The organism is Enterobacter sp. Res13-Sevr-PEC09-46, assembly GCF_015672585.1.
In the GTDB taxonomy this organism is placed as follows: domain Bacteria; phylum Pseudomonadota; class Gammaproteobacteria; order Enterobacterales; family Enterobacteriaceae; genus Enterobacter; species Enterobacter hormaechei_C.
Window position 1 is genome coordinate 109,695 of sequence record NZ_JADABR010000030.1, and the last position, 57,296, is coordinate 166,990.

Below are 57,296 nucleotides of genomic sequence, written 5' to 3' on the forward strand. Positions count from 1 at the left end.
TATCGACGGTCTGGCGCTGCCAGAAGAAGAAAAAGCGCGCCTGAAAGAGATGACCCCGGCAAACTATATTGGCCGTGCCATCGCTATGGTTGACGAGCTGAAGTAATCGCCCTTCCCCCTTTCCACCTGGAAAGGGGGCTGCTTTACATCATCGAGCCGACATTTCACGTCACATTATCTGTTTTGCCGGGATTAGAGCCTGCCGTCAGGCTGAATGTTATTTTTTGCCGTGGAATAACTTTCCGGAATATACCGTTTTAAGCCGAACGGGCAAAGTTTGAACTGGCACGGGGTTTCAGCCGTGCACGGGCGATCCATCTCCTGTCGGTTGCCTGGACACGCGTTTTTCTGTTTGAACCCCATCCAGCCTATTGATGTAAAGGGCATTGCCTGCGCTATCCATACTCTACGCCGCCGATCGTTAATCAGGATCCCCTGGTTTGAAGTGGTGATGATTTCACCTGTACGAACGTAATAATCTCCCTTTAACCACAGGATATAATTCAGGCCATACTGTGTTTCAACTTTGCAAAAGATGGTTCCGCTTTCCGGGCTCGCAATAGTCTCAACAACCTTCCATTCCATAAAGTCCTCTTTACTCGCTATATTGCTGTTTTGTTGTGTAAAAATGCTGCTTTTCTGGCACATCTTATGCAAATCTAATTTCGCACCATAAAATAAGCGTAGACAAAGCCAGGCATAGTGAGAACATCCTTACAAAAAAAAGGGCAATATTTACAAAACTGGCGTGCTCGTGCTGTCCAAAAAGCGACTCGCCTTCAACAGTTCATAAACGGATGGCTGTTTTATCGGGATTGCGAAAGCTTGCGAAAACAAGTCAGTTTATATTACCCGCGCCTGCTGGGGGCGCATGAGGCTTACGTGAGTTGGGTGGGTGATATGAACCAGGCTCAGGTCAACATACTTAATAATCAGGTGCCTGGCGTCATCCCCCCCTGTGTTCGGGAGCATGAAAAAATCATTTAATTTCATTGCGCTGGTGTCAACCTGAATAATCAGCGTTAAACTATTCATACCATTTATAAAGGGAGAAGTGATGATGCGCGTACTGGTTGTTGAGGATAACGCATTGCTACGTCATCACCTGAAAGTTCAACTTCAGGAGATGGGTCATCAGGTGGATGATGCTGAAGACGCAAAAGAGGCCGATTATTATCTCAATGAACACCTGCCGGACATCGCCATTGTCGATTTAGGGCTGCCGGATGAAGACGGATTGTCCCTTATCCGCCGCTGGCGTAGCCATGACGTTTCCCTGCCGGTGCTGGTGCTGACTGCCCGCGAAGGCTGGCAGGACAAGGTTGAAGTCCTGAGCGCTGGCGCGGATGACTACGTGACCAAACCCTTCCATATTGAAGAAGTCGCTGCGCGTATGCAGGCGCTGCTGCGCCGCAACAGTGGGCTGGCGTCACAGGTTATCTCTCTGCCGCCGTTCCAGGTGGACCTCTCTCGCCGCGAATTTTCTATTAATGATGAAGTGATCAAGCTGACCGCATTCGAATATACCATCATGGAAACGCTGATCCGTAACAACGGTAAAGTGGTGAGCAAAGATTCCCTTATGCTTCAGCTCTATCCGGATGCCGAGCTGCGCGAAAGCCACACCATTGACGTACTGATGGGTCGCCTGCGTAAAAAAATTCAGGCGCAGTACCCGCATGACGTGATCACCACCGTGCGTGGTCAGGGCTACCTGTTCGAATTACGCTAAATGAAAGGGATATTGCGCCACATTTTACCCCTTTCGCTGCGGGTTCGCTTTTTGCTGGCAACCGCCGCCGTCGTGCTGGTGCTGTCGCTCTCTTACGGGATGGTGGCGTTGGTCGGTTATAGCGTGAGCTTCGATAAAACCACCTTCCGCCTGCTTCGCGGCGAAAGTAACCTGTTTTATACCCTGGCGAAGTGGGAGAACAACCGAATCACCGTCGAGATGCCGGAAAACCTGAATCAGCAGAGCCCGACGCTGGCGCTGATCTATGATGAAAAAGGGAAATTGCTGTGGGCCCAGCGCGATGTCCCGTGGTTGAAAAAGCGCATCCGTCCGGAATGGCTGAAAACCAACGGTTTTCATGAAATAGAAGCCGACCTCAACTCCACCAGCAGCCTGCTGCGTGACGATCGCGCCTTACAGATCAAGCTTAATGAGATCCGTGCCGAAGATGACGACACGGAGATGACCCACTCTGTGGCCATCAACCTTTACCCCGCCACCCTGAACATGCCGCAGTTAACCATTGTGGTGATCGACACCATACCGGTTGAGCTGAAACGCTCGTATATGGTCTGGAACTGGTTTGTGTATGTTCTGGCTGCCAACCTGCTGCTGGTGATCCCTCTCCTGTGGGTTGCTGCATGGTGGAGCCTCCGCCCGATTGAATCCCTTGCCAAAGAGGTGCGCGAGCTGGAGGAACATCACCGCGAGAAGCTCAACCCGGAGACCACCCGTGAGCTGACCAGCCTGGTGCGCAACCTCAATCGACTGCTGAAAAGCGAACGTGAACGCTACGACAAGTATCGCACCACGCTCACCGACCTTACGCACAGCCTGAAAACCCCGCTGGCCGTGATGCAGAGTACCCTGCGTTCCATGCGCAGTTCGAAAATGAGCGTGGATGACGCCGAGCCGGTGATGCTGGAACAAATCAGCCGTATTTCACAGCAGATCGGCTATTACCTGCACCGCGCGAGCATGCGTTCCGGAAGCGCCCTGTTGAGCCGTGAACTGCACCCGGTAGCCCCGCTGCTGGATAACCTCACCTCTGCGCTGAACAAGGTGTACCAGCGTAAAGGGGTCAACATCAGTCTGGATATCTCACCGGAAATCAGCTTTGTCGGTGAGAAAAATGACTTTATGGAAGTGATGGGAAACCTGCTCGATAACGCCTGCAAATATTGTCTGGAGTTTGTCGAGGTATCCGCGCGGGTAACGGATAACGAACTGCATATTATCGTTGAGGATGATGGTCCTGGTATTCCCCGTAATAAACGCGAAGTGGTGTTCGATCGCGGCCAGCGCGCCGATACGCTGCGGCCAGGCCAGGGCGTCGGATTATCCGTCGCCAGGGAAATCGTCGATCAGTACGAGGGCAAGATTGAAACCGGTGAAAGTTTGCTGGGCGGTGCCCGTATGGAAGTCATTTTTGGCCGCCAGCATCCCGTATCGAACGATAGTTGACCCGAAATGTGAAAAATACGCGGATCTCGCAGTCACGGGGCGGTGCTTCCGTTATAATCCGTCTCAGTAAGAGCCTGCGGAATACAAAAATATGGATTATCAATTAACGCTTAATTGGCCCGAATTTATTGAACGTTACTGGCAAAAACGCCCGGTCGTTCTTAAACGCGGGATCAGCAATTTTATCGACCCTATTTCTCCTGACGAACTCGCTGGTCTGGCGATGGAAAACGAGGTAGACAGCCGTCTGGTGAGCCACCAGGACGGGAAATGGCAGGTCAGCCACGGTCCCTTTGAAAGCTACGATCACCTGGGCGAAAACAACTGGTCTTTACTGGTGCAGGCGGTCAACAACTGGCACGAACCCACCGCAGCCTTAATGCGTCCCTTCCGCGCCCTGCCAGACTGGCGAATGGACGATCTGATGATCTCCTTCTCCGTTCCCGGTGGCGGCGTGGGTCCGCATCTGGATCAGTACGACGTGTTTATCATTCAGGGTACCGGGCGCCGTCGCTGGCGCGTGGGCGAAAAAGTGCCAATGAAGCAGCACTGCCCGCACCCGGATCTGCTTCAGGTTGATCCGTTTGAAGGGATCATTGATGAAGAGCTGGAGCCAGGTGACATTCTTTATATCCCACCGGGCTTCCCGCATGAAGGTTATTCCCTGGAAAACTCGCTGAACTATTCGGTTGGTTTCCGCGCGCCAAGCGGGCGCGAGATGATCAGCGGATTTGCTGACTATGTTTTACAGCGTGAGCTGGGCAGCTACCGTTACAGCGATCCGGACGTTCCGGCGCGTGAGCACCCGGCGGATATTCTGCCAGAGGAGCTGGATAAGCTGCGCGGGATGATGCTGGATCTGATCAACGAACCGGAGCACTTCAGACAGTGGTTTGGCGAGTTTATCAGCCAGTCGCGTCACGAACTGGACGTCGCACCGCCAGAGCCGCCGTATCAGGCAGATGAAATTTATGATGCGCTCCAGCAGGGCGATAAGCTGGTTCGTCTGGGCGGATTACGCGTACTGCGCATTGGCGAAGAGGTATTCGTCAACGGCGAGCGCCTGGACTCTCCGCATCGCCCGGCGCTGGAAGCGATTGCCAGCCATATGGTGCTGACTGCGGATACCTTTGGCGACGCACTGGACGATCCCTCCTTCCTCGCCATGCTGGCCGCGCTGGTGAACAGCGGGTACTGGTTTTTTGAGGACTGAGCCGCTTTAATGCCCGGTGACGCTGCGCTTACCGGGCCTACGATCGAAATGTAGGCCGGGTAAGGCGTAGCCGCCACCCGGCTTTGTTTTACTTCCGCTCCCCCGCCGCAAAATCCTCAATCTCACCCGCCCAGTCTGCCGGATATAACCCTTCCCGCACGTCCCGATTAAACGTTGAATATGGCCAGTCGACGACTTTCCCGACATAGCCATGCTTCAGCGGATTGATGTAGACGTAATCCATATACCGCCGGTAATCCTGCTCATTGCGAATAGTGTGCTCCCAGAAACGCGGTTGCCAGACGTGGCGCATTTCAATGTTGCGGCTAAACGTTTTTTTGATGTCGCGCCAGCGCGCTGAAAAGTCACTGTCACCTTCCGGCAGGCTCCAGATACAGTGCATATGTTCAGGCAGGATAACCCAGGCGTTAATGGTGAAGGGCTTCGCACGCTTAACCGTGGCGGTAGCGGAACGCAGGCTGACGATGTGGCGAGTAAGTAAATCGCTCTGGCGGTTTTGCAGATTGACGGTGAAAAACCAGGTCCCACCGGGGATGTAGTGGCGGCGGTAGTTTGACATTGGCACTCCTTGCCCATTGCCCGGTGGCGCTGCGCTTACCGGGCCTACGATCGAAATGTAGGCCGGGTAAGGCGTAGCCGCCACCCGGCATAAAACATTACCGCTTCGCAGTTAACTCCGCTATCCGCACGATCACCTGCACCGCTTTCTCCATCCCTTCCAGCGTCACGAATTCATGCTTGCCGTGGTAGTTATATCCACCGGTAAACAGGTTCGGGCACGGCAGGCCCATAAACGACAGCTGTGAACCATCGGTACCGCCACGGATCGGTTTCATCACCGGCTCGATGTCACAATCGCGCATCGCCTGCTGGGCGATATCAAGAATATGCGGATGCTCCATCACCTTATCGCGCATATTGTAATAGCTGTCTTCGATGATGAGTTCAATATAGCAATCCGGATGTAGCCCCTTGCCGACCTTTTTCGCGATCTCCATCATCTTACGTTTGCGTGCTTCAAAGGCTTTGCGGTCGAAATCGCGGACAATATAGTGCATCTGCGCGCTGTCCACGGTCCCCTTGATGCTGGTCAGATGATAAAAACCCTCATACCCTTCCGTCATCTCCGGGCTCTCTTCGGCGGGCACTTCCGCATGAATACGCGCAGCCAGCGACAGCGCATTCACCATCACCCCTTTCGCAGACCCCGGGTGCACGTTATTCCCGACGATTTTGATCGTTACCGATGCCGCGTTAAAGTTTTCATACTCCAGTTCACCCACGCCGCCACCGTCGACGGTGTAGGCCCACTGCGCGTTAAACGCCTCAACGTCAAAGTGTTTTGCGCCTTTTCCAACCTCTTCATCCGGCGTGAAGGCCACGCGGATATCGCCATGTGGGATATTTTTGCCCTTCAGCACCGCCAGCGCCGTCATGATCTCGGCGATGCCCGCTTTGTCATCGGCCCCCAGCAAGGTTTTGCCGTCAGTGGTGATTAACGTCTGCCCCAGCAGCTGATGCAGTACCGGGAACATCACCGGCGACAGCACTTCGTCGCCAATGCCCAGCGCAATATCACCGCCGCGATAGTTTTCAACAATCTGCGGGTTTACGTGTTTACCGCTAAAATCAGGTGAGGTATCGACATGAGAAATAAAGCCAATTGCCGGGATATCGCCGTCAATATTCGCCGGCAGCGTTCCCATCACGGTCCCTTTTTCGCTGAGCGTGACATCAACCAGCCCCATGGCCTCCAGCTGCTCTTTCAGCAGATTTAGCAGCTTCCACTGGCCTTCGGTGCTTGGCACCTGTCGGACCCCCGGCTTAGATTGGGTATCCAGCGAAACGTAATGTAAGAAACGCTCAAGTAGTTTATCCATGCAGTCACCCTCACTTTTTGTGACAACATTATCATTAAGCAGCAAAACGCAAATATTGCGTCAGGTCACTTTTATCCCGCAAACGAGAACTTTTTACGTTTATATCGTTGTGCGTTAATAAATGTAGCTTATGAATAAGTGAGAAGGATTGGCGATTCAATGGGTTTGCCGTAGAATGTCCGCCCTCATTACGAGTCACCAAGGTGGTTACACACAAACCCCGCTTCAGTCTGCTGCCTGAGGCGTCTATATGGGACAGCGCGAAAATTGAATACACAACCCCGTTCCCTTTCACCGCTGGTGCAACTGGAACGAATTCGTAAAAGTTTCGATGGCAAAGATGTCATTTCCGACCTTAATCTGACCATCAATGACGGTGAGTTTCTCACGCTGCTCGGCCCCTCCGGCTGCGGCAAAACCACCGTCCTGCGCCTTATCGCCGGGCTGGAAAGCGTCGATAACGGCCATATCCATCTTGAGAACCAGGACATAACCCAGGTTCCAGCCGAAGATCGCCACGTCAATACCGTCTTTCAGAGCTATGCCCTGTTCCCGCACATGACCGTGTTTGAGAACGTGGCGTTTGGCCTGCGGATGCAAAAAACACCGGCCAGCGAGATCCCACCTCGGGTTACCGAAGCCCTGCGCATGGTACAGCTGGAGGCGTTCGCCCAGCGCAAGCCGCATCAACTTTCCGGTGGTCAGCAGCAGCGTGTGGCCATTGCCCGCGCCGTGGTCAACAAACCTCGCCTGCTCCTGCTGGATGAATCCCTCTCCGCGCTGGACTACAAGCTGCGCAAGCAGATGCAGAACGAGCTGAAAGCGCTTCAGCGTAAGCTCGGCATCACGTTCGTGTTTGTCACGCACGATCAGGAAGAAGCCCTGACCATGTCAGACCGTATCGTGGTGATGCGCGACGGCAAGATTGAGCAGGATGGCACCCCGCGTGAAATTTACGAAGAGCCGAAAAACCTGTTCGTCGCCAGCTTTATTGGCGAAATCAATATCTTTAACGCCACGGTGATCGAGCGTCTGGACGAGCAGCGCGTTCGCGCGAACGTGGAAGGCCGCGAATGCAATATTACCGTCAACTTTGCCGTCGAGAAGGGGCAAAAGCTCAACGTCCTGCTGCGCCCGGAAGATCTCCGCGTTGATGAGATCCACGACACGGCTGACGTCGAAGGTCTGATCGGTTACGTTCGCGAACGCAACTACAAAGGGATGACCCTCGAATCCGTTGTGGAACTGGAAAACGGCAAAATGGTGATGGTCAGCGAGTTCTTTAACGAGGACGATCCGGACTTCGACCATTCGCTGGATCAGAAAATGGTCATCAACTGGGTAGAAAGCTGGGAGGTTGTACTGGCTGATGAAGAACACAAGTAAGTTCCAGAATGTGGTGATTGCCACGATCGTCGGTTGGCTTGTGTTGTTTGTCTTTCTTCCCAACCTGATGATCATTGTGACCAGCTTCCTGACCCGCGACGACGCGAACTTCGTGACGATGGTCTTTACGCTGGACAACTACGCGCGCCTGCTCGATCCGCTCTATTTTGACGTGCTGCTGCACTCGCTCAATATGGCGCTGATTGCCACCCTCGCCTGTCTGGTGCTGGGGTATCCATTCGCCTGGTTCCTGGCCCGCCTGCCGCAAAAAGTGCGGCCGCTGCTGCTGTTTTTACTGATTGTGCCGTTCTGGACCAACTCGTTAATCCGCATCTACGGGCTGAAAATCTTTCTCAGCACCAAAGGTTATCTGAACGAGTTCCTGCTGTGGCTGGGGGTGATCGAGACGCCGATCCGCATCATGTTCACCCCGGGCGCGGTAATTGTCGGCCTGGTCTATATCCTGCTGCCGTTTATGGTGATGCCGCTCTACTCCAGCATTGAAAAGCTCGATAAACCGCTGCTGGAAGCGGCGAAAGACCTGGGCGCCAGTAAGTTACAAACCTTTGTCCGCATCATTATTCCGCTGACCATGCCGGGTATTATCGCCGGCTGTCTGCTGGTCATGCTGCCTGCGATGGGCCTGTTCTACGTATCGGACCTGATGGGCGGGGCGAAAAACCTGCTGATCGGTAACGTGATTAAGAGCCAGTTCCTGAATATCCGCGACTGGCCGTTCGGCTCGGCCACCAGCATAACGCTGACGGTGGTGATGGGGCTGATGCTGCTGGTTTACTGGCGTGCATCACGCCTGCTGAATAAGAAGGTGGAGCTGGAATGATTGGTCGACTGCTTCGCGGCGGTTTTATGACCGCCATTTATGCGTATCTCTATATTCCGATAATCATTTTGATCGTGAACTCTTTTAACAGCTCACGCTTCGGGATCAACTGGCAAGGGTTTACCACCAAATGGTATGGCCTGCTGATGAACAATGACAGCCTGCTACAGGCCGCTCAGCACTCGCTGACGATGGCGGTATTTTCTGCCACCTTCGCGACGCTGATTGGCTCACTGACCGCCGTGGCGCTGTACCGCTACCGTTTTCGCGGTAAGCCGTTCGTCAGTGGCATGCTGTTTGTGGTGATGATGTCCCCGGATATCGTGATGGCCATTTCACTGCTGGTGCTGTTTATGCTGCTGGGCGTCCAGCTCGGTTTCTGGTCGCTGCTGTTCTCGCATATCACCTTCTGTCTGCCGTTTGTGGTGGTAACCGTCTACGCGCGTCTGAAAGGGTTCGACGTACGCATGCTGGAAGCGGCGAAAGATCTGGGTGCGAGCGAGATGACCATTCTGCGCAAAATCATTCTGCCGCTGGCGATGCCCGCCGTGGCAGCAGGATGGCTGCTCAGTTTTACCCTGTCGATGGACGACGTGGTCGTGTCCTCCTTCGTCACCGGGCCGAGCTATGAAATTCTGCCGTTGAAGATCTACTCAATGGTTAAAGTCGGTGTTTCACCCGAAGTGAACGCGCTGGCGACTATTCTGTTGGTGTTATCGCTGGTTCTGGTAATTGCCAGCCAGGTTATTGCTCGTGATAAAACAAAATCTCAGGGGACACAGAAATGAAAAAAATGCTTGCCGCTGCGGCACTGGTGCTCGGAATGGGCGCCGCGCATGCTGATGACAGCAAAACGCTCTATTTCTACAACTGGACCGAGTATGTGCCGCCGGGCCTGCTGGAGCAGTTCACCAAAGAGACGGGCATCAAGGTGATCTATTCGACCTACGAGTCGAATGAAACCATGTACGCCAAGCTCAAAACCTATAAAGATGGCGCGTATGACCTGGTGGTGCCGTCGACCTATTTCGTCGACAAGATGCGCAAAGAAGGCATGATCCAGAAGATCGACAAAACGAAGCTAACCAATTTTTCAAACCTCGATCCTGAGATGCTAAACAAGCCGTTCGACCCGAACAACGACTACTCCATTCCGTACATCTGGGGCGCGACGGCAATTGGCGTCAACAGCGATGCCATTGCTCCAAAAACGGTTTCATCCTGGGCTGACCTGTGGAAGCCGGAATACAAAAGCAGCCTGCTGTTAACCGACGATGCGCGCGAAGTGTTCCAGGTTGCGCTGCGTAAACTCGGCTATTCCGGTAACACCACCGATCCGAAAGAGATCGAAGCGGCGTATAACGAACTGAAAAAGCTGATGCCAAACGTGGCGGCGTTCAACTCGGATAACCCGGCTAACCCGTATATGGAAGGTGAAGTGAATCTGGGTATGGTCTGGAACGGCTCTGCGTTTGTGGCGCGTCAGGCCGGGACGCCGCTGGAGGTGGTCTGGCCGAAGGAGGGCGGCATCTTCTGGATGGACAGCCTCGCGATCCCGGCGAATGCGAAAAACGTCGAGGGCGCCCTGAAGCTGATCAATTTCCTGCTGCGCCCGGATGTGGCAAAAGAGGTGGCGGAAACCATCGGCTACCCGACGCCAAACCTGGCCGCGCGGAAGCTGCTCAGCCCTGAAGTGGCAAATGATAAATCGCTTTATCCGGACGCTGAAACCATCAGCAAAGGGGAATGGCAGAACGACGTCGGTGACGCGAGCCGCCTGTATGAAGAGTATTATCAGAAGCTAAAAGCAGGCCGTTAATGCATAACGGGCGACGCAATGTCGCCCGTTACTCTTACAGCCCCTTCAGGAGTTTATCCACAAAGGCTGGCACCACCTCGCTCGCCAGACCGTAATGTTTCTCTTCAAACTCGCTCCCAACCTGGCTTGGCTCCAGATTAAGCTCCACCGTATGGGCACCTTGCAGTCGCGCTTCGTGAACAAATCCTGCCGCCGGATAGACATGTCCTGAGGTACCAATGGCGATAAAGACGTCCGCCATAGCCAGGGCGCTGTAGATCTCATCCATTCCCAGCGGCATTTCGCCAAACCAGACCACATGCGGACGCAGACGCGAAGGGAACTGACAGCAGTGGCAGCGGTCTTCGTCCAGCACGTCCTCTTTCCAGTCCAGCACCTGACCACTCCATGCGCACCGCACCTTGAGCAGTTCGCCGTGCATGTGAATGATGTTGTGGTTTCCGGCCCTTTCGTGAAGATTGTCGATGTTCTGCGTGACCAGCAGAAAACGATCCCCCAGCGCTTCCTCCAGCTTTGCCAGCGCCAGGTGCGCCGCATTCGGCGCAATCTCCGGCTGCTGAAGCTGGCGACGGCGGGCGTTGTAGAACGCCTGTACCAGCGCCGGGTCGCGGGCGAAACCTTCCGGCGTCGCCACATCTTCAACTCGGTGTTCTTCCCACAGTCCGTCCGCCGCGCGGAAGGTCTGAATACCGGATTCGGCGGAGATCCCCGCCCCGGTCAACACCACCACTCTGGGTTTATCCATCGCTTCTGGCATCATCCTGTCTCTGAAAAAGATCCGCTGACGCAGGCGTTCACGTAAGCGGCGTTTATTTTTGCGAAAACGGCTGAGTCGACCCTGGCGACGCGACAGCATAATAACCTCGTAAACTAATCGGTGAGATGAAGGAATGCGGCTCCGCGCATGCCTCCTGCGTCCCCGTGTCGCGCACGCTCAATGCGCGGCACGCGGGCGACCGGCAATAAATGTCGGGGCAGACGCCCGGACAACTGTTCCGTAATCGCAGTGAAATTTGACAGCCCTCCCCCGATCACCAGCAGATCCGGATCGACGATGGTCAGGATATTCCCCAGGCACACGGCCAGCAGGTCGAGATAGCGTTCAACGTGCTCTCGCGCCTGCGCATCCCCTTGTTCCCACAGGGTAATGATTTGGGGGGCGTCATGTTTCTGATGATAGAAGTGTTCATAAAGCCATGCAAACCCACGGCCTGAAAGGTAACTCTCAATACAGCCGTGCTGACCACAACCGCAGCGGATCAACGGGAAATCACGTCCGACAACATCCAACGCATCCACCGGCAGACGGATATGACCAAATTCGCCGGTAATGTAGCTGCGCCCGGTAATGGGCTTACCGTTAATGACTATCCCGCCCCCCACGCCGGTTCCGAGGATCAGCCCCATAACCAGCGGATAGCGACGAAACTCGTCGTCCCAGGCCTCTGAGAGAGCAAAACAGTTGGCATCGTTGTCTAAGCGCACGTCGCGCTCAAGGAGAGCAGAAAGATCGGCACGCAGCGGTTTGCCGCTGGCAGCAGGAACGTTGGCGGCATACAGCGTGCCATCGTCGGTTTCGGGCATACCCGGAATACCAATGCCGACGCTGCCTTTGACGCCAAAGCGTTCATCCGCTTGCGCCACCAGCGCGGCAATGGCGGTTAAAAATTCATCGTAGCTTTCGCGCGGCGTGGGTACGCGGGTTTCCCATTGTAGCTTAAGGTCTTTATCGAACACGCCGAGCGCAATCTTGGTGCCGCCAATATCAAATCCGTAATACATGATGCATTCCTCTGTTTGATTCAGCGGCCAAAAGCCCGCTAAACCATGACGAAATTACTGGCCACTTAATACCCTCGCCGGATCAATTCGGCTTGCGCGACGCGCCGGATACCAGCTTGCCAGCAGACTCAGTAAAAGTGCTGTAACCAGCACATAAATAACGTCCAGCCAGTGCAGTTCAGACGGCAGGAAGTCAATAAAATAGATATCGCCTGACAGGAACTGATGGCCAATAAGCGCTTCAATCCCGTTGATAATCGGCGTCAGCTGAAGGGAAACCACCACGCCGATCGCCACGCCGCAGAGGCTGCCAAACAGCCCCGCCAGCAAACCGTACCAGACGAAGATGGCGCGAATAAGACCGTCTTTCGCCCCTAAGGTACGCAGCACGGCGATGTCGCCGCTCTTATCCTTAACGGCCATGACCAGCGTCGAGACGATATTAAAACACGCCACCCCGATCACCAGCACCATCGCCAGATACATAATCGCGCGGATCATCTGGATATCACGGTACATATACCCGTAAGTGCCGATCCAGCTTTTGATGTAGACATAGTTATTGGTCACGCTGCCAGCGTCACGCACCAGTTTATTGGCGTTGAAGACGTCGTTAACCTTAATGGCAATGCCCGTCACGCTGTCGCTCATATCCAGATACTGGCGCGCATCTTCCAGCGGCACCATCGCGAAGCTGTGGTCGAGCTGGCCGCTCAGCTGCAAAATACCGGTGACGTGCAGACGTACGCGCTTAGGCTGCTGCAATTTGTGATCAGCGCTGGCGTTCGGGATCATGATCGAGACCCAGTCGCCCTGCTTCACCTTCAGCGCATCGGCAACGCCTTTGCCCATGATGATCTGCTGCTCGCCAGCCTTAAAGTTTGCCCATGCGCCATTTTGCACATAGCGCGGCAGCGCGCTCAGACGCTCTTCCTGACGAGGATTTACCCCTTTCACCTGAATGGCGCGCAGGTTTACCCCGCTCTCTACCAGCCCGGTAAAGTTGATGTAAGGTGCAGCCGCCGCAATGCCGGGCACCTTTTCCACTTTGTTAAGGGCATCACGCCAGTTGGACCACGGCTGGTTAACCGGCTCGATTTCACCGTGGGGGACAACGGCCAGAATGCGGTTATTCAGTTCACGCTCAAAGCCGTTCATGGCGCTTAAGCCCACGATCAACACCGCCACGCCCAGGGCGATACCGATGGTGGAGATCACGGAGATAAGGGATACCATCCCGCTCCGGCGACGACCGCGGCTAAAGCGTAACCCGATGAGTAACGATAACGGTGAAGCCATTACTCCGCTCCCATCAGCGTCAGTTCAGCATTCAGACGACCGTCGCGCATTTCCAGCTGACGCCCCATCCGCTTAGCCAGTTGTAAATCGTGGGTGACCACCAGAAACGCGGTTCCCTGCGCGGCGTTCAGTTCGCCGAGAAGCTGGAAAATGCTGTCTGCGTTACGCGCATCGAGGTTACCTGTCGGTTCATCCGCCAGCACCAGGCGCGGGTTGTTGACCAGCGCACGGGCGATGGCCACACGCTGACGCTCACCGCCGGAAAGCTCAGACGGACGGTGATTCCCGCGATGACCCAGCCCTACCGCTTTTAGCATGTCGCTGGCGCGGGCATTAATTTCCGCGGGTTTCTTTTTACCAATCAGCAGCGGCATTGCGACGTTTTCCAGCGCCGTAAAGTCCGGCAGCAGATGGTGGAACTGATAGATAAAGCCCAGCTCGCGGTTACGCAGCTCGGCTTTCGCCGTAGACGACATTTTACTCAGCGGCTGCCCGGAGAAGATCACATCGCCTTCGGTTGGCGTGTCCAGCCCGCCAAGCAGGTGCAGCAACGTACTTTTACCGGAGCCAGAGCTACCGACAATCGCCATCATCTCGCCTTCGCCCACGCTAAAACTCACATTGTGCAACACGTCGGTCTGCACAGTGCCTTCCTGATAGCGTTTGGACAGGTTGTCGCACTGCAACAGGATCTTATTCATAACGTAAAGCCTCAGCGGGTTGAGTGGCGGCAGCCCGCCAGGAAGGATAAAGCGTAGAAAGCAGCGCAATGGCCATCGCGGCCAGCGCAATACCGACCACCTGGAGCGGCTCGATTGCCACCGGCAGCGCCGCGCCATCAAGCAGCGCGCCGATAATCGGCATGAGATTGTTGAGCTGGCTGGCGAGCAGCGCCCCCAGCGCCGCGCCGAGCAGCGCGCCGATGATGCCGGCGCTGGCGCCCTGGACCATAAATACTGCCATGATCTGGCGCGGAGTCAGCCCCTGGGTTTGCAGAATGGCGACTTCGCCTTGCTTCTCCATCACCATCAGCCCGAGCGAGGTGATGATATTAAACGCGGCAACGGCCACGATCAGGCTCAGCAGCAGCCCCATCATGTTTTTCTCCATGCGCACGGCCTGGAACAGTTCGCCCTTCCGGTCGCGCCAGTCCTGCCATTTCGTTCCTTCCGGTAGCGTCTGCTGGCTAAGGGTATCCACCTTCAGTGGCGCATCAAGCCACAGACGCCAGCCGGTGATATTTCCCGCCGGGTAGCGCATCAGACGCGAGGCGTCCTGAATGTTAACCAGCATCTGGTAACCATCAACTTCGCTGTTCGCCGCAAACGTGCCAATCACGTTGAACAGGCGCTGGCTTGGCAGACGCCCCATCGGCGTAAACTGACTGGCTGACGGCACCATCACACGCAGCTGATCGCCACGGTTGACCCCGAGCTGCCCGGCAAGCTGCTCGCCGAGGATGACGTTGTATTTACCCGCTTCCAGGTCGTTTTGTTTCACATTGACCAGGAACGGCGTCAGCGGATCTTTTTGCGCCGGATCGATACCCAGCATCACCCCGACCGCCACGCTACGGGCGCTTTGCAGCACCACATCGCCCGTCGTGAGCGGCGCAACGCGCGTGACACCCTGTAACTTCACCGCGCTTTCCGGCAGCTGTTGCGGATTAACGGAACCCTGAGTGGAAGAGAGAACGGCCTGCGGCATCAGCCCCAGGATATTGTTTTGCAGCTCGCGCTCGAAGCCGTTCATGACGGAAAGCACCGTCACCAGTGCCATCACGCCAAGCGTAATGCCAATAGTCGAAAGCCAGGAGACAAAGCGACCGAAGCGGTCCGCGGCGCGCCCACGCATGTAACGTAAGCCTATAAAAAGTGCGACAGGTTGATACATGAAATCCGTCTGTTTGCTGATAGCAGACCCACGAGTATATAAGCGAATCCGCTAAGCGTAAATGACTGAAACCGTAAGATTCGGTAATCATTTTTCCGAAAAATTCAGATAAATCATCATGCTACTGACTGAACTTCCGCCAGACAGCCTCCACCTTTTCCGAAAATCGTCCTGATACAGACTGTTACCCGTTACATCAGGGTTTCATTTTACAACAATCGTCCTTTCGTTTATGGCAACAAGGTCGTCACGCACAATGAAACAAAAAGCATTATGGATTAACCAGATAAAAGGTCTGTGCATCTGCCTGGTGGTGATTTACCACTCGGTGATCACCTTTTATCCTCACCTGGACGGGCTACAGCATCCGTTATCGGGCCTGCTCGCCAAATGCTGGGTCTACTTTAATCTTTACCTTGCCCCGTTCCGTATGCCGGTGTTTTTCTTTATCTCCGGCTATTTGATCCGTCGATATATTGACGAGGTGAACTGGCGCACCAGTCTCGACAAGCGGATCTGGAGCATTGTCTGGGTTTTGGCCCTGTGGGGCGTCCTGCAATGGCAGGCGCTGACTCATCTGAATGCCTGGCTCGCCCCCGAGCGAGAGCTGGCGACAGCATCCAATGCGGCCTACGCCGATTCCGTTTCAGGGTTTGTACGGGGAATGCTCACGGCCAGCACCAGCCTATGGTATTTGTACGCCTTAGTGGTCTACTTTACGCTCTGTAAGCTGCTGAGCCGCTGGAAACTGCCGATGCTGGGGCTTCTGGCGCTGGCAAGCATCGCCATCAACTTCCTGCCGTTACCGTGGTGGGGAATGAACAGCGTGGTGCGCAACATGGTCTACTACAGCCTCGGCGCATGGTACGGCGCGCAGTTGATGGCGTGGATGAAAGGGATGAATTTGCGCCGCAGCTGGCTGATCCTCATCGCCTCTGGTGCGGTGTCTGTGGTGCTGTGGTTCGCTAACGTCCCTCTGCCGCTCTCTCTGCTGTCAATCGTGGTTATCATGAAGCTCTTTTACAGCTTCGAGCAGCGTTATGCCGTTCATCCCAATAATCTGCTGAACGTCATCGGTTCAAACACCATCGCGATATATACCACCCACCGCATTTTAATCGAGGCATTTAGCCTGCTCCTGATCCGCGAAATGAATGCGGCGTACTGGCCGATCTGGGCGGAGTTAACGCTGATTCTGGTTTATCCATTTATCAGCCTGCTCGTCTGCACGCTGGTTGGGCTGGGGGCACGTAAGCTCTCGACCGCCCTCTTTGGCGATCTTTTCTTCTCCCCTCCCGCGCGGCTTTCGCCCGTGCCCACGACCCGCTAACTAACCCTGTCCCATACGGGCTACAAAATAAGGCCTGCACAGACGGCTCCCTCTCCCTATGGGAGAGGGCTGGGGTGAGGGTGAACATACAGCTGTGGTGCTCGTTCCGTTCACCTTATGTTCCTTGCTATTCTATAACCGCACGAGCGGTGAACGTGCCAGGGTGGCTCAGTCGCCACCACCCTGGCAACCCGGGCTCCCGGCGGTAAATCGTCGCTTCGCGATACCCTCGGCTTATTCCTTCCGGCTATCGGGTCGGGCATGAGCCTGCATCCATGCAGGCCACGCCCTCTCGGCGCATCCCTGCGCCTCGCCCCGGCCTTCAGGAAACGCCTCAGCGATTTACAGCCGGACCAGGGCATCGCTGAAAGCCCTCAGTTAGTCTGAAGACAACGTTATTGCTTCTGCTTTCAAATTACTGAGGAACCCTCTACCCATCCGGGGGCACTTTCCCTCTTGTGCGGTTACGATTTGCTTATGTAAAACGATCGAGGATAATAAAGACATTGCGTATCAGTGATATGCCCCAATACTGTTGGTATATCCCCAAGAGACTCTGACATAGCCATGCCTGAACACTATCGTTACTCCTTGCCTGTCAAAGCGGGCGACCAGCGCCAGCTGGGCGAACTCACGGGCGCGGCCTGCGCCACCCTGGTGGCGGAAATTGCTGAGCGGCATCCTGGGCCGGTGGTGCTGGTTGCCCCGGACATGCAAAACGCCCTGCGCCTGCACGACGAAATTCGTCAGTTCACCGACAGTCTGGTATTCAGCCTGGCCGACTGGGAAACGCTTCCCTACGACAGTTTTTCTCCGCACCAGGAGATCATCTCCTCGCGCCTGTCGACGCTGTATCAGCTTCCCACCATGCAGCGCGGCGTGCTGATTGTGCCGGTGAATACCCTGATGCAGCGCGTCTGTCCGCACAGCTATTTGCACGGCCATGCGCTGGTGATGAAAAAAGGCCAACGCCTGTCGCGCGATGCCCTGCGCGTGCAGCTGGACGGAGCCGGCTATCGACATGTCGACCAGGTGATGGAGCACGGCGAATATGCGACGCGCGGTGCGCTGCTGGATCTCTATCCGATGGGCAGCGATCGGCCATATCGTCTGGATTTCTTTGATGATGAGATCGACAGCCTGCGCGTGTTCGACGCTGACACCCAGCGCACGCTGGAGGAAGTGGACTCCATTAACCTACTGCCCGCCCATGAGTTCCCGACGGATAAAACCGCCATCGAGCTGTTCCGCAGCCAGTGGCGCGACAGGTTCGACGTGAAGCGCGATGCCGAACATATCTACCAGCAAGTCAGCAAGGGCACCCTTCCGGCCGGGATCGAGTACTGGCAGCCCCTGTTCTTTAACGAACCGCTGCCGGCGCTGTTCAGCTACTTCCCGGCGAATACGCTGATTGTTAACACCGGGGATATCGACGCCAGTGCCAGCCGCTTTGAAAGCGAAACGCGCGCCCGCTTTGAAAACCGGGGCGTTGACCCGATGCGTCCGCTGCTGCCGCCGGAAATGCTGTGGCTACGTACCGACGAGCTCAACGCCGAGCTGAAACGCTGGCCGCGCATGCAGCTCAAAACCGACGCGCTTGCCGAGAAGGCGGCGAACACCAATCTCGCGTTCCGGACGCTGCCTGATCTGGCCGTCCAGGCGCAGCAGAAATCCCCCCTTGATAATCTGCGCAAGTTTCTTGAGTCCTTCACCGGGCCGGTGGTCTTCTCCGTTGAAAGTGAGGGTCGCCGTGAAGCGCTGGGCGAACTGCTGGGACGGATCAAAGTTGCGCCGAAGCGCATTCTTCGCCTGAGCGAAGCGACCGGAAATGGCCGTTACCTGATGATCGGCGCCGCCGAGCACGGATTCATTGATACGCTCAATAACCTGGCGTTGATTTGTGAAAGCGACCTGCTGGGCGAGCGCGTCGCGCGCCGTCGTCAGGACAGCCGTCGCACCATCAACCCAGACACCCTGATCCGTAACCTGGCCGAACTGCACCCCGGTCAGCCGATCGTTCACCTTGAACACGGGGTGGGTCGCTATCAGGGGATGACCACCCTCGAAGCAGGCGGCATCAAAGGTGAATACCTGATGCTGACCTACGCCAACGACGCCAAACTGTACGTGCCGGTGTCGTCCCTGCACCTGATCAGTCGCTACGCCGGGGGCGCGGAAGACAACGCGCCGCTGCATAAGCTGGGCGGCGATGCCTGGGCGCGCGCGCGCCAGAAGGCAGCGGAAAAAGTACGCGACGTGGCCGCCGAGCTGCTGGATATTTACGCCCAGCGTGCGGCCAAAGAGGGCTATGCGTTTAAGCATGATAAAGAGCAGTATCAGCTATTCTGCGACAGCTTCCCGTTTGAAACTACGCCGGATCAGGCCCAGGCCATTAACGCCGTGCTGAGCGACATGTGCCAGCCGCTGGCCATGGACCGCTTGGTCTGCGGTGACGTGGGCTTCGGCAAAACCGAAGTGGCGATGCGTGCCGCCTTTTTGGCGGTGGAAAACAACAAGCAGGTGGCGGTGCTGGTGCCGACTACCCTCCTCGCCCAGCAGCACTTCGACAACTTCCGCGACCGCTTCGCCAACTGGCCGGTGCGCATTGAGATGCTGTCGCGTTTTCGCAGCGCCAAAGAGCAGACGCAAATCCTGGAACAGGCAAGCGAAGGCAAAATTGATATTCTGATCGGCACTCACAAGCTGCTGCAAAGCGACGTGAATTGGAAAGATCTGGGGCTGCTGATCGTGGATGAAGAGCACCGCTTCGGGGTGCGCCATAAAGAGCGCATCAAAGCGATGCGCGCCGACGTCGACATTCTGACCCTGACCGCAACGCCGATCCCGCGCACCCTGAACATGGCGATGAGCGGCATGCGCGATCTGTCGATAATCGCCACCCCACCGGCGCGCCGTCTGGCGGTGAAAACCTTTGTTCGCGAGTACGACAATCTGGTGGTGCGCGAGGCGATCCTGCGCGAAGTGCTGCGCGGCGGCCAGGTGTATTACCTTTATAACGACGTCGAAAATATTCAGAAAGCCGCCGACAGGCTGGCAGAGCTGGTACCGGAAGCGCGCATCGCCATTGGTCACGGCCAGATGCGCGAGCGCGAGCTGGAGCGGGTGATGAACGATTTCCACCACCAGCGTTTCAACGTGCTGGTGTGTACCACCATCATTGAGACCGGGATCGACATTCCAACGGCGAACACCATCATTATCGAACGTGCGGATCACTTCGGCCTGGCCCAGCTGCACCAGCTGCGCGGGCGCGTCGGGCGCTCGCACCATCAGGCCTACGCCTGGCTGCTGACGCCGCATCCGAAGGCGATGACCACCGACGCGCAAAAGCGTCTGGAAGCTATCGCCTCGCTGGAAGATCTGGGCGCTGGCTTTGCGCTGGCGACCCACGACCTGGAGATCCGCGGCGCCGGTGAGCTGCTGGGTGAAGACCAGAGCGGCTCCATGGAAACCATCGGTTTCTCGCTGTATATGGAGCTGCTGGAAAATGCCGTCGACGCGCTTAAAGCCGGACGTGAACCGTCTCTGGAAGATCTCACCAGCCAGCAGACCGAAGTGGAACTGCGCATGCCTTCTCTGCTGCCGGATGATTTTATTCCTGACGTGAATACCCGTCTGTCGTTCTACAAACGCATTGCCAGCGCGAAAAGCGAAGGAGAGCTGGAAGAGATCAAAGTCGAACTGATTGACCGTTTTGGGATATTGCCCGATGCGGCGCGCAACCTGCTGGATATTGCCCGCCTGCGTCAGCAGGCGCAGAAGCTGGGCATTCGCAAGCTTGAAGGCAATGAGAAAGGCGGCGTCATTGAGTTTGCCGAGAAGAACCACGTCGATCCGATGTGGCTGATTGGCCTCCTGCAAAAACAGCCGCAGCATTTCCGTCTTGATGGCCCGACGCGTCTGAAATTTACTCAGGATCTGACGGAACGTAAAACCCGCATGGACTGGGTGCGTAACTTTATGCGTCAGCTGGAAGAGAACGCCATCGCATAACGGTATCCCCCGCCAGCGCCCGGCTGGCGGGGGGACAATTTACAAACTCTTTGCACTTCGCCCGAACTTCCCGACTATACATTCGCCATAATTATCATTAACGCCTTATAAAACAATAACCTTATCATTTGTATGGATTATGATAATGATGATTTCTTCGCGTTTTACCCGCTGGTTAACTCTGTTTGCGCTGGCCGCGACGGTTGCCGTCGCGCTCCCTGCTCGCGCCAATACCTGGCCTCTTCCGCCTGCCGGCAGCAATGTCGTAGGTGAAAACCGCTTTCACGTGGTTGAAAACGATGGCGGTTCGCTGGAAGCGATTGCCAAAAAATATAACGTCGGGTTCCTGGCGCTGTTGCAGGCCAACCCGGGCGTAGATCCATACGTGCCCCGGGCAGGCAGCGTACTGACGATTCCGCTGCAAACCATCCTGCCGGACGCGCCGCGTCAGGGCATTGTGATTAACCTCGCCGAGCTGCGTCTGTATTACTACCCGCCGGGCAAGAACGAAGTGACCGTCTACCCTATCGGTATTGGTCAGTTGGGGGGCGATACGCTCACGCCTACCATGGTCACCACCGTCTCTGATAAGCGCGCTAATCCAACCTGGACCCCGACGGCAAACATTCGCGCCCGTTATAAAGCTCAAGGTATCGACCTGCCTGCCGTGGTGCCTGCTGGCCCGGATAATCCGATGGGGCACCATGCGATTCGCCTGGCGGCATACGGTGGGGTTTATCTTCTGCACGGAACGAATGCGGATTTCGGGATCGGGATGCGCGTCAGCTCCGGCTGCATTCGCCTGCGCGATGACGATATCAAAACGCTCTACCGCGTGATCGCCCCTGGCACGAAAGTGAATATCATTAATACGCCGATTAAAGTGTCTGAAGAGCCGGGTGGCGTCCGTCTGGTTGAGATCCACCAGCCGCTATCGAAAAACATCAATGACGATCCGCAGACGCTGCCGATTAATCTGAATGCCTCGATGGTGAGCTTTAAAACGAATGCCAATACCGATGGCGCGGTGATGGAGCGGGCGATTGAAGCGCGCTCGGGGATGCCAACCGATGTCACGCGGCATCATGAGGTTGCTCAGCAATCAATGTAAAGCAGTAATAACGACAAACGCCCTGCATCAGCAGGGCGTTTTTTATTGCAGTGGCATAACGGAGGGTTGCGTTACGCTTATTTGTAGATAACAGCGGTACCGTGCAGGGTGTTAGGACCGGTCACAGAGGTGATGCGGAATGATTTCGCACCCATTTCGTCAGCTTTTTGTGCCAGCTGATCTTCCAGAGAGCCCAGATTAGTCCCGGCAGTGGCAGAGATGGTACCGACTTTCTGCTGGTCTGCTGGCGTGGATTGCACTTCAACAGCAGCGAAGCTTGCGAAAGAGAGTGAACTCAGAACGGCGGCAGCGATGAGGGTTTTAACGTTTTTCATGATTTTATACCTTTAGGCAGATGATGTAGTGGTCGTTAGTTATTTAGTTAACGATCGATAGGTAAATGATAGATGTGATCCAGGTCACACGTCAACCCATTTTTATAATGGTCGTTAAATTAATTTCATTTGCCTTATATTTCATAAAGATAAAATTAAATTATTTTTCAGAAATCACCGCTGGTCGTTGCAGACGTTTATTTTTATAATGACTATTCAACAAAACAACAGAGGACCAACGGCACATGACAACCGATGTCACGCGTTGCGCGAAGAAAAGCCGTGGCCGACCAAAAGTGTTCGACAGGGATGCGGCGCTCGATAAGGCCATGACGCTCTTCTGGCAGCATGGGTATGAAGCCACGTCGCTTTCCGATCTCGTGGAAGCAACGGGCGCGAAAGCCCCTACCCTGTACGCAGAGTTCACCAACAAAGAAGGCTTATTCCGGGCCGTTCTGGACAGATACATCGCGCGCTTCGCGGCAAAACATGAAGCCCAGCTGTTCTGCGAAGAAAAAACGGTTGAGCAGGCATTGCAGGATTATTTCACGGCAATCGCGACCTGCTATACCAGCAAGGACACGCCTGCGGGCTGTTTTATGATCAACACCTCCGCGACCCTCGCGGCATCGTCTAAAGAGATTGCCAACACGGTCAAATCGCGACATGCGATGCAGGAGGAGACGCTCAGCACGTTTCTGGCTCAGCGTCAGCAGCGCGGCGAAATACCGGCGCATTGCCGTCCGCAGGAGCTTTCCCAGTATCTGAGCTGTATTTTACAGGGGATGTCCATCAGCGCCCGTGAAGGCGCGACGCTGGAAAAATTGCAGGGGATTACGCAAACAACGCTGCGCCTGTGGCCTGAACTTCTTAAACTCTGACGCAAAAAAAAAGCTCCTCAGCCTGAGCGCATGAGGAGCTAAGTTCAGAGAACATCTTTTTTACACTTTGTTATTCAGTATCAGCTGACCGTTGCTGTCGAGAGGGATCTGCGTGCCAGGATCTTTATCCATGCGGATTTTGCCCTGCTGATCGCCAATTTTGTAGGTTACGTCGTAGCCCAACATTTTTTCAGACTTGTCATACACGGTTTTACAGCGCTGCTGCGTTGTGGTGTAGGTATCATTTTCCTGCATCGCGCCCTGTACCTGGTTACCGGCATAACCGCCACCCAGCGCACCAACCACCGTCGCGACATCCTTACCACGGCCGCCACCAAACTGATGACCAATCACCCCACCAGCAACCGCGCCCAGCACGGAGCCAGCGATACGGTTTTCATCCTGAACCGGACGACGGTGGGTGACAGAAACATTACGGCACTCCTGACGAGGCGTCTTGACCGTCTCTTTGATCGGTGTAGCGGAAACCACCTGCGCATACTGCGGGCCACGATCAAGTACGTTCAGACTGGCAACGGCAGCCACACCTAACGCAGCTGCGACGCCAATCCCTATACCCGCCAACATTGATTTATTCACGGGACTTCCTCCTTTGTTGCAATTGGTAGCAATTTTGCAGCGCAATAAACGCTTCGCCAATAAGATAAAGGATCAAAATCAGGGCTGTTGACCGGGACAACGTGGGTTTAAGAGAACTCTTAAGCGTCAGGAGGGAAATGCACAGCATGATGTGCTAAGAATTCCCTCCGGAGGGCCCGGAGGGAGAGAGAAATTAGTGCAGCTTCAGGCGTGGACGGATCACGCGGTTGATGCGGCCAACCAGCATCATCAGGCCGGTTTTGAAGTAGCCGTGCAGCGCAATCTGGTGCATACGGTACAGAGAAATGTACACGAAGCGGGCGATGCGCCCTTCCACCATCATGGAGCCGCGCATCAGGTTACCCATCAGGCTGCCCACGGTGGAGAAGTTTGAGAGCGACACCAGAGAGCCGTGGTCTTTGTAGACATAGGCTTTCATCGGTTTGCCTTTCATCTGCGCCAGGATGTTATGCAGCACGAGGCTTGCCATCTGGTGCGCGGCCTGGGCGCGAGGCGGTACAAATCCGCCTTCCGGACGTGCGCAGGAGGCACAGTCGCCAATGGCGAAGATGTCCGGATCGCGCGTGGTTTGCAGCGTCGGCTCTGTCACCAGCTGGTTAATGCGGTTCGTCTCCAGCCCACCGATATCTTTCATGAAATCAGGCGCTTTGATCCCCGCAGCCCAAACCATCAGGTCGGCCTGGATATATTCGCCGTCTTTGGTATGCAGGCCGCCCTCATCCGCGCTGGTCACCATGGTCTGGGTCAGCACGCGCACGCCCAGTTTGGTCAGCTCGTTGTGCGCCGCGCCGGAAATACGCGGCGGCAGCGCAGGCAGAATACGTTCACCTGCTTCCACCAGCGTCACATTCAGCGCTTCGTTAGTCAGCCCTTTGTAGCCGTAGCTGTGCAGCTGTTTGACCGCATTGTGCAACTCCGCCGATAATTCAACGCCCGTTGCGCCGCCGCCCACGATAGCAATGTTGACCTTGCCGTTAGCACCCATGTTATTGGTGTACTTCAGGAACAGGTTAAGCATCTCCTGATGGAAACGACGCGCCTGATGCGGGTTATCCAGGAAGATGCAGTGCTCTTTTACGCCTGGGGTGTTGAAATCATTGGAGGTACTGCCCAGGGCCATCACCAGCGTGTCATAGGCCAGCTTGCGCTCAGGAACCAGCAACTCGCCTTTATCATCACGCAGCTCAGCCAGCGTGATGGTTTTGTTTTCACGATTGATATCCACCACCGAACCCAGCTGGAACTGGAAGTGGTGGTTACGCGCATGCGCCAGATAGCTCAGCGCATCCACGCCCTCATCCAGCGACCCGGTCGCCACTTCGTGCAGTAACGGCTTCCACAGATGACTGTGGTTACGATCCACCAGCGTGATTTTGGCTTTCTTACCGCGACCCAGCTTCTTACCCAGCTGTGTCGCGAGCTCCAGTCCGCCAGCACCACCGCCGACAATCACTATCTTTTTCAATGGCGTAGTCAACGTGACCCCCTCAAATTATTAACCAATTGTTAATTAAAAGTTATATAAATAACCCTTAATTAACAACAGGTTACTGCGCTGAAACCATTCAGATTCATTGAGAATAGCACGTCAGGCGCATTGGTCATACCAAAATTGATATGTATCAAGTTTTGATGGTTTAAAAGTAGACAACTCTGACAAAAAAGAGGCCCGGTACGCTTTCACGTACCGGGCCTTTATCAGGTTCAGGGAGATCAGCCCAGCGTTTTAAAGGCTTTAATACGCTGCAAGTGCGGGGAAATGTTTTTGAACTTGTGGGTCTGCTCTTCGTCCCAGACAATTTCGTAGTAATGGTGCAGAAGCTCGGCGGCGCGGGAGCTGTTCAGCGCTTCATCGTTGCGGGAAAGGATCACCAGACACCGATCGCGGTTCTTTTCACGGAAATTGCTCACGCATTTAGTTGCGATGTCGGCGTACTCCTCCGGGCGATCGATTTTGCCTTCCATGTTTTCGTTCGGAAAGAGGTTGGGATTAAAAATGACCTGACGGATATCGCACAAAAAACCGATGCGCTCTGCCCAGTATCCTCCTAACCCCACGCCGCAGATCAGCGGGCGATCGTCGATATTGAGCTGCAACATTTTATCCACTTCTTTAAGCAGATGCTGCATGTCATGCTTCGGATGACGTGTGCTGTAACTGATCAGCCGGACATCCGGATCGATAAACTGCAATTGCAGCACTTTCTCATGATTACCAGGACTGTTTGAGTCAAAACCGTGTAAATAAATGATCATCGTCTCACCACGCTACGCCTTCCGGGATGAATTAAAGGGCTGCTTTATGTGCCTGCCAGCGCTCGTTCAGGGCTTCAAGCCGGGCGTTTACCGTTTTCCAGCGCGCCGAGTCCATCAGCTCCTGACGACTAAATGAACCTTTATGATACAATTGTGTAACACGTTCAGCATTGATCGGCGACAGGTTATCCAGCACGCTCACCGCCCCTTTACGATTATTGCAGACGAGGATCATATCGCAACCCGCATCCAGCGAAGCCTGCCCACGTTCGGCATAGCTACCCATAATTGCCGCCCCCTCCATGGATAAATCGTCAGAGAAAATTACGCCATTGAAGCCTAATTCCTGACGCAGTACGGTTTTCAGCCAGTGCGGAGAGCCGCTGGCCGGACGCGGATCGACCTCACTGTAGATGACGTGCGCAGGCATGATGGCATCCAGCTTGTTATCAGCGATCAGCGAGCGGAAAACCGACATGTCTTTAGCGCGAATGTCTGCTTCCGGGCGCGGATCGCGCGGGGTTTCTTTATGGGAATCCGCCGTCACCGCCCCGTGGCCCGGGAAATGTTTGCCGGTGGTTTTCATGCCCGCAGCATGCATACCGTCAATAAAGCGCGTCGCCATTGCCAGCGCAATACGCGGATCGTCATGATACGAACGCTCACCAATTGCCGCGCTAATGTGTCCTACGTCCAGCACCGGGGCGAAGCTGATGTCGATATCCATGGCGATCATCTCGCTGGCCATCAGCCAGCCGGCGTCCTGCGCCAGTTGACCGCCCTCTTCGATCCCCAGCAGCGCAGCAAAAGATTGCGCGGCGGGTAAACGGGTAAACCCTTCGCGGAAACGCTGCACACGCCCACCTTCCTGGTCTACGGCCACCACCAGGTGATTGCGCGACGCCGCACGGATCTGGCGAACCAGCTCACGCAACTGCTCCGGATCATGATAATTGCGGGTGAAAAGAATCAGCCCCCCTACCAGCGGATGCGCCAGAATTTCGCGCTCTTCCGCATCCAGCTCAAACCCTTCGACATCCAACATTACTGGACCCACACCTACCTCTCTTATCCTTTCGTTTGTAACTGACGCCAGGCATCATTTGCCAGCGCAATAAATTGTTTGTCATCTGTCTGCTGAAGGCGCATTTCAAACCATCCCGCCATCAGCATCAACACCCACGGACGCCAGCGCGCGACCTGCCGCGCAAGGGTGAGCGCATTGATGTTGGCGTTTCGGGCATAGGCGGTTATCAGCTGCTCGCGCGACGCCTCATCAGGCATCCAGACCGCAGCGAGTTCGAGCGCCACGTCACCGTCTCCGGCATATTCCCAGTCGATAAGTTTCTCGCCTGCCGTGGTATGAACGATATTACCCGCGTGGACATCCATATGCAGCGGCGCCAGACGTAACGCCTGCGGCTCTCCCGCTCTGCGTAGCCGCTTAAGCTGCGCCAGCCAGTAGGGCGTGCGTCGTCCAGGCGCAGCCTGCTGCCAGTAGTGATCCAGCAAAGGAAGTAACGTTACCCGCCAGCCCAGACGCGGCTGGCGATGCAGATGATACAGCATGGCTGCAAGCGCAGGCGTATCGGGAAGCTCGCTTTTGATCTCACCCGCAATAAACGCCACCGCCATCCAGTCTCTGATAAAGAGATGAGGTTGTGGCGCAAGGTCGGCGGGCAGGCGCTTCAGGGCGCGGAACTGGCGACGAAAATGGGAGGCAGGCGCGGCGGCATCGTGATGCTGACGTAAAACCAGCCGATGGTCGCCACGCTCAATAATGCAACTCGCGCCGCCAAGCCCGGCGGGGGCTTGCGGCGCGATAACACGGTACTGAGGGAAATAACGCGTCAGGACGTCATGACGCGTGCGCTTATTGTTGCGTAACGGCACCTTTACCTGACCAGATAATTTCGCCGGTCTGAACCAGCATTAACTGCATCTGCAACGACGGCGTGTTCACGTTGCCTGTCGCGTTAGAATAAAGGACATACTGCGCGCCAACGTTGCGGGCAATACCAATCGCTTTACTGCGCGAACCCAGGCTGTCCTGAGGCGACAGACCAAGCTGCTGCTTGGCGACCGCGAGCTGCTGAGCTGAGACCAGCGTAAATTTACCGTTGTTTGCCAGCGCGTTGCGCAGGGTTTCCGTCGCTTCTCCCGCATTCAGGGAACCGTTTGTACGGTTGTTCACGCTGTCCACCAGCAGCACGCTACCGGGCGTAACGCCCTGTGCCTGCAACATTTTGCCCACCATCGGCTGCATTGCGCCGTTCCAGTCATAGTGGCGTACTCGCGGCGCAGGCTGTGCGGTGTCGTCCGGATGTTCGATCGGGCCAGGCTGCGCCGGAATGGTCGGTACAGACGGCACGGTTGGAACAGGCTGCGCTGGCGTTGTTGGCTGTTCCGTTCCCGGCTTCGCCTGATCTACCGGTGCTGGTTCTTCCGTTCGCGTCACACAACCCGCCAGAAAGAGTGCAAAAGCACTCAGGAGCGCATAACGGCTCATTGTTTTAATCAAGGTTCACTCCTTACAAATAAAGATAAAGTCTCACCTTATGTGCACCCAGATAGCTGGCGCTGCCGTAGAGCGTGACTGACGATCTTGCCGGGATAGTCACGCTGCGCGGCGCCTCAAGCGGGTGCATCTCAAGACCTCTCACGTCATACCAGTAGAAGCGATAATGCACCGTCACTGGCTCTTGCCTTTCGTTATAGAGCGTAGAGGAGGCTGAAGACTGGATTTCGCTTATGGTCAGCGAAGGTTTCTCCGCCGTGATGCCCGCAGCAAGCACTGAGGACTCCATCACCAGCGTCTGTTCTTCACTGACCGGGATGGCGGGACGCGCGCTGCACCCAACCATTACCAGCGTCACGATCAGCGCTGCAATACGCCCAGTTAACATATTAAAGACCTTTATGTGCCAGCATCGGTCCCAGTGGACGTCCACCCAGCAGATGCATATGAATATGATAGACTTCCTGGCCGCCATGGCGATTACAGTTCATGATCAGACGGTATCCGTCCTCAGCAATCCCTTCCTGCTCTGCGATTTTCGCGGCTACCGTAAGCATACGGCCCAGCGCCACTTCATGCTCGGTTTTAACGTCATTAACGGTCGGGATCAGAATATTGGGAATAATAAGGATGTGCGTCGGCGCCTGGGGAGAAATGTCGCGGAAAGCCGTGACCAGTTCATCCTGATAGACAATATCCGACGGAATTTCGCGGCGGATAATTTTACTGAAAATCGTTTCTTCAGCCATGACCTTTTCCTTTTAAGTTTAATCTGGCGTCGTGCGTCCGTTGTTAACACACATTGTCTGATTTACTGCGTGACACAAGACAAGAGTATGAGCGAGTTTCTCCTGTCCTTTCAACCTTCTCCCGTGATTTCTTTCCTGATTGTCCGCCATCTGGCTGAAGAGGCATCGCTTTAGGACATTTCTTTTCTGAAACCTTATTTCAGTTCATCCCGAAACATCTGTTTACAGCGTTAATCACAATGCGTATATTTCGCATTTGCATTTTCATGCGCATTTTTAACATAGAAAACGACGTCAGCCCGTGCTAGCGGGACTGTCGCGAATTACCTTCACCATTCACTAAGGGTTTGATGATGTCTTTCATTAATCACACCAGGGATGGGCAACATCAGCCTGCCGCAACACCTTCGTTGCTGGCCGCCTGCATTGCTATGGCATTGACGCCAACCGCCGCTTTCGCTGCTTCAACCACCGAAGATACCGTCGTCGTAGACGGGGGTTTTGACAACACACAGGATCTTTCTGCCAGCCAGGATCAGGATTACAGCGTAAAAACTACCACCACCGGCACCAAACTGTTGCTGGTTCCCCGCGACATCCCACAGTCCGTCAGCGTTATCAGCCAGCAACGTATGGCTGACCAGAATCTGCAATCCATCGGACAGGTGCTGACGAATACCACGGGCATTACGGCCCAGGTGCAGGACAGCGACCGTACCGTGTTTTACTCACGCGGCTTTTTCGTCAGCAACTACGCCTATGACGACCTGCCAACCTCCATCAGTGAAGTGTGGAACTTTGGTGATACCGCCGCGGATACCGCGATTTATGACCGCATCGAAGTGGTTCGCGGCGCCACCGGCCTGATGTCCGGCACCGGCAACCCGGCGGCGTACGTTAATATGGTGCGTAAGCACGCGGACAGCCCGGAATTTAAAGGTAACGTCTCCGCCAGCTACGGCAGCTGGGACAAGCAGCGCTACGTGCTGGATCTCCAGGCGCCGCTGGTAGAGTCAGGTAAGGTACGGGGCCGTCTGATTACGGGTTATCAGGACAACGACAGCTTCGTGGATAACTACCACTACCGGAAGAAATTCCTCTACGGTGTGATGGACGCGGATGTCACCGACAGCACCACCCTCTCGGTAGGGTATGAGTATCAGGAAAGCCATACCGCCGACCCGACCTGGGGCGGGCTGCCGACCTGGTACAGCGACGGAAGTAAGACCCACTACAATCGTAGCCAGACCGTCGCACCTGACTGGGCTTATTCAGATAAAGACAGCACCCGCATCTTCGCTAACCTGACTCAGCGTTTCGATAATGGCTGGGAAGCGCACATCAACGGTATGCACGCTGAAACCAACTTCGACTCCAAACTGATGTATATGTCCGGCTATCCGGATAAAGAGACCGGTGCGGGCCTGGTAGGTTACGGCGGCTGGAACCGTGGGGAACGTAAACAGGATGCGGTTGACGCCTTCCTGCGCGGCGGCTTCGATCTCTTTGGCCGTCAGCACGAAATGATGTTCGGCGGCAGCTTCAGCCGTCAGCGTAACCATTACGACAACTCCATGCCGGATGCGGTATACGGCATGGTTGATGTCGGCAACTTTAAGAACTGGAACGGGAACATCGCCGATCCCCAGTGGACGCCGTGGAAACTCTACAGCAAGGATGATATTCGCCAGTCTTCAGCCTATTCGTCGGCTCGTTTCTCGCTGGCCGATCCGCTGCACCTGATCCTGGGCGCGCGCTACACCCAATATAACATTCGTTATAACCCGGCAGGATCGCCGAATACCCGTCTGGAAAGCACCAAAGATGATGTCACGCCGTACGCCGGCCTGGTGTATGACATCAATGAGGACTGGTCGACCTACGTCAGCTATACCTCTATCTTCCAGCCGCAGGATAAGCGCGATGCCAGCGGACGTTATCTTGACCCTACCACGGGTAAAAGCTACGAAGCCGGGGTGAAGGCGGACTGGTTTAATACCCGCCTCACCACCTCGCTGGCGATTTTCCGCATTGAGCAGGATAACGTCGCCAGCAACACCTATACCTACATGCCGAGCGGTGAGTCGATCTATGAATCGCTGGACGGGGTGGTCAGCAAAGGGGTCGAGTTCGAGCTCAACGGTGCCCTGACCGATAACTGGCAGCTGACCTTCGGCGCGACGCGTTACATCGCAGAAGATAAGAATGGCAACGCCGTCAGCTCCGATCAGCCGCGCACAACCATGAAGCTCTTCACCCGCTATCAGTTGCCAATGCTGCCGGAACTGACCGTGGGCGGTGGCGTAAACTGGCAGAACAAAGTGTGGACGGACGTGGAAGGCGGCCCGGCAGGACGTTCCCGCGCGGAGCAAGGCAGCTATGGGCTGGTGAACCTGTTCAGCCGTTATCAGGTCACCAAAGATTTTGCGGTGCAGGCTAACGTCAACAACCTGTTCGACAAAGAGTATTACGATTACGTCGGATCGTATGCGGTTTATGGCGCGCCGCTGAACGTCTCGGTGAGCGCGAGCTACGATTTCTGAATGACAGAAGCCCGGTGGCGCTGCGCTTACCGGGCCTACCCATCACGTAGGCCGGGTAAGACGCCGCCACCACCCGGCACCACAAACCGCAGTAATAAAAAAGGCAGCCATTCGGCTGCCTTAGTCTCCCCAGGTCACAGCTTAGTTGTTGCGGATGTACTCATCCATTTCGGTTTTCAGGTTATCGGATTTCGTACCGAAGATTGCCTGAACACCAGAACCTGCAACAACGACGCCCGCTGCGCCCAGCTTTTTCAGACCCGGCTGGTCTACTTTCGCAACGTCAGCAACGCTCACACGCAGACGAGTGATACACGCGTCCAGGTTAGTGATGTTCTCTTTACCACCGAAGGCAGCTACCAGAGCAGGCGCCATTTCGCTGGTCGCACCGGCTTTGCTGTCTTCCGTTGCATCTTCACGACCCGGCGTTTTCAGGTCCAGTGCTTTGATCAGCACACGGAAGACGGTGTAGTACACCACTGCGTAGCCCGCACCCACAATTGGGAACAGCCACAGCTTGCTGCTGTTACCGGACAGAACGATGAAGTCGATCAGACCGTGAGAGAAGGACGTACCGTCACGCATACCCAGCAGGATACAGATTGGGAATGCCAGACCTGCCAGTACCGCGTGGATGATGTACAGGATCGGCGCAACGAACATGAAGGAGAACTCGATCGGCTCGGTGATACCGGTCAGGAACGAGGTCAGCGCTGCGGAGATCATGATACCGCCCACTTTTGCACGGTTCTCTGGTTTAGCAGAGTGCCAGATCGCAATTGCGGCGGCCGGCAGACCGTACATTTTGAACAGGAAGCCACCAGACAGTTTACCTGCCGTTGGGTCACCCGCCATGTAGCGTGGGATGTCGCCGTGGAACACCTGGCCTGCTGCGTTGGTGTATTCACCAATCTGCATCTGGAATGGAACGTTCCAGATGTGGTGCAGACCAAATGGTACCAGGCAGCGCTCAATGAAGCCGTAGATACCGAACGCCACAACCGGGTTCTGGTAAGCCGCCCACTGAGAGAAGGTCTGAATTGCCGTACCGATTGGTGGCCAGATGAAAGACAGAACCACACCGGTGAAAATCGCGGCCAGACCAGAAATGATCGGCACAAAACGTTTACCCGCGAAGAAGCCCAGATACTCAGGCAGCTTGATGCGATAGAAGCGGTTAAACATATACGCTGCAATCGCACCGGAGATGATACCACCGAGAACACCGGTGTCCGCCAGATGCTTAGCGGCAATCTCTTCAGCAGGTAAATGCAGTACCAGCGGCGCAACCACAGCCATGGTTTTCACCATGATGCCGTAAGCAACAACGGACGCCAGCGCGGATACACCGTCGTTATTGGTGAAGCCCAGAGCAACACCGATAGCGAAGATCAGCGGCATGTTAGCAAAAACAGAACCGCCTGCTTCGGCCATCACGTGGGAAACTACGGCTGGCAGCCAGCTGAAGTTTGCAGAACCGACACCCAGCAGGATACCTGCGATAGGCAGTACGGATACTGGCAGCATCAGCGATTTACCGACCTTTTGCAGGTTAGCAAATGCATTCTTAAACATAATTGAGAGTGCTCCTGAGTATTTGTGCTTTTTTTACGTTTTCACGCATTGGCCCGGGGGGAGTACCGCGCCGTGGACAGGACATCTAAGCGCCCTTTATTTATTACACAGAGTAAAATAATTCCCTCTGAGTTTGTTTGACGGCTATCACGTTTCAGTTCAAGACGGCCAAAAAACTTGCAGATATTTACATAAAGCATGTCTGGATGTGTCTAAAAACGCCATCACCGCCCCAAATGAGGCGGTGAACTTTACTCGTTTTACTTATTAATTACGAGCCTAAAAATAACAGGCGTATCAGACAGATTGCAGGCGGGCGGGGTCGATATGGAACAGACTGGCGAAGTTTTCCGTTGTCACGCGAGCCAGCTCTTCAATACTGACACCTTTCAGAACGGCCATATACTCAGCGACATCCCGGGTCATCGCTGGCTGATTTTCTTTGCCGCGATGAGGCACCGGTGCCAGGTACGGGGAATCGGTTTCCACCAGAATACGATCCAGCGGAACATATCGCGCCGCATCACGCAGTTGCTCAGCATTCCGGAACGTTACAATCCCCGAGAACGAGATATAAAAGCCTAAATCAAGCAGCTTACCCGCCGTTTCTCTGTCTTCAGTGAAACAGTGTAGTACGCCACCGCAATCCGTCACCTTTTCTTCCCGCAGGATCGCCAGCGTGTCGGCGCGCGCATCGCGGGTATGAACGATAACAGGCTTATTCAGTTCACGGCCAATACGGATGTGGTTGCGGAAGGATTCCTGCTGGCGAGGTTTCGTTTCCGGGGTGTAGAAATAGTCCAGGCCGGTCTCGCCCATCGCCACTACGCCCTCTTCTGCGGCAAGACGGCGTAAATCCTCAATATTGTACGCTTCATCCTGATTCAGCGGATGCACGCCGCAGGAGAAGACGACATTATCGCGCTCGCCTACCAGTTCACGCATGGAGCGGTAACCCGGCAACGTGGTCGCCACGGCCAGGCAAAATTTCACATTGCGGGCGGCGGCTTTCGCCAGCACGTCGTCCACATTTTTATGCAGGGACTGATAATCCAGGCCATCAAGATGGCAGTGTGAGTCGACTAAAAACATAACGTCTCTCTCAGAGGTGGGAAACCGGCGGTATGACGCCCGGTTGCAGGTAGTGTTCGATACGCAGTAACTGGTCGGTCAGTAAAAGCTCGCGATTGAGACCGGTTACCGTCAAAAGTTGTTCACGACTCTGGCAGATATCATGAAGGATAGCGTGCAGCGACTGCCCTGACAGGCGATTCGCCAGCGTGGTGACCAGCGCCCACACGTCAGGGTTAGTCAGAAGCGTCGCCCCCTGCTGGATTTTGAGCGCATCCAGCAGCAGTGCGGCCAGCCAGTGCAGCCGTTCCGGTGCCTGATCGCTGTTCAGCGCTGGCAGCACGCTCAGCCAGTCATGGCTGTCGAGGGCTGATTCAACCGCACGACATAGCGTTTCACGCTGGGACCACACTTCCGGCTGCAATAAGGCCAGCGCAGCCGCAGGCGCACCGCTGCACAGGCGCAACGCCGAGTGCGCCGCATCTTGTGACACCGTCACTTCTCGCTCAAGCCAGGCGAGCGCCCAGGATTCCTGAGGGACAGCGAGGTGGTGAAGAAGGCAGCGACTGCGCAGCGTCGCCAGCAAGCGTTCCGGCTCGCGGCAGGAGAGGAAAAACCAGGTATTCTCTGGCGGCTCTTCCAGGGTTTTTAACAGGGCGTTGGCTGCGGCTTCCGTGAGTAGCGCGGCGTCTTTCAGCCACACCACTTTCGCCCCCCCCAGACGCGCATATTCGTACAGTTTCTCACTGACCTCACGCACCGCGTCGATACCGAGCGTATTTTTGCCCTTCTCGGGTTCGAGGGTGTAATAGTCAGGATGCGTGCCCGCCTGCATAAGCTGGCAACCCCGGCATTTACCGCAGCTTTTATGTCCTTCCGGCTGTTGGCACATCAGAAAGCGGGTGATGGCGTAAATCAACGCATCATCACCCATTCCCGGCAGCGCCTGGATCAGTAACGCATGATGCCCCCGACCAACCTGATAGCTGCCGATCAGCTGTTCAAAGTGTGGGCGCAACCATGGATACCATTTCATGCCTGCTGCTCCTGTAGCCACTGCGTAACGGTCTGCTGAATATCACGCGTAACGTCTTCAAGGGATTGCGTCGCATCGATGGTACGAATGGTCTTGTCCTGCCCGGCCAGTTCCAGATAACGCGCACGGGTGCGGTTAAAGAAATCAAAAGACTCCTGCTCAATGCGGTCCAGTTCGCCGCGGGCACGGGCGCGCTTCAGGCCCACCTCAGGAGTTACGTCCAGATACAGCGTCAGGTCAGGACGGAAATCGCCCAGAACCGCGTCGCGAAGCGTAGCCAGCATGGTCTGGTCGATACCCCGGCCACCGCCCTGATACGCCTGGGTTGAGAGATCGTGGCGATCGCCGATCACCCATTTCCCTTCTGCCAGAGCGGGTTTGATCACCGTCTCCACCAGCTGAACGCGCGCCGCATAGAACATCAGCACTTCCGCTTTGTCGGTAATAACTTCATCGCCAACGGATTTGATATCCAGAACCAGGCTGCGCAGTTTTTCCGCCAGCTGCGTACCGCCCGGCTCGCGGGTAAAGACCATGTCGGCAACGCCAAGCGACGTAAGCGTATCCACCACCACGTTACGGGCAGTTGTTTTGCCCGCCCCTTCGAGTCCCTCAATGACAATGTATTTACTGCGCATTTTTTTCCTTAAGTGCCTTCAGATAGTCCTGAACGGAGCGATTGTGGCTGGCCAGGTTGGTATTAAACGTATGCCCCCCTTTTCCGTCAGCCACAAAATAGAGATACGGCGTTTTGGCCGGGTGCGCGGCGGCCTTCAACGATGCTTCACTCGGCGTCGCGATCGGTCCAGGCGGCAGGCCGCTAATCACGTAGGTATTATACGCCGTTGGCGTCTCCAGATCTTTTCTGGAAATCCTGCCGTTGTAGTTTTCGCCCATGCCGTAGATGACGGTAGGATCGGTTTGCAAACGCATGCCGATGCGCAGACGGTTAATAAACACCGAGGCAACCTGGTCACGTTCGGCAGCAACGGCCGTCTCTTTCTCGATGATCGAGGCCATCGTCATGAACTGGTTTTGATCTTTATAAGGCAGGCCCTCTGCTCGCCCTTTCCAGGCAGCGTCTACCGCCGCGACCATTTTGTTGTGCGCGCGCTTCAGAATGGCCACATCCGTCGTGCCTGCCGTATACATCCACGTATCGGGCCAGAACCAGCCTTCCACCCACTCGGGATGTTCGAATTTTAAGGCGTCTGCCACGGTCTGGTAGCGGTCATCTTTCAGCGTATGCTTAATGTATGGCGCGTCCCGCAGCTGCCTGAGGTAATCGCTCAGACGCATACCTTCCACAAAACGCAGCGGGAACTGGGCTTCTTTACCACTCTCCAGCAGTTGCAGCATCTCGCGCACGGTCATGCCAGGGGTAAAGCGATAGGTGCCGGCCTTGAAATGGGACAGGTCCGGTTCAATACGCAGCAGCCACTGGAATACGCGTGGGCGATTGATAATTTTGTCGTCATACAGCTGCTGACCAAGCGCCTGCCGCCCGGTCCCCGCTTTCAGGGTAAAAATCGTCTCATCTTTTATCAGAATCTGACTCTCCGCCAGCTGACGGACTTTCCACACTCCCGCTCCGCCAGCGATACCGAACGCAACGATAAGAAGGAGGACAAAGCGTAACATTTTCTTCATGACTACCTGGTTTGCTCACATAACGGGGCCAGAAACTGGAACAGCTCGCGGGATGACCAGCATTTGCGGCCATAAGCGCGAACGGGGACAACGGGCATCAGCGCATTGCAGATTACGACTTCATCGGCAGACAGCAGCGCCTCTTCCTTAGCGTTGACTTCGACAACGCGAAAGCCTGCGCGTGCCAGCTGGTGCAGACAAAACTGCCGCATAATGCCGTTGACGCCGGCCTGCTCCAGCGAAGGCGTGAACACGTCACTGCCCTTCCGCCAGAGTAAATTAGCCGCACAGCATTCCGTAATGTACCCTTCGCTGTCAAGAACCAGCGCCTCCCCGGCCTCCGTCTGCTCAAGATGAGTACGAATAAGCACCTGTTCAAGGCGGTTGAGATGTTTTATGCCAGCGAGCATCGGGTTTCGCCCCAGACGTACCGGACTTAACGCCAGGGCTACGCCCTCTTCACGCCAGTGCGCATAATGGGAAGGATAATCTGAAACGGAAAGGACCCGCGTAGGATGCAGACAGGCAGAACCGCTATAGCCCCGGCCACCGCTCCCGCGGCTAATAATGACTTTCAGGACGCCGCTTGCTTTATCTGACGCCAGCCGACGCATTTCACTTTCAAGAATGTCCCACTGCGAGAAAGGGATCAGTAGTGCTTCGCAGGCTTTTTGTAAACGAAGGATATGGGCCCCGAGCAGACACACGCCACCGTCGAGAATACGCGCAGTCGTGAAACAGCCATCGCCAAACTGGGTCGCCCTGTCGCTTGCCGGCAGCGTTTCTTGCTCAAGGCCATTAATTAAAAACATGGTGGCTCCTTATGCGTGGAGGCTCAGTCTGGCAGGATGTGGGCAGCCGGACAAGGGGATTTCACCTAATAAAAAAGGCCCGACAAGCGGACCTTTTTTTATCGTCAGCGGCTAACCAGACTCAGACCTTTTTGAAGATCAGAGAACCGTTAGTCCCACCGAAGCCGAAGGAGTTACACAGGGTATACTCCATACCGCTAACCTGGCGCGCTTCGTGAGGAACGAAGTCCAGATCGCAACCTTCATCCGGATTATCCAGGTTGATGGTTGGCGGTACAGCCTGATCGCGCAGCGCGAGAATTGAGTAGATTGACTCTACTGCCCCCGCAGCACCCAGCAGGTGACCGGTCATGGATTTCGTGGAGCTCACCAGCACACGGCTGGCAGATTCGCCGAAGATAGACTTAACAGCCTGCGCTTCTGCTTTATCGCCCGCAGGGGTAGACGTCCCGTGCGCGTTAACGTAGCCAATCTGTGCCGGCGTAATGCCCGCATCGCGAATGGCGTTTTCCATCGCCAGCGCAGCGCCTGCGCCGTTCTCTGGAGGAGACGTCATGTGATAAGCATCGCTGCTCATGCCAAAGCCAACAACTTCAGCATAAATTTTCGCGCCACGTTTTTTCGCGTGTTCGTACTCTTCCAGTACGATCATGCCTGCACCGTCACCCAGCACGAAGCCGTCACGGTCTTTATCCCACGGACGGCTCGCCGCCTGAGGATTATCGTTTCGGGTAGAGAGCGCACGCGCTGCACCGAAGCCACCGACGCCCAGTGGGGTACTGGCTTTTTCAGCGCCGCCCGCAACCATAGCATCTGCATCGCCGTACGCAATGATGCGCGCGGCCTGGCCGATGTTATGCACGCCAGACGTACAGGCTGTCGCGATTGAGATGCTTGGGCCACGCAGGCCGAACATAATGGTCAGGTGACCTGCCACCATGTTGACAATCGTAGACGGAACGAAGAACGGGCTGATTTTACGCGGGCCGCCATTCATCAGAGATGTATGGTTTTCTTCAATCAGACCAAGACCGCCAATCCCGGAGCCGATAGCGGCGCCGATACGGGTCGCGTTCTCTTCCGTAATCTCAAGGCCAGAATCCTGCATGGCCTGAACGCCAGCGACAATTCCATATTGAATGAAGGCATCCATCTTGCGCTGTTCTTTGCGCGAGATGATCTCTTCACAGTTAAAATCCTTTACTAAGCCAGCAAATTTCGTTGCATAGGCGCTAGTATCGAAATGGTCGATTAGGCTGATGCCGCTCTGACCGGCAAGGAGAGCTTTCCAGGTGGACTCTACGGTATTGCCGACAGGAGACAACATGCCAAGTCCGGTCACAACTACACGACGCTTAGACACGCTTGTCCTCCAGGGAGGGATAAAAAAAGAGATTCGTGGGACAACAAAAGATAAAACTCAGGCGGTCGAATGACCGCCTGGAGATGTTCACTTACGCCTGGTGACCGTTGATGTAATCAATGGCAGCCTGAACGGTGGTGATTTTCTCAGCTTCTTCGTCCGGAATCTCAGTATCAAACTCTTCTTCCAGAGCCATTACCAGCTCAACGGTGTCAAGAGAATCTGCGCCCAGGTCTTCAACAAAGGAAGCGGAGTTCACAACTTCTTCCTGCTTAACGCCCAGCTGTTCGCCGATAATTTTCTTAACGCGTTCTTCGATAGTGCTCATACTCTTAAATTTCCTATCAAAACTCGCTTTCGCGATGGTTTTCGTAGTGTATAAAATGTTGAAAAATTTGCAACTAAATCCCGGCAGGTCTTACCACGATTTTACGTTATTTTGAGGCCATTTGCCCAAATAACGCAAATATTTTCGATCGTGATTAAACCATGTACATCCCGCCGTTGACGTGGAGGGTTTCACCAGTGATGTAACCCGCTTCGTCAGAGGCTAAAAATGCAACCGCGCTGGCGATTTCTTTAGGGTCGCCAAGACGACCCGCCGGAACTGCCGCCAGCGTACCCGCACGCTGCTCATCAGTCAGCGCACGCGTCATGTCCGTTTCAATAAAGCCCGGAGCAACAACGTTTACAGTAATTCCGCGGGACGCGACTTCACGCGCCAGCGACTTACTGAAACCGATCAGACCTGCTTTCGCCGCAGCGTAGTTAGCCTGACCAGCATTTCCCATGGTACCAACCACAGAACCTACAGTGATAATACGACCATGACGCTTTTTCATCATAGCGCGCATTACCGCTTTTGACAGACGGAATACAGATGACAGGTTGGTTTCGATAATATCGTTCCACTCGTCGTCTTTCATTCGCATCAGCAGGTTGTCGCGAGTGATCCCGGCATTATTGACCAGAATATCCACTTCGCCAAACTCTGCGCGAATATTTTCCAGAACAGATTCGATAGATGCTGGTTCAGTCACATTCAGTACCAGACCTTTACCGTTCGCACCCAGATAGTCGCTGATGGCCTGTGCGCCATTCTCACTGGTCGCAGTCCCGATCACCGTCGCGCCGCGCGCAACCAGTGTTTCAGCAATAGCGCGCCCAATACCGCGGCTTGCGCCGGTCACCAGGGCAATTTTTCCTTCAAAACTCATGGTATTCCTCTTTTATTGCGAGAGTGCCGCTTTCATGGCTTCCGGCTCGTTAATCGCCGAGGCAGTCAGGGTATCTACAATACGTTTTGTCAGACCGGTAAGTACCTTACCTGGACCAACTTCATACAGATGTTCAACGCCCTGAGACGCCATAAATTCAACGGTTTTAGTCCACTGAACCGGGCTGTAGAGCTGGCGAACCAGCGCGTTACGGATAGCCTCCGGCGCGGTTTCGCACTGCACATCGACGTTATTCACAACGGAAATCGTCGGTGCGTTAAAGGTCATTTTTTCCAGCTCAACCGCCAGCTTATCGGCAGCGGGCTTCATCAGCGCGCAGTGAGACGGTACGCTCACCGGCAGGGGCAGTGCACGTTTTGCGCCCGCAGCTTTACAGGCAGCACCTGCACGCTCAACCGCTTCTTTATGACCCGCGATTACCACCTGGCCTGGCGAGTTAAAGTTTACCGGAGAAACGACCTGACCTTCAGCAGATTCTTCACAGGCTTTAGCGATAGAAGCATCATCCAGACCGATGATGGCAGACATGCCGCCCGTGCCCTCTGGCACCGCTTCCTGCATGAATTTACCACGCAATTCAACCAGGCGTACCGCGTCAGCGAAGGCAATCACCCCTGCGCAGACCAGCGCAGAGTATTCACCCAGGCTATGACCCGCCATCAGCGTCGGCGCTTTGCCGCCCTGCTGCTGCCATACGCGCCACAATGCGACGGAGGCTGCCAGCAGTGCCGGTTGAGTCTGCCAGGTTTTGTTCAGCTCTTCAGCGGGGCCCTGTTGGGTCAGCGCCCACAGATCATAACCCAGCGCGTCAGAGGCTTCACGGAAAGTCTCTTCAATAACCGGATAGTTTGCTGCCATTTCAGACAACATCCCAACAGTTTGCGAGCCCTGTCCCGGGAACACAAAAGCAAATTGCGTCATTTTTTAATCCTTATCCTAGAAACGAACCAGCGCGGAACCCCAGGTGAACCCGCCACCAAAGGCTTCAAGCAAGACCAGTTGGCCCCGTTTAATTCGTCCATCGCGTACCGCTTCGTCAAATGCGCACGGTACCGATGCCGCAGAGGTGTTGCCGTGGCGATCAAGCGTCACCACAACGTTATCCATAGACATGCCCAGCTTCTTCGCCGTCGCGCTGATGATACGCAGGTTCGCCTGATGCGGCACCAGCCAGTCGAGTGCGGTGCGTTCAAGGTTATTGGCTTCCAGCGTCTCATCGACAATATGCGCAAGCTCAGTCACCGCCACCTTGAATACTTCATTACCTGCCATGGTGAGGTAAATGGAGTTATCAGGATTAACGCGATCGGCGTTAGGCAGCGTTAACAGCTCGCCGTAGCGGCCATCGGCATGCAGGTGCGTGGAGATGATGCCCGGCTCTTCGGACTGCCCCAGCAGCACCGCGCCCGCGCCATCGCCAAAAATAATGATCGTGCCGCGATCGGTTGGATCGCAGGTACGCGCCAGCACATCAGCGCCGATCACCAGCGCATATTTTACGGCGCCCGATTTTACATACTGATCGGCGATGCTCAGCGCATAGGTGAAACCCGCGCACGCTGCTGCAACATCAAATGCCGGGCAGCCTTTGATGCCGAGCATGTTCTGCACCTGGCACGCTGCGCTTGGGAAGGCATGCGTGGCAGAGGTTGTCGCCACCACAATAAGCCCGATCTGTTCTTTATCAATGCCAGCCATCTCAAGCGCTTGCTGAGCGGCTTCGTAGCCCATGGTGGACACAGTTTCGTCTGGCGCGGCGATACGACGTTCACGGATACCTGTGCGCGTGACAATCCACTCGTCAGACGTATCTACCATTTTTTCAAGATCGGCGTTGGTACGCACTTGTTTTGGCAGGTAGCTGCCGGTACCTAAAATCTTCGTATACATGTACGCTCAGTCACTTTTAGCTAATACAGATCCCAGGCGAGCGGCAATCCTCTGAGGGACTTGTCGCTGCACCGCCTGCACTGCCTGTTCAATCGCGACGGTAAATGCTCGCTGATTGGCGGCGCCATGACTCTTAATCACGATGCCGCGCAATCCTAACAGACAGGCGCCATTATACTGGTCGGGGTTGAGGTGACTGAATCGCCGCGTCAGGCTTTTTTGTAACCAACGCTTTAATAAAATCAGCCACCAGGACCTTTTTTTACCTTCTCCCTGCGATTTCAGCAGAGAAAGGAACATTCGTACGACCCCTTCCATGGTCTTCAACGTCACGTTTCCGGTGAAGCCATCACACACTAATACATCCGTTTTGCCCGTCAGCAACTCATTGGCTTCGAGATAACCAATATAGTTGATGGAGGGGACCTGTTTGAGTATTTCCGCAGCGTCGCGGATACTGTCCAGGCCTTTAGTCTCTTCTTCACCAATATTCAGTAAAGCAACGCGGGGATTGTTAATCCCGACCACGTCTTCAGCCAGCACCGACCCCATAACGGCAAACTGAGCCAGCATTGTACTATCACAATCCACGTTAGCGCCCAGATCCAGCACCACCGTTTTGCCCTTCTGCTGATGCGGTAATACCGTCACCAGCGCCGGACGCTCAATGCCCTCAATCGGCTTGAGCAATAATTTCGACAGCCCCATCAGCGCGCCAGTATTTCCCGCGCTGACGCAAGCCTGCGCTCGCCCTTCTTTCACCAGCTCCAGCGCCATTCGCATAGAGCTGCCGCGGCTATTACGAATAGCCTGCGATGGCCGGGCATCACTGGCAATAACTGACTGCGCAGGAATAATCTGCAGACGCGAACGTTGTTCAAAGTCAGCTTTTGCAAGTAATGGCGTGATTGTGTCGGGATTACCGACTAAAAGAAGTGTGAGTTGCGAATTAGAATTCAGTGCCTGCAATGCTGCAGGCACTGTCACGGTAGGGCCAAAATCTCCCCCCATGACATCTAACGCCAGGGTTAGACGTGTCAAGGTATCGTCGCAGCCTGGTTCGGTAAACTCCCCGTTTGCACGGGGAAGTTCCTCACTAAGCCTAATCACGCTGACGCGTGATTACTTAGTGATAACCTTGCGGCCGCGGTAGAAACCGTCAGCGGTGATGTGGTGACGCAGGTGTTTCTCACCAGAAGTCTTGTCTACAGACAGGCTGGTAACTGCGGTCAGCGCGTCATGGGAACGACGCATGCCACGTTTGGAACGGGTTGGTTTATTCTGTTGTACGGCCATGGACCTTACTCCTCAATTACTTACGCTTTAAGCTGGCTAATACGGCAAATGGGTTTGGTTTTTGCGCTTCATCAGGCAGTTCCCCAAAGACCATGTCCGCCTCGGACACTTCACAGTGTTCAGAATCATGCACCGGAACGACTGGCAGGGAGAGGATGACTTCATCTTCAACCAGCGCCAGAAGATCGATTTCACCGAATTCGTTAACCTCAATCGGCTCATACGCTTCCGGGAGTGCTTCAGCCTGTTCGTCAGAACGAACCGGACTAAAACAATACGTTGTGTGAACATGCTGTACAAACGGTTTCCCGCAACGCTGACATTCGAGCGTTACCGTCACCTTTGCATCACCGGTTAACACGGCGAGACGCTGGTTGTCGATAGCGAACGACATGGAGCATTCTACATCACTGTCCACACTGACTACAGATTCGGCAATACGCTCAGCCTGATCGGAAGAATAGATTCCTTCGTAATCGAGGCGTTTTTGAGCCGTACGAACCGGATCAAGAGTCAGGGGTAATTTTACCTTTTGCATAGGGCGCGCATATTAACTTTGTAACGTCATAGAGTCAAAGAAAAAGGCAACCAGAGCTGCCTTTTGCCAATTATTCGCACACATTGCGGCCTGTAGTTTAAAATGGCTGGCATCGATACGCTATATCTGGTGATAAAAATATGCCAAATCTCGTCCTTGCTTCCACTTCACCTTATCGCCGAATGCTGCTGGAAAGGCTCGGGATCCCGTTTGAATGCGCTGCGCCGGAGGTGGATGAAACGCCACAGCCGGGCGAGTCACCGCGTCATCTGGTGACCCGTCTCGCGAAAGAGAAAGCACAGTCGCTGGCCGTACGTTACCCCGCACATCTGATTATAGGCTCCGATCAGGTTTGTGTGCTGGACGGCGAAATCACCGGCAAACCGCATACGGAAGAAAAGGCCTGCCAGCAGCTGTTGCGTGCGCGAGGCGGTATCGTGACCTTTTATACCGGCCTGGCGCTTTATAATTCGGCTTCCGGTCATCTGCAAACCGAGTGCGAGCCGTTTGATGTGCACTTCCGTCATCTTAGCGAGCAGGAGATTATGGATTATGTGCGTCGGGAACGTCCGCTAAACTGTGCAGGGAGCTTTAAAAGTGAAGGACTAGGGATTGCGTTGTTCGACAAGCTCGATGGCCGCGATCCCAACACGCTGGTGGGGTTGCCGCTGATTGCGCTGTGCCAGATGTTAAGGCGAGAAGAGTGTAATCCGCTGACGATGTGACCGTTGCGGCCTGATGCCCACAGGGAGAGGGAGAAAAACATGTAGGCCGGGTAAGCGCAGCGCCACCCGGCACAAAATCAGCCGCGCAGAACTTTCAGACAGCGTTTGAGCTGCTCATCCAGCGGCGCTTCAATACGGATAACTTCGCCGGTATTAGGATGGGTAAATTTCAGCGCTGCCGCGTGCAGGAACAGACGCGACAGCCCTGTTCCCGCCAGCTGCTTATCAAATTCGCGATCGCCATAGCGGTCATCAAACGCAATCGGATGGCCCGCAAACTGGGTATGGACGCGAATCTGGTGGGTACGCCCCGTCACCGGACTACAGCGCACCAGCGTGGCGAATTCGTAGCGCTCTTCAACTTTAAAGCGCGTCTCAGACGGTTTCCCTTCCTGATTAACACGAACAATGCGCTCGCCGCTTTGCAGAATATTTTTCAGCAGCGGCGCCTGCACCACTTTCACGTGGGACTGCCACTGGCCGCGCACCAGCGCCAGGTAATCTTTCTGCATCCCTTTTTCGCGCAGCTGTTCATGCAAAGAACGCAGCGCAGAACGTTTTTTCGCCACCAGCAGCACGCCAGAGGTATCGCGGTCAAGACGGTGAACCAGTTCGAGGAAACGCGCTTCCGGGCGCAGCGCGCGTAACCCTTCAATCACGCCGAAGCTCAGACCACTCCCCCCGTGTACCGCCGTTCCGGACGGTTTATTCAGCACCAGAATGTGGTCGTCCTCATAAAGGATAACGTCGCTCAGGGCCGCGACTTTTTGCAGCTTCGGAGAAACGACCTCTTCTTCACGCTCTGCAACACGTACCGGTGGAATCCGGACTTCATCGCCCGCCTCGAGCTTATACTCTGGCTTCACGCGTTTTTTGTTCACCCGCACCTCGCCCTTACGCAAGATGCGATAAATCATACTTTTTGGCACGCCCTTCAACTGGGTGCGCAAAAAATTATCGATACGTTGCCCCGCCTCGTCGTCGGCGATGGCAACCATTTTTACGGCTGGAGTCTCTGTTTTCATGGTTGGCGATTCTAAATAGCGTCAGACATTAGCGCCACTCATTTTTCTATGCTTATATTTACTTTTATCCGGACCACTCCCCTTTCGCGCAATCGATTTGGTGGTTATTAAACCAATCACCCCTTTGAAGTGAAGAAACTGTGAGTAACCGGGTGATAATTGGTAAAAGTCATCTTGCTATAACCCGGCGAGCAGTGGAATAATGAATCCGTTTTCCGCGTTAAATCCGGGTTTTGTAAGGATGTCGACGGAATGACCAATTTTGTCTGACCGATCATCCACGCAGCAATGGCGTAAGACGTATTGATCTTTCAGGCAGTTAGCGGGCTGCGGGTTGCAGTACTTCCCGGTATAAGGATTGTTCTCTGGAGAGTTTTCCCAGGCAATTCCCCTGATAATTGCGCTGTGTTTCCGTATGAAACCCAGGCAACCGACACTCTGCGCCTCTTAAGCGAGCGACAACCGTGAGGTTGGCGACGTGAATAGACACGAGGCCATCGGTTCATACCCCGGAAAGCGTCACCTTGCCCGCAGCTTTGTCGTCAATGTAAGAATAACGAGTAAGTTACGATGAAAAGAATGTTAATCAACGCAACTCAGCAAGAAGAGTTGCGTGTCGCCCTTGTGGATGGGCAGCGCCTGTACGATCTGGATATCGAAAGTCCTGGACACGAACAGAAAAAAGCGAACATTTACAAAGGCAAAATCACCCGCATTGAACCAAGCCTTGAAGCTGCATTTGTCGATTACGGTGCTGAGCGTCACGGTTTCCTTCCTCTCAAAGAAATCGCCCGCGAATATTTTCCTGCAAACTACAACTCCCATGGCCGTCCGAACATTAAAGATGTTCTGCGTGAAGGTCAGGAAGTTATCGTCCAGATCGATAAAGAAGAGCGTGGCAACAAAGGTGCCGCACTGACCACCTTTATCAGCCTGGCAGGAAGCTATCTGGTATTGATGCCAAACAACCCGCGTGCGGGTGGCATCTCTCGCCGTATCGAAGGCGATGACCGTACCGAGCTGAAAGAAGCGCTGGCAAGTCTCGAGCTGCCAGACGGCATGGGCCTTATCGTGCGCACCGCAGGCGTCGGCAAATCTGCCGAAGCGTTGCAGTGGGACCTGAGCTTCCGTCTGAAGCACTGGGAAGCCATCAAGAAAGCGGCTGAGAGCCGTCCTGCTCCGTTCCTGATCCACCAGGAAAGCAACGTTATTGTGCGTGCCTTCCGTGATTATCTACGTCAGGACATCGGTGAAATTCTGATTGATAACCCGAAAGTGCTTGAGCTGGCTCGCCAGCACATCGCCGCGCTGGGTCGCCCGGATTTCACCAGCAAAATTAAACTGTACACCGGTGAAATCCCGCTGTTCAGCCACTATCAGATTGAATCCCAGATCGAGTCTGCCTTCCAGCGTGAAGTGCGTCTGCCGTCCGGCGGTTCTATCGTAATTGATACCACCGAAGCGCTGACCGCTATCGACATCAACTCCGCGCGTGCAACCCGTGGCGGCGACATCGAAGAGACCGCCTTCAACACCAACCTTGAAGCCGCTGATGAAATCGCCCGCCAGCTCCGCCTGCGCGACCTGGGTGGTCTGATTGTTATCGACTTCATCGACATGACCCCGGTTCGCCACCAGCGTGCGGTTGAAAACCGTCTGCGTGAAGCGGTGCGCCAGGATCGCGCACGTATCCAGATTAGCCATATCTCGCGCTTCGGCCTGCTGGAAATGTCCCGTCAGCGTCTGAGCCCGTCACTCGGCGAGTCCAGCCATCACGTCTGCCCGCGCTGTTCCGGTACGGGTACCGTGCGTGACAATGAATCGCTCTCCCTCTCTATTCTGCGTCTGATTGAAGAAGAAGCGCTGAAAGAGAACACCAAAGAGGTTCATGCCATCGTTCCGGTGCCGATTGCCTCCTACCTGCTGAACGAAAAACGTGCAGCGGTAAGCGCAATCGAAGCGCGTCAGGGCGGTGTTCGCTGCATCATCGTGCCAAACGACGAGATGCAAACCCCGCACTATCACGTGCTGCGCGTGCGTAAAGGCGAAGAGACAAGCACCCTCAGCTACCTGCTGCCGAAGCTGCATGAAGAAGAAATGGCGCTGCCATCGGATGAAGAGCCTGCCGAGCGTAAACTGCCTGAGCAGCCTGCATTAGCAACCTTCATCATGCCGGAAGCCCCGCCGGAAGCGACGCTGGAAAAACCAGCGGCAAAACCTGCCGTGCAAAAGGCGGCCCCTGCCGCGCCAAAAGCGCAGCCTGAGCAGCCGGGTCTCCTGAGCCGCATCTTCGGCGCGTTGAAAAAAATGTTTGCTGGCGAAGAAGTTCAGCCTGAGCAGCCGAAAGAAGCGCCAAAAGAAGCGAAACCAGAGCGTCAGCAGGACCGTCGTAAGCGTCAGAACAATCGTCGCGATCGTAATGACCGCAACGACCGTAGCGATCGTAACGAGCGCCGTGATAATCGCTCCGAGAACAACGAAGGTCGTGAACAACGCGAGGACAACCGTCGCAACCGTCGCGAGAAGCAACAGCAGAACGTTGAAGATCGTGAGATTCGCCAGCAGGCGGGCGATGAGTCCGAGAAGAGCAAACAGCGTGACGAGCAGCAACCTCGCCGCGAGCGTAACCGTCGTCGTAACGACGAGAAACGCCAGGCCCAGCAGGAAGTCAAAAACCTGAACCGCGAAGCGCCTGTTGAACAGCAGGACACGGAGCAGGAAGAGCGTACTCAGGTTATGCCGCGTCGTAAGCAGCGTCAGCTGACCCAGAAAGTACGTGTGGGTGCTGTTCAGACGGAAGAAAACGACGTTATCGCGGTTGAAGCAGCAGAAAGCACAACGGGTACCCAGGTTGCAAAAGTTGACCTGCCAGCCGTAGTGGAAAATCAGGTTGAGCAGGACGAAAGCAGCGAAAACCGTGACAACGCAGGTATGCCGCGTCGCTCCCGTCGTTCTCCGCGTCACCTGCGCGTGAGTGGCCAGCGTCGTCGTCGCTACCGTGACGAGCGTTACCCGACTCAGTCGCCAATGCCGCTGACCGTGGCGTGCGCGTCACCTGAGATGGCATCCGGTAAAGTCTGGATCCGTTATCCGGTTGCTCGCCCGGAGCAGGCTGTTGAAGAACAGGCTGTGACCGAAGAGGTGATTGCACCGGTAGCAGCGGTGGAAGACGTCGTGACTGAAGCGGCAACCGTGGTTGAACCGCAAGTTGTTGACACGGTGGCACCGCAGGCTGTGGAAGTGGAAACGACCCATCCTGAAGTCATTGCTGCGCCGGTTGATGCCGCTCCGCAGATCATTGCCGAAGAAGATACCGTGGTGGCTGAAGAAGTCGCGGAGGAAGCTGAGCCGGTCTCCGCAGCAGAAGAACCCGCAGACGTTACCGTCGAAACGGTGACGGAAGAGGTTGTTCAGGACGTCGAGATTCAGGTTGAGCCTGTTGTCGAAGAGGTCAAAGAGGCTGAAGTGAAATCCGAGCCGGTTGAGGTCGTTGCCGCTCCAGCGCCTGCTCACGTTGCTACCGCGCCGATGACTCGCGCCCCGGCACCTGAGTATGTACCTGAAGCGCCACGCCATAGCGACTGGGTTCGTCCGGCATTCAACTTCGAAGGCAAAGGTGCTGCCGGTGGTCACAGTGCAACGCACATGGCTACTGCGCCAGCTACTCGTCCTCAGCCTGTTGAATAACGCACGCTAAGACTGAAAGCCGACCTTCGGGTCGGCTTTTTTATGGCTGTTGCAGGGGCTTTCTCATTCCGGTGACCTCCGGCATTATCTGCCGCATCAGCTCCAGAAAACGCCGCAAGCGCGCCGGATAATAACGAGACCAGGGGTAAACCAGATGTACCGGTAACGCTGCCGGCTGCCACTCTGGCAGTAGATGCACCAGTCTTCCTTCCTGAATATCATCCTGTACTGTCCAGCTGGATACCACCGCCACGCCCAGCCCGGTGAGTGCCGTATTGCGCGCCACATACAGGCTGTCGGTACTCAGGCGTGGCGTAATGGTAACCCGCGCCGGGGCAGATGATGCATCGTGGAAAAGCTCCACATGGCGTTGATAAAAAGAGCTGATGGCAATCCAGGGAAGCTGCTGCAAATCTTCCGGCGTTTTAACCGCGGGATAACGGGCCAGTAATTCCGGTGAAGCCACCACCGAGCGCGGCACTTCAGCCAGCAGCACGGACACGGTTGCCGGATCGACTTCCACACCCACCCGAATAGCACAGTCAAGGTTGTCGCCGAGGAAATCAACCGAGCGATCGTTGAGCATCCACTCTACAGAAAGCTGGGGATAGCGCTGCAAAAATTCGGTTAACGGTTTCAGAAGCTGATCCTGGCCAAACGCGTGCGGGGCGCGCACCCTCAGCACCCCAACCGGTTCATCTTCCGTCTGCCCTACCTCGTCTTCCAGCGCCAGCCAGCTGTCAATCACCCGTCGGGCATGCTGATAGCAGCGTTCGCCGTCATCGGTCAGCCGGGTCGTATGGGTTGTGCGCAGCATCAGGCGTACTCCCAGCATGGTCTCAAGCGACTGCAACCGTCGGCTCACCGTGGCCTGGGTTGTTGCCAGCTGACGTGCCGCCGCAGAAAGAGACCCCGCCTCCACAATGCGAACAAACGTTCGCATCAGTTCTACCCGATCTATACGCTCAGACCTTTTCATACCATTTTTACCCATACGCCACACGTATAAGCGTTTTACCACCGCGCCCGCTACCGTCGCAAGGCGTACTGATAAAAAATAGCCGCACACGACGAATGAGGAACATCTTATGAACACAACCACCACCCGGGCCGTAAGCCGCTGGGTAATCTTAATGCTGGCGCTCGGTGCGGGCTTTAGCGTGGCATCCATCTATTATGCCCAGCCTCTGCTGCCGCTGATGGGCTCAGACCTGCATCTGAGCATCGAAGGCATGGGCATGGTCCCGACGCTCACCCAGGCGGGTTATGCCCTGGGCATCCTGTTTCTGCTCCCGCTCGGCGATCGTCATGACCGCAGAACGCTGATCCTGATAAAAAGTGCGGCCCTGGCGCTGTTCCTGCTGGGTTGTAGCCTGACCGGACAACTGCACTCCCTGCTGCTCACCAGCCTGCTGATTGGCATGGCCGCCACCATGGCGCAGGATATTGTCCCGGCCGCAGCGATCCTCGCGCCGGAAGGTAAACAGGGAAAAACGGTCGGCACGGTGATGACCGGCCTGCTGCTGGGGATTTTGCTCTCCAGAACCGTCAGCGGCGTGGTCGGTGAAGCCTTTGGCTGGCGGGTGATGTATCAGCTGGCTGCTGCAAGCATTGCCTTTGTCGGCGTGGTGATGTGGGCCGTACTCCCACGTTTTGCTATTCACTCCACGCTGAGCTATCCCGCGCTGATGCGTTCCATGGAGCACCTGTGGCGTCGTTACCCGGCACTGCGTCGCGCGGCGCTGGCTCAGGGTTTTCTGTCGATTGCCTTTAGCGCATTCTGGTCAACGCTGGCGGTCATGCTGCTGGAACGGTATCACCTTGGCAGCGCCGTAGCGGGTGGATTTGGTATTGCCGGAGCCGCTGGTGCGCTGGCTGCACCGCTGGCAGGGGGTCTGGCAGATAAGCTGGGCGCCGGTAAAGTGACCCAGCTGGGTGCCGCGCTGGTGACCCTCTCGTTTGCCCTGATGTTCATGATGCCGGCACTGGGTGTACACGGTCAGTTGATCCTGATTGCCCTCTCCGCGGTCGGTTTCGATCTCGGCTTGCAGTCCAGCCTCGTGGCCCACCAGAACCTGGTCTACAGCCTTGAGCCGCAGGCCCGCGGACGCCTGAACGCCCTGCTGTTTACCGTCATTTTCATCGGAATGGCGCTGGGCTCGGCATTAGGCAGCAATATCTATACGCTGGCAGGCTGGTCTGGCGTGGTGGCTCTGGCAACCCTGTGTGGTGCCATTGCGCTGGCTATCAGAGTGATTGAAAGCGCCCGGGTGCTGTCCGCACAGGCAGAACGTGTGTAAAAAAAATGCCCAACCCGGACGGGTTGGGCAGTCAAAACATGCCCAGTTTCAAGACATGTCAAACAGGTCAGAGTCTTATTTGTTCATCTGGAACAAAGACATACCCTGCATATCGCTAAAGGCTTTATACGAGGCCTGCAACGCCGCCTGCTGCATGGTGTAGGACGAAATCACCGAGTTCCAGTCCACGTCAACCAGGTTACTCATCTGCTGCGTCTGACCCAGCGCGCGGTCTTCACCCAGAGCGTCCAGCTTGCCCAGCTCATCCAGCTTGATGCCGAGGTCGGCGCGCACGGTCAGCACGTTGTTGAGGGAGTTGCTCAGGCCACGGTTGGCTTTATCAATAGCCGCCGTAAACGCCTCGGCTTTCGTTTCGTCCTCCCCAATCGGCGTATTCAACGCTTCAATTGCGGAGTCGAGGATCTTGAACAAATTCGTTTCCGGCGCACTACCATCTGGCTCTGGCTTGGCATTGCTGGTGAAGCTATCGAAAACTTCAGTGCCCGTATGGCTAATTTGCATCGTGCGCGCGGAGTCAACCTGCTGGCTGATTGGCGTTCCGCCGCCCTTATAATCACCCGTCGCCTGGTCGAAAGCCGCCGCTTCGGTCTTGTAACCGGAAAAAATATAGCGACCGTTACCGTCCGTGCTGTTAGCCAGGTTCATGAGCTGATCGCGAATACCTTGCAGGTTCGTGGCCAGCGAAGCGCGGTCATCGTCACTTAACGTACCGTTGCCCGCATTGACAATCTTTTCCTGAGCAGCCTGGATGGCGGTTGTCACTTGCGATAACACGTTCTCTTCCAGCGAGACTTTCGTCGTAGCGAAGGAGCGTGCCAGCGCATACTGGCTGTTTTGCGTTTGAGCCTGAGAGAGCACAACGGCCTGCGAGGCGGCAATCGGATCGTCAGACGGACGGTTGATACGCTTCCCCGTAGACATCTGCTCGCCGTAGCTGAGCCAGAGACTTTGGGAGTTCGTCACGCCGCGCATGCTTTGCTCATACATCATTTGAGTACTAATACGCATTTTTTATGCCTCAGCCTTAGCGGATATTGATCAATGCATCAAACAGCGTGCTCGCCGTTTGCAGCACCTGCGCATTCGCCAAATAGTACTGCTGATAGCGTTGCAGGTTGCCATACTCTTCATCCAGGTTAACCCCGGAGATTGACTGCTGTTGTTTGGTCAGCTGCGTCACCACGTTAACTTTGGTTTCGCTGCTGGTTTTCAGCGACGCCGTGGTGCTGCCCACCGTACTGACCAGCGCGGCATAAGCATCGTTAAAGGTTTTGTTCCCTCCCACCAATTTGGCGCTCTGTAAATCCAGCAGCTTCTGGCCATTGGTATTGTCGCTTTCACCGCTTCCTTTCGCGGAGGCCATCGCCAGTTTGGATTCGTCGCTGATCGCTACGTCCATATTCACAATGACGTCATTCACCGGTTTGACGATGAAACTGTCTTTATTATCGGCTGAGCCGCTAATCTTAACGTTGAGACCATCAAACGACAGATTACCGCTGCCGTCAGGCTTGGCCGTGAAGCTGGTATTGTCCGACAGACGCGTGATTGTCCAGTCAGTACCGTTGTACTCAACTTTATAGTTTGTCGCCTGGACCTTTGTACTGTCCGTCATCGTGGCCGTAACGGACGCGCTTCCGGTGTTTTTACCGTTACTCAGCACTGCCGGCGAGCCAAAATCAAACAGCTTGCCGCCTGCATCCCCGTTGGCATCAAAGCCAGCCTGGTGCTGGGTATTCATGGCATCCGCAAACGCCAGCGCCATCTGGTTAAGTGTGTTTCGCGCCTGATCCAGATCCTGAGAACGGAACGTTAACAGCCCGCCAAGCGACCCCGTGGTGATCTGTTTTTCTGAGATCTCCACGTTGCCCGCTGCGGCATCCACATACGCAATTGTTGTACGCGCTGGGTCCGCACTGGATTTCACCGCCGCCAGCTGGCTGGCGTTGCTGCCCTGTACCAGGGTGTAACCGTTGGCGATAGAGATGTTGTAGGTGCCGCTGTCCTGTACGGTGACGTCCACACCGACAATCTTGTTCAGTTCACTCACCAGCTGATCGCGCTGATCGAGCAGTTCGTTCGGAGATGCGCCCGCACCGACGCCAGTCAGTCGGGAGATCTGATCGTTAAGATTGGCAATCTGTTTCGCGTAGTTATTGATCTGATCGACGCTGGTAGAAATCGCCGTATTGACCTGCGCATCCTGATCGCGGAGATATTGATCGTTGGTTTTAAACTGGTTTACCAGACCATCCGCCTTCCCGAGTACCGTCTGGCGAGCAGCCGGATCTTCTGCGTTACTCACCAGCGTTTGCAGGCTTTTAAAGAAATCCTGGAGGTTGGCAGAAAGCGAGTTCGTGGTATCAGAAAGCACATCGTCAATTTTTGACATCTGCTGGTAGCGCGTGGTCAGCCCACTGCTCTGGTTCTGCGCCGCGCGCAGCTGGTTGGTGATAAACGCATCATATTCACGCTGAACACCGGAGACATAGACCCCGTTACCCACCCAGCCACCGCCGGTCAGGGTGCTGTTTGATGCCCCCAGAATGGTGGTCTGACGGGTATAACCTGCCACGTTGTAGCTTGAAATATTATTACTGACGGTATTGAGTGCCGACTGCGCAGCACTGAGGCCACTCATGGCGCTGTTAATCAAACTGGACATGGGGGTTCCTTTTATACGTTCAGACACGAGTCCTGATGAAGGTTATCGGCAACCTCCACCGGGACTTGAGAACTTTCAGAACAGATTTTCGAGATCTGTGTTATACGCTTTGCTGACCTTCTCAGACATGGATTTCAGCTGCTGGATCATGCTGGTCAGCTTGCGCGCATAGTTTGGATCGGTCGCGTAGCCAGCATTCTGCAATGCCTGAGCGCCCTGCTCTGGCGTGGCGGCCTGGGTCACGGCGGTGTAGCGCGGATTCCGGCTCAGCAGCCCGACATAATCCGACAACGCTTCCAGATACGAGCTGTAGACGCGGAATTTGGCTTTCACCTTCACTGCCGCACCGTTCTCATATTCGGTGGTGGTGATCTCGGTGGTCGGCCCTTTCCAGCTGGAGGTGGCCTTCACGCCAAAGATGTTGAAGCTCGGCTCACCGTTCTCCCTGCGGATCTGACGTTGCCCCCAGCCCGACTCCAGCGCCGCCTGCGCCAGAATCAGATGGTGCGGCACGCCGCTCTCTTCACTGGCAAGACGCGCCGGCAGGGAGAGCTGCGCCAGGAAGTCTTTGCTGTCGCCGGAGAGCGGCTCGTCACGCGTTTCTGCCGGCTTCGGCATCGCCTTACGCACCATCTGCGTCAGCGCCTGATTTTGATAACTGGTCACCTTTTCCAGATCAAACTTCAGCGGCACCTGCGGCGGGGCCTCTTCAGGCGGGAGCCCCTGAGCGGCTGCGGTCTGCTTCACAATCATGTCCGCCAGGCCGAGCCCCTTTCCGGCGGTCATTTGCTGGGCAATCTGCTGATCGTACATGCTGGTGTAAAGCCGCGTGGAATCGCTGCTGAACATGCCATCTTTCGGCAGGGTTTCACGCATGCTTTTCAACATCATTTGTACGAACATGCCTTCCACCTGACGGGCCACCGGGCGGATATTCGCCGCCGGATCCTTGCCCGCTTTGGTTTTCAGCTCGTTGAGCGACTGGGCATCCCAGGCGGCACTGGTCAACAGTTTGCTATCGGTCAGCATTTAGATGATTTCCAGTCTGGCGCGCAGGCAGCCTGCACTTTGCATGGATTGCAGAATGGACATCAGATCCATTGGCGTTGCACCCAGCGCATTCAGAGCACGCACCACGCTGTTCAGGTTGGCGCTGGAGCGCACGCTCTGCAACGAACCGCCGCTCTGTCGTAAATCAATCTGCGTTTGCGGGGTCACTACCGTCTGACCGCCACCAAACGGGGTATCCGGCTGGCTGACGTTGGCCGAGCGGTTAACCGTGACGGAGAGATTGCCCTGCGCCACGGCGCAGCTGTCCAGCGTCACTTCGCGGTTCATCACCACCGAGCCGGTACGGGAGTTGATAATGACTTTCGCATCCTGCACCGGCACGTTCACTTCCATATTCTGGATATCGGCCAGCAACCGCACCTGGTTGCTGCTGCCGGTTGACGTGCGGATCTGCACGGTACGGGCATCCAGCGCGGTGGCGCTGCCGTAGCCCCGGCTGCGGTTGATGGTGTCAGCGATCTGCTGCGCCATCGTAAAGTCTTCGTTATTCAGTTGCAGGTTAATGGTGTTGCCGGTGCCGAACTGGGTCGGCAGCTCACGTTCGATGATCGCGCCGTTGGTAATACGTCCCCCGTTCAGCTGGTTCACCTGCACGCTGCTGCCGCCCGCCGACGCGCCTGCTCCGCCAACCAGAATGTTGCCCTGCGCCAGAGCATACACCTGGCTGTCGACGCCTTTCAGCGGCGTCATCAGCAACGTACCGCCGCGCAGGCTTTTGGCGTTACCCATCGACGAGACAACCACGTCGATGGTCTGCCCCTGACGCGCAAAGGCCGGATAAGACGCGGTCACCATCACGGCCGCCACGTTTTTCAGCTGCATGTTGGTCCCGGCCGGTACGGTAATACCGAGCTGCGAGAGCATATTGTTCAGGCTCTGGGTGGTGAACGGCGTCTGGGTCGTCTGGTCACCCGTCCCATCCAGCCCCACCACCAGGCCGTAGCCAATCAGCGAGTTTTCGCGCACGCCCTGCACGCTGGTGAGATCGCGTATGCGATCGGCCTGCGCAACGGTAGCGACCAGCGACAGCGCCACGGCGAAGAGAAATTTATACATAGGTCACCTCGCTTACATCGGCGATAAGTTAAGGAAGAAGCGTTGCAGCCAGCCCATATTTTGCGCTTCGTTGATGTAGCCGTTGCCGACGTACTCAATGCGCGCATCCGCCACCTGGGTGGACGGTACGGTATTGGTGCCGCTGATGGTGCGAGGGTTAACCACACCGGAGAAGCGAATGAATTCCGTACCCTGGTTAATGGCGATCTGTTTTTCGCCCACCACGTGCAGGTTGCCGTTCACCAGAACCTGGTCAACCGTAACCGTCAGCGTTCCGCTGAAGGTATTGCTGGCGTTCGCACCACCTTTACCGTTAAAGGTGTTGCCGCCGGAGGCTTCCACATCCGCACGGGCGTTGCCGAACAGCCCTTGCAGATAGCGCGGCACGGTGTCGAAGCCAAAATTGGTTTTGCCGTCGCGGCTGGCGTTCGCCGACGAGCTCTTACTCGCACTGACGTTTTCCTGCAACACAATGGTCAGCGTATCGCCAACGTTACGCGGACGACGGTCTTCAAACAGCGGCTGATAACCGTAGTTAATCGGCTGCGCGGTCTGGAAAATAGAGCCGTTCACCACCGGCGCGGGGCCG

General features: G+C 55.5%; 54 protein-coding genes (2 of these 54 cut by a window edge). 16 read left to right on the forward strand and 38 right to left on the reverse strand.

The features are described from left to right. Positions 1-106: the end of an adenylosuccinate lyase gene (gene purB / locus IMQ56_RS18920; RefSeq protein ID WP_017693620.1), read on the forward strand. 1,265 nt of this gene lie to the left of the window's left edge; only the last 106 of its 1,371 coding nucleotides appear in the window; its start codon lies off the left edge, out of view; it ends in the stop codon at positions 104-106. A gap of 86 nt (positions 107-192) precedes the next feature. On the opposite strand, the gene IMQ56_RS18925 is transcribed toward purB, so the two are convergent. Beyond that, a complete protein-coding gene (locus IMQ56_RS18925; protein ID WP_168728655.1) occupies positions 193-585 on the reverse strand; it encodes a hypothetical protein in 393 nt (130 codons plus the stop codon). Between the two features lie 475 nt (positions 586-1,060). Here IMQ56_RS18925 and phoP point away from each other — a divergent pair, with 475 nt between their 5' ends. From phoP to IMQ56_RS18940, 3 genes are all read left to right on the forward strand, one after another. Next, on the forward strand, positions 1,061-1,732 hold the full coding sequence (gene phoP / locus IMQ56_RS18930) for a two-component system response regulator PhoP (protein WP_026094318.1): 672 nt from the start codon (positions 1,061-1,063) through the stop codon (positions 1,730-1,732). Further along, positions 1,733-3,196 carry a two-component system sensor histidine kinase PhoQ gene (phoQ, locus tag IMQ56_RS18935; protein ID WP_015570801.1) on the forward strand — a complete coding sequence of 488 codons (1,464 nt, stop codon included), beginning with the start codon at positions 1,733-1,735 and terminating at the stop codon, positions 3,194-3,196. Between the two features lie 91 nt (positions 3,197-3,287). After that, a complete protein-coding gene (locus tag IMQ56_RS18940; RefSeq protein ID WP_017384706.1) occupies positions 3,288-4,409 on the forward strand; it encodes a cupin domain-containing protein in 1,122 nt (373 codons plus the stop codon). Between the two features lie 88 nt (positions 4,410-4,497). Here the strand turns inward: IMQ56_RS18940 and IMQ56_RS18945 are convergent, their stop codons facing one another. Continuing rightward, complete coding sequence (locus IMQ56_RS18945; protein WP_196063650.1) at positions 4,498-4,989, reverse strand: transposase; 492 nt, start codon at positions 4,987-4,989, stop codon at positions 4,498-4,500. A 97-nt stretch (positions 4,990-5,086) separates the two neighbouring features. Then, complete coding sequence (gene pepT / locus IMQ56_RS18950) at positions 5,087-6,310, reverse strand: peptidase T (protein WP_006809220.1); 1,224 nt, start codon at positions 6,308-6,310, stop codon at positions 5,087-5,089. Between the two features lie 237 nt (positions 6,311-6,547). Between pepT and potA the strand changes: the two genes are divergently transcribed. Genes potA through potD form a run of 4 tightly spaced genes read left to right on the forward strand, consistent with a single transcriptional unit; the run spans position 6,548 to position 10,356 of the window. Continuing rightward, a complete protein-coding gene (potA, locus tag IMQ56_RS18955) occupies positions 6,548-7,696 on the forward strand; it encodes a spermidine/putrescine ABC transporter ATP-binding protein PotA (protein WP_162837914.1) in 1,149 nt (382 codons plus the stop codon). Beyond that, positions 7,680-8,537, forward strand: coding sequence for a spermidine/putrescine ABC transporter permease PotB (gene potB / locus IMQ56_RS18960; RefSeq protein ID WP_015570804.1), 858 nt, complete (start codon positions 7,680-7,682; stop codon positions 8,535-8,537). Before potA ends, potB begins: the two co-directional genes overlap by 17 nt. Then, on the forward strand, positions 8,534-9,325 hold the full coding sequence (gene potC, locus IMQ56_RS18965; RefSeq protein ID WP_015570805.1) for a spermidine/putrescine ABC transporter permease PotC: 792 nt from the start codon (positions 8,534-8,536) through the stop codon (positions 9,323-9,325). Before potB ends, potC begins: the two co-directional genes overlap by 4 nt. After that, a complete protein-coding gene (gene potD / locus IMQ56_RS18970) occupies positions 9,322-10,356 on the forward strand; it encodes a spermidine/putrescine ABC transporter substrate-binding protein PotD (RefSeq protein ID WP_196063651.1) in 1,035 nt (344 codons plus the stop codon). The genes potC and potD overlap by 4 nt, the downstream gene beginning before the upstream one ends. A gap of 34 nt (positions 10,357-10,390) precedes the next feature. Here the strand turns inward: potD and cobB are convergent, their stop codons facing one another. From cobB to lolC, 5 genes are read right to left on the reverse strand one after another with little or no spacing between them, the layout of a single operon-like run. Beyond that, on the reverse strand, positions 10,391-11,212 hold the full coding sequence (gene cobB / locus IMQ56_RS18975; RefSeq protein WP_006809226.1) for a Sir2 family NAD+-dependent deacetylase: 822 nt from the start codon (positions 11,210-11,212) through the stop codon (positions 10,391-10,393). A 14-nt stretch (positions 11,213-11,226) separates the two neighbouring features. Continuing rightward, positions 11,227-12,138 carry an N-acetylglucosamine kinase gene (gene nagK / locus IMQ56_RS18980; protein WP_032670943.1) on the reverse strand — a complete coding sequence of 304 codons (912 nt, stop codon included), beginning with the start codon at positions 12,136-12,138 and terminating at the stop codon, positions 11,227-11,229. 54 nt (positions 12,139-12,192) lie between these two features. Beyond that, on the reverse strand, positions 12,193-13,437 hold the full coding sequence (gene lolE / locus IMQ56_RS18985; protein WP_045349257.1) for a lipoprotein-releasing ABC transporter permease subunit LolE: 1,245 nt from the start codon (positions 13,435-13,437) through the stop codon (positions 12,193-12,195). Then, entirely contained in the window at positions 13,437-14,138 is a 702-nt protein-coding gene (lolD, locus tag IMQ56_RS18990) for a lipoprotein-releasing ABC transporter ATP-binding protein LolD (RefSeq protein WP_015570809.1), read from the reverse strand. The genes lolE and lolD overlap by 1 nt, the downstream gene beginning before the upstream one ends. Beyond that, positions 14,131-15,330 (reverse strand): lipoprotein-releasing ABC transporter permease subunit LolC, encoded by a 1,200-nt coding sequence (lolC, locus tag IMQ56_RS18995; protein ID WP_045349256.1) that lies wholly within the window; start codon positions 15,328-15,330, stop codon positions 14,131-14,133. Before lolC ends, lolD begins: the two co-directional genes overlap by 8 nt. A gap of 256 nt (positions 15,331-15,586) precedes the next feature. On the opposite strand from lolC, the gene IMQ56_RS19000 reads away from it, so the two are divergent. The 3 genes from IMQ56_RS19000 to IMQ56_RS19010 all read left to right on the forward strand — a co-directional run bounded on the left by IMQ56_RS19000 (position 15,587) and on the right by IMQ56_RS19010 (position 21,785). Next, positions 15,587-16,660 carry an acyltransferase family protein gene (locus IMQ56_RS19000; protein WP_023296315.1) on the forward strand — a complete coding sequence of 358 codons (1,074 nt, stop codon included), beginning with the start codon at positions 15,587-15,589 and terminating at the stop codon, positions 16,658-16,660. A gap of 567 nt (positions 16,661-17,227) precedes the next feature. Beyond that, the gene (gene mfd / locus IMQ56_RS19005; protein WP_196063652.1) at positions 17,228-20,674 is read left to right on the forward strand and encodes a transcription-repair coupling factor; all 3,447 of its coding nucleotides are present in this window, start codon (positions 17,228-17,230) and stop codon (positions 20,672-20,674) included. 145 nt (positions 20,675-20,819) lie between these two features. Beyond that, a complete protein-coding gene (locus tag IMQ56_RS19010; protein WP_196063653.1) occupies positions 20,820-21,785 on the forward strand; it encodes a L,D-transpeptidase family protein in 966 nt (321 codons plus the stop codon). A gap of 77 nt (positions 21,786-21,862) precedes the next feature. On the opposite strand, the gene bhsA is transcribed toward IMQ56_RS19010, so the two are convergent. Beyond that, the gene (gene bhsA / locus IMQ56_RS19015) at positions 21,863-22,120 is read right to left on the reverse strand and encodes a multiple stress resistance protein BhsA (protein WP_006809234.1); all 258 of its coding nucleotides are present in this window, start codon (positions 22,118-22,120) and stop codon (positions 21,863-21,865) included. A gap of 245 nt (positions 22,121-22,365) precedes the next feature. On the opposite strand from bhsA, the gene IMQ56_RS19020 reads away from it, so the two are divergent. After that, a complete protein-coding gene (locus IMQ56_RS19020) occupies positions 22,366-23,001 on the forward strand; it encodes a TetR/AcrR family transcriptional regulator (RefSeq protein WP_015570813.1) in 636 nt (211 codons plus the stop codon). A 60-nt stretch (positions 23,002-23,061) separates the two neighbouring features. On the opposite strand, the gene IMQ56_RS19025 is transcribed toward IMQ56_RS19020, so the two are convergent. The 8 genes from IMQ56_RS19025 to hinT all read right to left on the reverse strand — a co-directional run bounded on the left by IMQ56_RS19025 (position 23,062) and on the right by hinT (position 29,145). Then, a complete protein-coding gene (locus tag IMQ56_RS19025; protein WP_017384715.1) occupies positions 23,062-23,601 on the reverse strand; it encodes a glycine zipper 2TM domain-containing protein in 540 nt (179 codons plus the stop codon). Positions 23,602-23,794: 193 nt separating this feature from the next. Then, positions 23,795-25,099 (reverse strand): NAD(P)/FAD-dependent oxidoreductase, encoded by a 1,305-nt coding sequence (locus IMQ56_RS19030; protein ID WP_017693633.1) that lies wholly within the window; start codon positions 25,097-25,099, stop codon positions 23,795-23,797. Between the two features lie 236 nt (positions 25,100-25,335). After that, entirely contained in the window at positions 25,336-25,878 is a 543-nt protein-coding gene (gene ycfP / locus IMQ56_RS19035; RefSeq protein ID WP_006809239.1) for an alpha/beta hydrolase YcfP, read from the reverse strand. Between the two features lie 31 nt (positions 25,879-25,909). After that, positions 25,910-26,935, reverse strand: coding sequence for a beta-N-acetylhexosaminidase (gene nagZ / locus IMQ56_RS19040; RefSeq protein WP_003857934.1), 1,026 nt, complete (start codon positions 26,933-26,935; stop codon positions 25,910-25,912). A gap of 11 nt (positions 26,936-26,946) precedes the next feature. Then, positions 26,947-27,771 (reverse strand): thiamine kinase, encoded by an 825-nt coding sequence (gene thiK, locus IMQ56_RS19045; protein ID WP_017384718.1) that lies wholly within the window; start codon positions 27,769-27,771, stop codon positions 26,947-26,949. Next, positions 27,752-28,396 carry a penicillin-binding protein activator LpoB gene (gene lpoB, locus IMQ56_RS19050; protein WP_085929697.1) on the reverse strand — a complete coding sequence of 215 codons (645 nt, stop codon included), beginning with the start codon at positions 28,394-28,396 and terminating at the stop codon, positions 27,752-27,754. The genes thiK and lpoB overlap by 20 nt, the downstream gene beginning before the upstream one ends. Positions 28,397-28,409: 13 nt before the next feature. After that, the gene (locus IMQ56_RS19055; protein WP_003857939.1) at positions 28,410-28,784 is read right to left on the reverse strand and encodes a YcfL family protein; all 375 of its coding nucleotides are present in this window, start codon (positions 28,782-28,784) and stop codon (positions 28,410-28,412) included. 1 nt (position 28,785) lies between these two features. Further along, positions 28,786-29,145, reverse strand: coding sequence for a purine nucleoside phosphoramidase (gene hinT, locus IMQ56_RS19060; RefSeq protein WP_006809243.1), 360 nt, complete (start codon positions 29,143-29,145; stop codon positions 28,786-28,788). Between the two features lie 353 nt (positions 29,146-29,498). Here hinT and fhuE point away from each other — a divergent pair, with 353 nt between their 5' ends. Continuing rightward, entirely contained in the window at positions 29,499-31,688 is a 2,190-nt protein-coding gene (gene fhuE, locus IMQ56_RS19065; protein ID WP_032670937.1) for a ferric-rhodotorulic acid/ferric-coprogen receptor FhuE, read from the forward strand. A gap of 141 nt (positions 31,689-31,829) precedes the next feature. Here fhuE and ptsG read toward each other — a convergent pair whose 3' ends face one another. The 14 genes from ptsG to yceD all read right to left on the reverse strand — a co-directional run bounded on the left by ptsG (position 31,830) and on the right by yceD (position 44,157). Further along, positions 31,830-33,263, reverse strand: a complete 1,434-nt coding sequence (gene ptsG, locus IMQ56_RS19070; RefSeq protein ID WP_003857942.1) for a PTS glucose transporter subunit IIBC — start codon at positions 33,261-33,263, stop codon at positions 31,830-31,832. Between the two features lie 297 nt (positions 33,264-33,560). Further along, positions 33,561-34,355 carry a metal-dependent hydrolase gene (locus tag IMQ56_RS19075; RefSeq protein ID WP_032670936.1) on the reverse strand — a complete coding sequence of 265 codons (795 nt, stop codon included), beginning with the start codon at positions 34,353-34,355 and terminating at the stop codon, positions 33,561-33,563. Positions 34,356-34,365: 10 nt separating this feature from the next. Next, positions 34,366-35,370 (reverse strand): DNA polymerase III subunit delta', encoded by a 1,005-nt coding sequence (gene holB, locus IMQ56_RS19080; protein WP_196063654.1) that lies wholly within the window; start codon positions 35,368-35,370, stop codon positions 34,366-34,368. Further along, positions 35,367-36,008: a dTMP kinase gene (gene tmk, locus IMQ56_RS19085; RefSeq protein WP_003857946.1), complete on the reverse strand. Its 642-nt coding sequence runs from the start codon at positions 36,006-36,008 to the stop codon at positions 35,367-35,369. The genes holB and tmk overlap by 4 nt, the downstream gene beginning before the upstream one ends. Continuing rightward, on the reverse strand, positions 35,998-37,020 hold the full coding sequence (gene yceG / locus IMQ56_RS19090) for a cell division protein YceG (RefSeq protein ID WP_017384722.1): 1,023 nt from the start codon (positions 37,018-37,020) through the stop codon (positions 35,998-36,000). Before yceG ends, tmk begins: the two co-directional genes overlap by 11 nt. A 2-nt stretch (positions 37,021-37,022) precedes the next feature. Further along, positions 37,023-37,832, reverse strand: coding sequence for an aminodeoxychorismate lyase (gene pabC / locus IMQ56_RS19095; RefSeq protein WP_023303428.1), 810 nt, complete (start codon positions 37,830-37,832; stop codon positions 37,023-37,025). A gap of 121 nt (positions 37,833-37,953) precedes the next feature. After that, positions 37,954-39,195, reverse strand: coding sequence for a beta-ketoacyl-ACP synthase II (gene fabF, locus IMQ56_RS19100; RefSeq protein ID WP_003857950.1), 1,242 nt, complete (start codon positions 39,193-39,195; stop codon positions 37,954-37,956). Positions 39,196-39,286: 91 nt separating this feature from the next. Then, complete coding sequence (gene acpP, locus IMQ56_RS19105; protein WP_003857954.1) at positions 39,287-39,523, reverse strand: acyl carrier protein; 237 nt, start codon at positions 39,521-39,523, stop codon at positions 39,287-39,289. 154 nt (positions 39,524-39,677) lie between these two features. Then, on the reverse strand, positions 39,678-40,412 hold the full coding sequence (fabG, locus tag IMQ56_RS19110) for a 3-oxoacyl-ACP reductase FabG (protein WP_003857956.1): 735 nt from the start codon (positions 40,410-40,412) through the stop codon (positions 39,678-39,680). A 12-nt stretch (positions 40,413-40,424) separates the two neighbouring features. Further along, positions 40,425-41,354, reverse strand: a complete 930-nt coding sequence (fabD, locus tag IMQ56_RS19115) for an ACP S-malonyltransferase (protein ID WP_015570824.1) — start codon at positions 41,352-41,354, stop codon at positions 40,425-40,427. A gap of 15 nt (positions 41,355-41,369) precedes the next feature. Continuing rightward, on the reverse strand, positions 41,370-42,323 hold the full coding sequence (locus tag IMQ56_RS19120) for a beta-ketoacyl-ACP synthase III (protein ID WP_045615697.1): 954 nt from the start codon (positions 42,321-42,323) through the stop codon (positions 41,370-41,372). 6 nt (positions 42,324-42,329) lie between these two features. Next, positions 42,330-43,364 (reverse strand): phosphate acyltransferase PlsX, encoded by a 1,035-nt coding sequence (gene plsX / locus IMQ56_RS19125; protein WP_017693638.1) that lies wholly within the window; start codon positions 43,362-43,364, stop codon positions 42,330-42,332. Between the two features lie 81 nt (positions 43,365-43,445). Then, positions 43,446-43,619: a 50S ribosomal protein L32 gene (gene rpmF / locus IMQ56_RS19130; protein ID WP_003857964.1), complete on the reverse strand. Its 174-nt coding sequence runs from the start codon at positions 43,617-43,619 to the stop codon at positions 43,446-43,448. 16 nt (positions 43,620-43,635) lie between these two features. Beyond that, a complete protein-coding gene (gene yceD, locus IMQ56_RS19135) occupies positions 43,636-44,157 on the reverse strand; it encodes a 23S rRNA accumulation protein YceD (RefSeq protein ID WP_003857966.1) in 522 nt (173 codons plus the stop codon). A 140-nt stretch (positions 44,158-44,297) separates the two neighbouring features. Here yceD and IMQ56_RS19140 point away from each other — a divergent pair, with 140 nt between their 5' ends. Then, positions 44,298-44,882, forward strand: coding sequence for a nucleoside triphosphate pyrophosphatase (locus tag IMQ56_RS19140; RefSeq protein WP_196063655.1), 585 nt, complete (start codon positions 44,298-44,300; stop codon positions 44,880-44,882). Positions 44,883-44,959: 77 nt separating this feature from the next. Here IMQ56_RS19140 and rluC read toward each other — a convergent pair whose 3' ends face one another. Continuing rightward, entirely contained in the window at positions 44,960-45,907 is a 948-nt protein-coding gene (gene rluC / locus IMQ56_RS19145) for a 23S rRNA pseudouridine(955/2504/2580) synthase RluC (protein ID WP_003857970.1), read from the reverse strand. A 570-nt stretch (positions 45,908-46,477) separates the two neighbouring features. Between rluC and rne the strand changes: the two genes are divergently transcribed. After that, the gene (gene rne / locus IMQ56_RS19150; RefSeq protein WP_023303426.1) at positions 46,478-49,594 is read left to right on the forward strand and encodes a ribonuclease E; all 3,117 of its coding nucleotides are present in this window, start codon (positions 46,478-46,480) and stop codon (positions 49,592-49,594) included. Between the two features lie 40 nt (positions 49,595-49,634). Here the strand turns inward: rne and IMQ56_RS19155 are convergent, their stop codons facing one another. Then, the gene (locus IMQ56_RS19155) at positions 49,635-50,588 is read right to left on the reverse strand and encodes a LysR family transcriptional regulator (protein ID WP_032671510.1); all 954 of its coding nucleotides are present in this window, start codon (positions 50,586-50,588) and stop codon (positions 49,635-49,637) included. A gap of 94 nt (positions 50,589-50,682) precedes the next feature. On the opposite strand from IMQ56_RS19155, the gene IMQ56_RS19160 reads away from it, so the two are divergent. Continuing rightward, complete coding sequence (locus IMQ56_RS19160; RefSeq protein ID WP_045333985.1) at positions 50,683-51,894, forward strand: MFS transporter; 1,212 nt, start codon at positions 50,683-50,685, stop codon at positions 51,892-51,894. Between the two features lie 75 nt (positions 51,895-51,969). Here IMQ56_RS19160 and flgL read toward each other — a convergent pair whose 3' ends face one another. The 5 genes from flgL to flgH all read right to left on the reverse strand — a co-directional run. Then, complete coding sequence (gene flgL / locus IMQ56_RS19165; RefSeq protein ID WP_017384730.1) at positions 51,970-52,923, reverse strand: flagellar hook-associated protein FlgL; 954 nt, start codon at positions 52,921-52,923, stop codon at positions 51,970-51,972. A gap of 16 nt (positions 52,924-52,939) precedes the next feature. Continuing rightward, positions 52,940-54,580, reverse strand: coding sequence for a flagellar hook-associated protein FlgK (flgK, locus tag IMQ56_RS19170; RefSeq protein WP_045141457.1), 1,641 nt, complete (start codon positions 54,578-54,580; stop codon positions 52,940-52,942). A 75-nt stretch (positions 54,581-54,655) separates the two neighbouring features. Continuing rightward, positions 54,656-55,609 (reverse strand): flagellar assembly peptidoglycan hydrolase FlgJ, encoded by a 954-nt coding sequence (flgJ, locus tag IMQ56_RS19175; protein ID WP_196063656.1) that lies wholly within the window; start codon positions 55,607-55,609, stop codon positions 54,656-54,658. After that, a complete protein-coding gene (locus IMQ56_RS19180; RefSeq protein ID WP_017384733.1) occupies positions 55,610-56,707 on the reverse strand; it encodes a flagellar basal body P-ring protein FlgI in 1,098 nt (365 codons plus the stop codon). It lies immediately after the preceding gene. A 12-nt stretch (positions 56,708-56,719) separates the two neighbouring features. Continuing rightward, positions 56,720-57,296, reverse strand: the 3' portion of a protein-coding gene (gene flgH / locus IMQ56_RS19185; RefSeq protein WP_003857987.1) for a flagellar basal body L-ring protein FlgH. The gene runs 122 nt beyond the window's last position; 577 of the gene's 699 nt are visible here — the last part of the coding sequence; its start codon lies beyond the right edge, outside the window; its stop codon occupies positions 56,720-56,722.

What these genes read in the sequence shown, in the direction of transcription:
- IMQ56_RS19140 (WP_196063655.1), top strand. Translation starts at nt 44,298, where the DNA reads ATGCCAAATCTCGTCCTTGCTTCCACTTCACCTTATCGCCGAATGCTG.
- phoQ (WP_015570801.1), top strand. Translation starts at nt 1,733, where the DNA reads ATGAAAGGGATATTGCGCCACATTTTACCCCTTTCGCTGCGGGTTCGC.
- pepT (WP_006809220.1), bottom strand. Translation starts at nt 6,310, where the DNA reads ATGGATAAACTACTTGAGCGTTTCTTACATTACGTTTCGCTGGATACC.
- IMQ56_RS19055 (WP_003857939.1), bottom strand. Translation starts at nt 28,784, where the DNA reads ATGTTAACTGGGCGTATTGCAGCGCTGATCGTGACGCTGGTAATGGTT.
- lolE (WP_045349257.1), bottom strand. Translation starts at nt 13,437, where the DNA reads ATGGCTTCACCGTTATCGTTACTCATCGGGTTACGCTTTAGCCGCGGT.
- cobB (WP_006809226.1), bottom strand. Translation starts at nt 11,212, where the DNA reads ATGCTGTCGCGTCGCCAGGGTCGACTCAGCCGTTTTCGCAAAAATAAA.
- IMQ56_RS19160 (WP_045333985.1), top strand. Translation starts at nt 50,683, where the DNA reads ATGAACACAACCACCACCCGGGCCGTAAGCCGCTGGGTAATCTTAATG.
- IMQ56_RS18940 (WP_017384706.1), top strand. Translation starts at nt 3,288, where the DNA reads ATGGATTATCAATTAACGCTTAATTGGCCCGAATTTATTGAACGTTAC.
- yceD (WP_003857966.1), bottom strand. Translation starts at nt 44,157, where the DNA reads ATGCAAAAGGTAAAATTACCCCTGACTCTTGATCCGGTTCGTACGGCT.
- IMQ56_RS18945 (WP_196063650.1), bottom strand. Translation starts at nt 4,989, where the DNA reads ATGTCAAACTACCGCCGCCACTACATCCCCGGTGGGACCTGGTTTTTC.
- IMQ56_RS19180 (WP_017384733.1), bottom strand. Translation starts at nt 56,707, where the DNA reads ATGTATAAATTTCTCTTCGCCGTGGCGCTGTCGCTGGTCGCTACCGTT.
- lolC (WP_045349256.1), bottom strand. Translation starts at nt 15,330, where the DNA reads ATGTATCAACCTGTCGCACTTTTTATAGGCTTACGTTACATGCGTGGG.
- rluC (WP_003857970.1), bottom strand. Translation starts at nt 45,907, where the DNA reads ATGAAAACAGAGACTCCAGCCGTAAAAATGGTTGCCATCGCCGACGAC.
- potC (WP_015570805.1), top strand. Translation starts at nt 8,534, where the DNA reads ATGATTGGTCGACTGCTTCGCGGCGGTTTTATGACCGCCATTTATGCG.
- flgL (WP_017384730.1), bottom strand. Translation starts at nt 52,923, where the DNA reads ATGCGTATTAGTACTCAAATGATGTATGAGCAAAGCATGCGCGGCGTG.
- tmk (WP_003857946.1), bottom strand. Translation starts at nt 36,008, where the DNA reads ATGCGCAGTAAATACATTGTCATTGAGGGACTCGAAGGGGCGGGCAAA.
- lolD (WP_015570809.1), bottom strand. Translation starts at nt 14,138, where the DNA reads ATGAATAAGATCCTGTTGCAGTGCGACAACCTGTCCAAACGCTATCAG.
- pabC (WP_023303428.1), bottom strand. Translation starts at nt 37,832, where the DNA reads ATGTTTTTAATTAATGGCCTTGAGCAAGAAACGCTGCCGGCAAGCGAC.
- phoP (WP_026094318.1), top strand. Translation starts at nt 1,061, where the DNA reads ATGCGCGTACTGGTTGTTGAGGATAACGCATTGCTACGTCATCACCTG.
- fabD (WP_015570824.1), bottom strand. Translation starts at nt 41,354, where the DNA reads ATGACGCAATTTGCTTTTGTGTTCCCGGGACAGGGCTCGCAAACTGTT.
- rpmF (WP_003857964.1), bottom strand. Translation starts at nt 43,619, where the DNA reads ATGGCCGTACAACAGAATAAACCAACCCGTTCCAAACGTGGCATGCGT.
- nagK (WP_032670943.1), bottom strand. Translation starts at nt 12,138, where the DNA reads ATGTATTACGGATTTGATATTGGCGGCACCAAGATTGCGCTCGGCGTG.
- flgJ (WP_196063656.1), bottom strand. Translation starts at nt 55,609, where the DNA reads ATGCTGACCGATAGCAAACTGTTGACCAGTGCCGCCTGGGATGCCCAG.
- fhuE (WP_032670937.1), top strand. Translation starts at nt 29,499, where the DNA reads ATGTCTTTCATTAATCACACCAGGGATGGGCAACATCAGCCTGCCGCA.
- hinT (WP_006809243.1), bottom strand. Translation starts at nt 29,145, where the DNA reads ATGGCTGAAGAAACGATTTTCAGTAAAATTATCCGCCGCGAAATTCCG.
- IMQ56_RS18925 (WP_168728655.1), bottom strand. Translation starts at nt 585, where the DNA reads ATGGAATGGAAGGTTGTTGAGACTATTGCGAGCCCGGAAAGCGGAACC.
- IMQ56_RS19010 (WP_196063653.1), top strand. Translation starts at nt 20,820, where the DNA reads ATGATGATTTCTTCGCGTTTTACCCGCTGGTTAACTCTGTTTGCGCTG.
- ptsG (WP_003857942.1), bottom strand. Translation starts at nt 33,263, where the DNA reads ATGTTTAAGAATGCATTTGCTAACCTGCAAAAGGTCGGTAAATCGCTG.
- fabG (WP_003857956.1), bottom strand. Translation starts at nt 40,412, where the DNA reads ATGAGTTTTGAAGGAAAAATTGCCCTGGTGACCGGCGCAAGCCGCGGT.
- potB (WP_015570804.1), top strand. Translation starts at nt 7,680, where the DNA reads ATGAAGAACACAAGTAAGTTCCAGAATGTGGTGATTGCCACGATCGTC.
- mfd (WP_196063652.1), top strand. Translation starts at nt 17,228, where the DNA reads ATGCCTGAACACTATCGTTACTCCTTGCCTGTCAAAGCGGGCGACCAG.
- acpP (WP_003857954.1), bottom strand. Translation starts at nt 39,523, where the DNA reads ATGAGCACTATCGAAGAACGCGTTAAGAAAATTATCGGCGAACAGCTG.
- IMQ56_RS19000 (WP_023296315.1), top strand. Translation starts at nt 15,587, where the DNA reads ATGAAACAAAAAGCATTATGGATTAACCAGATAAAAGGTCTGTGCATC.
- IMQ56_RS19155 (WP_032671510.1), bottom strand. Translation starts at nt 50,588, where the DNA reads ATGGGTAAAAATGGTATGAAAAGGTCTGAGCGTATAGATCGGGTAGAA.
- IMQ56_RS19020 (WP_015570813.1), top strand. Translation starts at nt 22,366, where the DNA reads ATGACAACCGATGTCACGCGTTGCGCGAAGAAAAGCCGTGGCCGACCA.
- yceG (WP_017384722.1), bottom strand. Translation starts at nt 37,020, where the DNA reads ATGAAGAAAATGTTACGCTTTGTCCTCCTTCTTATCGTTGCGTTCGGT.
- holB (WP_196063654.1), bottom strand. Translation starts at nt 35,370, where the DNA reads ATGAAATGGTATCCATGGTTGCGCCCACACTTTGAACAGCTGATCGGC.
- rne (WP_023303426.1), top strand. Translation starts at nt 46,478, where the DNA reads ATGAAAAGAATGTTAATCAACGCAACTCAGCAAGAAGAGTTGCGTGTC.
- IMQ56_RS19075 (WP_032670936.1), bottom strand. Translation starts at nt 34,355, where the DNA reads ATGTTTTTAGTCGACTCACACTGCCATCTTGATGGCCTGGATTATCAG.
- ycfP (WP_006809239.1), bottom strand. Translation starts at nt 25,878, where the DNA reads ATGATCATTTATTTACACGGTTTTGACTCAAACAGTCCTGGTAATCAT.
- bhsA (WP_006809234.1), bottom strand. Translation starts at nt 22,120, where the DNA reads ATGAAAAACGTTAAAACCCTCATCGCTGCCGCCGTTCTGAGTTCACTC.
- flgK (WP_045141457.1), bottom strand. Translation starts at nt 54,580, where the DNA reads ATGTCCAGTTTGATTAACAGCGCCATGAGTGGCCTCAGTGCTGCGCAG.
- potD (WP_196063651.1), top strand. Translation starts at nt 9,322, where the DNA reads ATGAAAAAAATGCTTGCCGCTGCGGCACTGGTGCTCGGAATGGGCGCC.
- IMQ56_RS19120 (WP_045615697.1), bottom strand. Translation starts at nt 42,323, where the DNA reads ATGTATACGAAGATTTTAGGTACCGGCAGCTACCTGCCAAAACAAGTG.